Source organism: Clostridium sp. ATCC 25772 (assembly GCF_001573875.1).
Classification (GTDB): domain Bacteria; phylum Bacillota; class Clostridia; order Clostridiales; family Clostridiaceae; genus Clostridium_J; species Clostridium_J senegalense.
In genome coordinates, this window is record NZ_LFRG01000017.1 from 1 (window position 1) to 57671 (window position 57671).

Sequence of the window (57671 nt, forward strand, 5' to 3'; positions counted from 1 at the left end):
CATTAAACTCATATAAAATTTAAAGATAATAGAAGCATAATTGAGTATTTCAATTAAAAAGAGAGAATTATGAATTAAGAATTTAGGAAGAAACTGGGGTGCCAGTTTCTTTTTAATTAGAGGGAGTAGAATTTGAGTTTGGGAGATAAAACAAACTAAAGTTAGATTTAGAGTGTACAGCCGTAACAAGAAGGACAGGTTCATTTATTTGTACCACCATAAAAAGCTTTAGTACTCAATAAAAAAGGCTAGATACAATAAATTACCGAGGAAAGAACCAGTACTTGAGCTGCAAAGCAGCGTACCTGTTAGGTACTGGTTCTTTGCTTATTTTGTTATGGGAATACAGTAATTGTGGAATCTACAGTTTAAACGAAGAAAATAGACACAAACGAACCTGTCCCACTTGTTATGGCGTAAAAATTTTTGAAAATTGTTTTTTAGGTGTTTGGCTAAGTTTAAATTTAAAAGATTATTTCCTATAATAGAATTATTTGTATTTAAGTTATATCTAACTCCATCTTTTGTCTGTAATTAGCAATTGCCATTTTATCAGTATTTCCAAAATATTTAAGAATTTTTTTAGTATCTAAGATTTTAAAATAATCATCTTTTAAATTTAGATACGTTGCTAAACTTGAAAATTGATATTTTTCTGGTGAATTTCTAAAACGCAGAATTTTTCTAGGGTTATTGTGTATATAAACAGAAAGCTGGATTAAATAGCTATCACTTTCTACAGGTATACTTTTAAATCTATTTTTAAATGAAGGCCCATAGGATGAATATCTATTGTGTAAGTAATTAGAATACATTCTATTGACTTCTCTAAAAATTATAGAGAGGTTTGAATTTTGCTCATTTATTAAAAAGTGTCCATGATTATCCATTAGGCAATAACAATAAAGCGAAAACTGAAATTTCTTTTGATAGTATTTTAGTAGTCTTAAAAATTTAATTTTATCATTTTCTTTTTCAAATAAATTAAAATGACTATGGCTTTTTATTATTACATGATACATACCAGTCTGTGATTTTAATCTACCTGAATTAGACATATAATCAACTCCTAGCATAAATAATTCTTTTTAAAAGTATTAACAATTAAAAAAATTTTAAACTATAATTTAAAATTAAGAAATAAAACCAACAAAAGTTATATTTAAAGTTCACAGCCGTAACAAATTATACAGTTGACAATTGACAATGATGGAGGAAACTAGAGTTTAGTTAGTTAAAAGTTAATAGTTCAGGTTGAAACTGGACTACCAGTTTATTTGAATTATGAGGATTAGATTCTAATTTTATGATATTAAATTAAACAAAGTTAGATTCATGGTTCACAGCCGTAACAAGAAGGACAGGTTCCTTTAGGTTGTAGCACCATAAAAAACTTCAGTACTCATTAAAAAGGCTAGTTAAAATAAATTACAGAGCAAAAAACCAGTACTTGAGCTGCAAAGCAGCATACCAGTTAGGTACTGGTTCTTTGCTTATTTTGTTATGGGAATACAGTAATTGTGAAATCTACAGATTTAACGAAGAAAATAGTCACAAATGAACCTGTCCCTCTTGTTATGGAAGCATAACTTAGGGATATTGCTTGTTTAGTTGAGGTAGAGAGTTTTGAAAAATTAAGGATTAAGAATTAGGAATTAAGAATTCAGGATGAAAGTAGCAACCACTTTCTTTTAATATAATAATAAAATTTGCTTTGCAAATTTATAAAAAATTACGTTTAGCATTACTAGGAACGAAGTGAGTAGTAATAACCATAACTATTAATTATTAACTCTTAACTCTTAATTGAAAAAGTCCCATTTGTAATGGAAGTAAAACGTTGAGTGATTGCTTGCTTAGATTTTTTAGCAAAATTAAGATTAAAAGATACGTTTAGTACTCAATAAAAAAGGCTAGATAAAATAATTTATTGAGCAAAGAACCAATACTTCAGCTGTAAAGCAGCAGGTCTGTTATTTTACCAAAATACGAGTTTGAGTGTAAGTTTATATTTAAAATGTAGAGATAGGTGTAATAAAATGTATTTTACATAATTTATTTTTCATTAAAATAGAAAGTTTAATAATAAAAAATGAAGTAATTGATATTGCTACTAGAAAAAATTTACAAAACATCTTCTATACTCTTGAAAAATATTAAATAAATGTTTAAAATTATTATGGAATATTATATATTGGTTCAGAAAGTTATAGGGAAGCAAGCTCCAACTTAAATTTATTCAATAACTTTAAAATATTTTTATATAATATGTATGTTGAATTCTAAGTGACTTGGAGTATGTCTCACTATTTTTGGTATCCAAGTTTTAGAATTGATAATTTAAAGAGTCAACTTGGATATCTATAAATTAAGAAAGGACTTAATTTTATTATGAAGAGAAAAAAATTGATAGCACTATTAGTTATGGGAATGTTATGTTTTAGAAATATAACTGTTTTAGCAGCTGAAAGCAATAGATTATGTGGCAGAACACGTGTGGAGACAGCTATTGAGGTTTCTAAAGAATTTTATAATAAGAATTCAGATAGTACAGGTAATGCAATTTTAGCAGCAGCGGCAGATGAAAATTTAGTAGATTCTTTGGCAGTTTCACCACTTGCATATAAATTAAAAGCTCCAATCTTTTTAAATGACGCTAACAATAGTATAGATGAAGTTACATTAAATGAACTAAAAGGTAGAAATATAAAAAATGTGTACATTTCTACTGGTGAGGGAATAATATCTAAAGAGGCTGAAGAAGAACTTGTGGCAAATGGAATGAATGTTATAAGACTTGGGGGAGCAACTAGATATGAAACAGCATTAAATATACTAAATAAGTATAAAGAATTAGGCGGACAAGCTACGAATGTGTGTTTAGTTTCAGGAAATGGAATAGCAGATGCACTATCAATAGCTCCTATAGCAGCAGAAAATTCTATGCCAATAGTTTTAGCAAAGGATAGTGATAATGTTGCTAGTGAATTAAAGGAAGTTGTTTACAGTGCACAAAAGGTTTATGCAGTAGGTGGAGAGAGTGTATTATCTACGGGCTTGGTAAATGATGTAAAAGGGGAGAGATTAGCAGGAAAAAATAGATATGCAACTAATATTGAAGTAATTAAGAAATTTTATGGTAGTAGCTTTGAAAATATATATTTTGCTAACGGAAACAATAATCATTTAGTAGATTCTTTAACTGCCTCAGTTTTAGTAGCAGGAAGTAAGGGCCCTATAGTTTTACTTGATAATAAGTTAAATAAAGATACAGCAAATGCAATAAATGAAAAAGTTACAGATAATACTAATATGACTTTTTTAGGTGGAGAGGCATTTGTTCCTTCAATTACTATTGATAATATAAAGAATCCTCCAGAAGATAAACCAATAGAGAAACCTAAAGATATGGGACAAGAAGTAGTAAATTATGCTATGAATTATTTAGGAACTCCTTATGTATGGGGTGGAGATAGTCCAGCTGGTTTTGATTGTTCAGGTTTTGCACAATATGTTTATAGACATTTTGGTGTGGAAATAACGAGAACAACATATACTCAAGTAACGCAAGGTAGTTACGTAGCAAGAGAAAATTTAAGACCAGGAGATTTGGTATTTTTCACTTACTATGGTGATGGTGAAGCAGAGCATGTAGGAATGTATGTTGGGAATAATTCGTATATACATTGTCCTCAACCTGGTGATGTAGTTAGAGTATCTACAATAGGATATGGGTATATGACTGCAAGAAGAATATTTAATTAGGAAACTGGAGTTTAACTAGTTAAAAGTCTTTAAAAAATTGACAATTGACAATGGACAAAGGACAATTTATTTAGGAATGGACAATTAAAAAGATTAAGGATTAAGAATTATGAATTAAGAATTTAGGAAGAAACTGGAGTGCCAGTTTCTTTTTAATTAGAGGGGAGTAAATTCTAGGTTTATGATATTAAATTAAACAAAACTATAGTTAGGGTTTATAGCCGTAACAAATTATATAATTGACAATGGACATTTGACAATTGACAATGATGGTTGAAAGTGGAACCAACTTTCTTTTGAATTTAGGGGAGTAGAATTTGAGTTTAGGAGATAAAACAAACAAAAGTTAGATTTAGAGTGTAGCACCGTAACAAGAAGGACAGGTTCACTTAGGTTGTAGCACCATAAAAAGCTTTAGTACTCAATAAAACAGGCTAGATAAAATAAATTACCGAGCAAAGAACCAGTACTTTAGCTGCAAAGCAGCGTACCCGTCAGGTACTGGTTCTTTACTTATCTTATTATGGGAATACAGTAATTGTGGAATCTACAGTTTAAACGAAGCAAATAGACTCAAATGAACCTGTCCCACTTGTTATGGAACTAATACTGTAAAGATTTGATTGTTTAGGTGTGTTGCTAAAACTGGTGATAGGGACCGACTTTGAGTACTATTGGAGAAAAGCTAAAATCAACAAAAGTATCTATCCAAAAGAATAGTAAAGTAGCCAATTACGCGTCTGTCCCTCTTGTAATGGAAGTAGAATTTTGAGTGAGTGCTTATTTAAGAATGGACAATGGACAATTGACATTTGACAATGATGGAGGAAACTGGATTCCAGTTTCTTTTTAATTTAAGGGAGTAAAATTTGAGATTGGGAGATTAAACTAACTGAAGATATATTCAAAGTTCACAGCCATAACAAGAAGGACAGGCGTACCTAAGTATGTTTTCCATAAGCTATTTTTTCAGTGAAATCGAAAAGTTATCAATAAAATCTAAAGCAATCAAAGCCGGTCCTTAAGATAGTTAAGAGTTAAGAATTAATAGTTAAGAGTTTAGGATGAAAGTGGATCACTAGTTTCTTTGAAATAAAGTAGCTTTGCTGCGTAGAGGTTCGGCACTGGCTTTGATGTTTTAGTTGAAAAATATAAAACTAGGAGAGCATCAAGTGTTAGCGAAGAAAATAAATTTATCGTGCCTGTCCCATTTGTGATGGAGCTATACTTAGGAAAATTGATTGGTTAGTTGAGGTAGAGAGTTCTAAAAATTAAAAACTAAGAAATAAATTGAAATACAGTTTTTTTGAACTATAGGGATTAAATTCTAAGTTTATGATATTAAATTAAACAAAACTATATTCAAAGTTTACAGCCGTAACAAATGGGACAGGCACGAATGGTTTATCTATATAAAAATAAAAATCAGCTCTTTGGATTTGGTTACCATGAATAAAAAAAGTTAGCCAGTCCCTGAGATAGTTAAGAGTTAACAGTTAAAAGTTAATAGTTCAGGTTGAAACTGGACTGCCAGTTTCTTTGAAATAAAGTAGCTTTGCTGCGTAGTTGTTCGGGACTGGCTTTGATTTATTAGTTGAAATATATAAAGCTAGGAGAGCATCAAGTGTTAGCGAAGAAAATAAATTTATCGTGCCTGTCCCATTTGTGATGGAGCTATACTTAGAAAAATATCTTACTTAGGAGTTTTACTTTACTATAGATAAATGCTTAATAGATTAAATTTTAAAGTCATTATATAAAACTGAACAAGGGTTAGTAACAAAGTGTAGCACTGTAACAAGAAGGACAGGTTCACTTAGGTTGTAGCACCATAAAAAACTTTAGTACTCAATAAAATAGGCTGGATAAAATAAATTACCGAGCAAAGAACCAGTACTTGAGCTGCAAAGCAGCGTACCAGTTAGGTACTGGTTCTTTGTTTATTTTGTTGTGGGAATAGAGCATTTGTGGAATCTACAGTTTAAACGAAGCAAATAGACTCAAATGAACCTGTCCCTCTTGTAATGGAAGTAGAACTTTGAGTGATTGCATACTTAGTTGAGGTAGGGAGCTTGAAAAATTGACAATGGAGAATTGACATTTGACAATGTTGGATGAAAGTGGCAAACACTTTCTTTTTAATCTATAAGTATAATTTGCTTTGCAAATTTATATAAAAAAGTACGTTTAGCATTACTAGGAGCAAAGCGAATAGTAATAACCATAATTATTAATTATTAACTCTTAACTCTTAACTAGAAAAGCATTTTCACTTTTAACTTGAAATATGTAATATTTTCAAAATGTGCAGCCATAACAAGAAGGACAGGTTCGTTTAGTTGTAGCACCATAAAAAACTCTAGTACTCAATAAAAAGGCTAGATAAAATAATTTACCGAGGAAAGAATCAGTACTTCAGCTGTAAAGTGTTTTCAAGGGGGAAGGGAAATTGTCGGTTTTAAATGAATTATTAAAAGATTAGAAAAATGACTTGTGGACATAAAAATCGTTGATTTTTTTAAAAAAGAGGATTATAATAATTTTATGATTAAAAATGACTAAAGGTCATTTTGAAAGGGGAATGAAGTTGAGTAAGGGGATCAAATCTAAACTGAAAAAATCTGAGTGTAATAAGTTAGAGAAGAAAAAGAATTTAATGGAAGTAGCTTATAATCTTTTTGTAACTAAAGGTATAAACGATACATATATAAGTGATATTACAAAGGAGGCTGGAGTTGCAAAGGGTACTTTCTATTTATATTTTAAAGACAAGTATTATTTAAGGGAGATTATAATACTTAACAAATGTTGTTTAATTTTAAAAAAAGCTTTGGAACAAGCTAACAAGAATAAATTTAATGATTTATCAGAGGAAGTAATATTTTTTATCAACTATATTATTGACTATTTAAAAGAAGATAAAAAGTTATTAAAGCTGATACATAAGAATTTATCTTGGGGTATATACAAAAGAGGGATATCTGAGAGAGAAGAGTATGAGGAGTTTGAACATATATATCAAGAATTTGTTTCAAGAATACAAGAAAAAGAGAATATTAAAAACGAAGATGCTAAGAAACTATTGTTTCTAATAATTGAATTAACCAGTGGAGTTTGTTATAGTTCAATTATATTAGAAGAACCAGCTTCTATTGAGGAGATGAAACCAATATTATTTGAAAGCATAAGAAGAATTTTAAATTAAGTTTTTATATTATTATGTTAGAATAATATGATCTTGAAACAAGTTTAAATTTAGAAACTAGCAATGAATATGGAGGTTAAAGATGAAGGATGCGTTAAAAGTGTTTAAGCGAGACCTTAAGAGCATTACAAAAAATCCAGTAGCACTTTTAATTGTTGCAGGAGTATGTATTTTACCGTCTCTTTATGCCTGGGTAAATATAAAGGCAAGTTGGGACCCATATGAAACTACAAGTACTTTTCCAGTAGCTGTAGTAAATAAGGATAAAGGTGCAAACTTTTTAAACAAGGACTTAAACATTGGAAATGATGTAATAGATAATTTGAAAGGTAATGATAAACTTGGATGGAAGTTTGTCAATTCAAAAGAGGCAGAGATGGGCGTTGTAGATGGAACCTATTATGCCATGATAGAAATACCAGAAGATTTTACAGAGGATTTAACAAGTTTAACATCAGATAATCCAATTAAACCAAAAGTAAAATATAAAGTAAACACAAAATTAAATCCTGTAGCAACTAGTATAAGTAATGCTGCAAAAGGCTCATTAGTAAATGAAATAACTACAAATTTTATAAGTACAGTAAATGAAGAGGTATTTAACGAATTAAATATATTAGGTAACAATGCAGAAAAAAATAAAACTGATATACTTACTTTAAAAAAGGCTATTATTTCTGTAAATAAGAATATGGATTCTATAACAGGTTTGTTAGAAGGGGTAGATAGTTCGGCTAAAAACTTAGGCGACTTCCTAACGGATTTTAGAGCAACTTTACCATCAATTACAGACAGTTTATCAGGAATTCAAGACAGTACACAAAGTACTGGCAATATAATGCAAGATACAGAAAAAAGTTTTAATAACACTATAGATAATTTGCAACTTAGTTTAAATGAATCGAAGGCTTCTATAGATAGAATTTATGATTTGGCAGAGCGTATAAACTCGAATAGAAGTTCAAATGATTCAAAAAGAAATGTATCTCAAATAAGTAGAGATATAAATACACTAAGTAATTCTATTTCATCTGATATTAAGTTTTTAGATGAAGTAAATAAGGCACAACCTAATCAAGCAATTTCTAATAATATAACCTATTTAAACAATGCTGAGAACGCATTAAGTGAAGCTAAAGGTAACGTAGAAAACTTACAAAATTCAATGAGCTCAACTGGCGAGATTAATGATAGTGCGATGTTAACTACTATAAATAGTATTAAAAATGTTAATACACACATAAGCCAAGCTGTAAGTGATTTTGATTCAAATGCAAGACCAGCCCTTAATACAATAACAAACAGTTTTGTAAGTATTACTGATGATGCATGTAAGCTTTTAGAAACATCTAAGGGTTTAGTTCCACAAATGGACAACTTGCTAAAATCAGGAGCAGAAGGAAGCGAGCTTGCTGCTAAAATTTCTACTGATTTAAAGGAAGACTTACTTTCATTTAAAGATGTTATAAGTCAGCTAAGTAATAAATTGGAAAAAATAAATGATAATGATATTATCGGCATTATAAGTGTAATGCAAGGTAGTTCAAGTCTTATGGGAGATTTTATTTCTAGCCCATTTGAATTAAAGGAAGAACCAGTATTCCATGTGCCTAACTATGGATCAGCTATGACTCCAATTTATTCAGTTTTGGCATTATGGGTAGGTGCTCTAATTTTAGTATCAATATTAAAAACAGAACCACCAGAATTTGAAGGTGGAGCAAACATAAGAGTAAGAGAAAGACATTTTGGAAAGTTAATGACTTTTGTACTTTTAGCCGTTTTTCAAGGAGCTATAGTTACTTTAGGAAATAAACTGCTTTTAGATGTTTATATTGTAAACTTCCCATTGATGTTGGCATTTGGTATTGTTACATCAATAGCATTTACAACTATTGTATTCACTTTAGTTTCTGTACTAGGAAATATAGGAAAAGATATAGCTATAGTATTTATGGTTATTCAGCTTGCTGGATGTGGAGGAACTTATCCTATACAAGTAGATCCTAAGTTCTTTAGAGTACTTCAACCATTCTTCCCGTTTACTTATGCAGTAGGTGGGTTTAGAGAGGCTGTAGCAGGTCCACTTATGAGTAGTGTTATAGTAGATTTCGTTATATTAATAATTTACACAATACTATTTTTACTAATAGGATTCTTCTTTAAAGAGCCACTTCATAACAAAGTAAGAAGTTTTGAAGATAGCTTTAAAAAGTCAAGAGTAGCAGAATAATAAAGTGACTCGAGGGGGTGAATGCATTTGAAGGAAATTTTTAAAGTTTGGCGTGAAGATTTAAAAGCAATAGTAACAAACAAACCTACACTTATAATAATTATAGGACTTTGTATTATTCCATCGCTTTATGCTTGGGTTAATATAAAAGCTTGTTGGGATCCTTATGCTAATACTGGAAATATGCCAGTGGCTGTAGTAAATAAAGATGAAGGTGCCACAATAAATGATAAGACTATTAACGTAGGTAATGAGGTAATAGAGTCCCTTAAGGAAAATGATTCAATAGATTGGATTTTTCTAGATGAATGGCAAGCTAATTATGGCTTAAATGAAGGAAAGTACTATTCTTTAATAGAGATACCAGCCAATTTTTCTAAGGGACTAGTAAGTCTTACAACTACTACTCCTCAAAAACCTAATATTATATATAAAAACAATGAAAAGGCAAATGCCATTGCTACAAAAATCACTAGTGCAGTAAAAGGTAAAGTTACAGATGAGATAAAAACTAATTTTGTAACTACAGTAAATGAAAAAGCTTTTGAAACTTTAAATGAACTAGGGGTTAAAGTAGAGGATAATAAACCAAAAATATTAGAGATAAAAGATGTAATTACTTCTACAAATAATAATTTGCAAAGTGTGAAAGATCATATTGCAAATGCAAATAAAAATACAAAGAGCTTTGAGACTTATTTATATCAGGTTAAAAATGATTTACCATTAATAACTAATCAAATAGATAGTCTTCAACAAGTTACTAATGCTAGTAAAGGGTTAATAACATCCACTCAGCAAGATTTAAGTACTTTATCAAATAACTTAAGTAATGATGTAATTGAATTGCAAAGTATAAATAATAATATTCAATCGTCTTTAAATAAGTTAAGAGATAAAAATAATGAATTTTCACCAGAGAATGCTAACAAGGTGTTAGATGATATGGATACTATGGTGGATATATTAAAATCTATAACAGATAGAAATATTGAAAATTTAGAGGCTATTAATGGTGCGTTAGGAAGTCCTATATTAGACGATATAACAGATATATTTAGAAATATACAATCGTCATTAGTAGATCAAAAAAATAGAATAGAAGATGTAAGGACTGCTATAAATAAAGGCGAAACGAAAGAAAATATAAACATGGCGATAGATGCTTTAACAGAAGCGAACACAAAGGTTTCTAACAGCATAGGTAATCTGTCAAATAGATTCTTTGATAGTGGATTAAATGTTTTAAATAGTCTTGGTGATCAAGTATCTGGAGGAATGAATGTTATAGATTCTGTTTTAAATGGGGTACGTGGAGTTGTTCCTAGATTAACTGCATTAACTAACTTTGGAATAAGCACTAGTAAGTTAGCTAGTGACCAAGCAGATAAATTAACAGATAAACTAGGAGATTTTCAAGAGAAAGTTGATAAGCTAAGCGATAAAACAAAAGATTTAAATGATAAGAATATAGATGATATGGTTGACTTGATGTCTAAAGATCCAGAAACTATGGGGTCGTTTATATCTTCACCGATTGAAGTAGAAGCAACAGAGCTTTATGGTGTTGGTACATTTGGGGTTGGATTAACTCCATTTTATACAACTCTTGCTATATGGGTTGGAGCGTTGTTACTATCATCTATGTTAACTGTAGAATGTGAACCAATAGAAGGTAGCAATAAGAAGCTTTCCTTTATGATGGGACACTTTGCAAAAATGTTAACATTTTTAACTGTTTCAGCAATCCAAACTATAATTATTGTGTTAGGTGATGTATTTATATTAGGTGTAAAACCAGCAAACTTCCCATTAATGATGGCATTTGGATTGCTTTCATCATTAACATTTGTAATGATTATCTACACATTAGCATCTGTTTTAGGAAACGTAGGAAAAGCAGTTGCAGTAGTAATAATGGTAATGCAAATAGCAGGTTCTGGTGGTCTATATCCAATACAAACTAATCCAAAGATATTTGGTATGTTACAACCATTATGGCCATTTACGTACGCTATTGACGGATTTAGACAAGCAATAGCAGGACCAATTGGTTCACATGTAAAAAAAGATGTTCTATTCTTATTTTTAATAATATTTATATTCTTAGTGATAGGGTTCTTAAAGAAACCATTACACAAACTATCACATGGAATGGAACATAAATTTGAAGAATCTGGACTTTAGTCAATAGATAAAGGACAATTTGAAAAGTTTAGGGAGTAAAAAATTAAAAAGAAACTGGACACTAGTCCAGTTTCTTTTTAATTTAAAGGAGTAAGATTTGAGTTTGGGAGATGAAATAAACTAAAGATATATTCAAGGTTTACAGCCGTAACAAATTATATAATTGAAAAAGGATAAGTTGAAAAAATTGACAATGGACAGTTGACATTTGACAATGATGGAGGAAACTAGAGTTAAATTAAGGATTAAGAATTAGGAATTAAGAATTCAGGATGAAACTGGACACTAGTCCAGTTTCTTTTTAATTAGAGGGATTAAAATTTAAGTTTGAGAGATTAAATTAACTAAATCTAAGATCTAATTTTACAGCCGTAACAAATGGGGCAGGCACGAATGGTGTATACCCATAAAATAAATAGTAGCTCTTATAATTTAATTATTATAAATAAAAAAAGTTAGCCAGTCCCCAGGTAGCTACTATGTAGCGTAGTTGTTAGGGACTGGCTTTGAATTTTTAGATAGAAGTATAAGGTTAGGAGAGCATCATATGTTAGAGAAAAGAATATAGTTTACCGTGCCTGTCCCATTTGTGATGGAACCACACTTAGAAAAAGTTCTTATTTAAGAGTTTTACTTTTCTAGATTTAAAAGTGTTTGTATAGATTAAATTTTAAAGTTAAACATATAAAACAAACTAAAACTATATTCAAAGTTCACAGCCGTAACAAGAAGGACAGGCGTATCAAAGTATAGTTTCCGTAAGTTATTTTTACAGTGAAATCGAAAGATTATCAATAAAACCTAAACAAATCAAAGCCGGTCCTAAAATAGTTAATAGTTAAGAGTTCAGGATGAAAGTGGCAACCACTTTCTTTTTAATCTATAAATATAAATTGCTTTGCAAATTTATATAAAAAAGTACGTTTAGCATTACTATGAACGAAGTGATTAGTAATAACCACAACTGATAACTTTTCACTCTTCACTTTTAACTTGAAATATGTAATATTTTCAAAATGTGCAGCCGTAACAAGGAGGACAGGTTCATTTAGTTGTACCACCATAAAAAACTTTAGTACTCAATAAAAAAGGCTAGATAAAATAAATTGCAGAGCAAAGAACCAGTACTTGAGCTGCAAAGCAGCGTACCTGTTAGGTACTGGTTCTTTACTTATTTTGTTTTGGTAATAGAGCATTTGTGGAATCTACAATTAAGCGAAGAAAATAGCCAAAAATGAACCTGTCCCACTTGTTATGGAACTAATACTGTAAAGATTTGATTGTTTAGGTGTGTTGCTAAAACTGGTAATGGGGACCGACTTCGAGCAGGAGTGGAGAAAAGCTAAAATCAGCAAAAGTATCTAGCCCAAATAATAGCAAAATAGCCAATTACGCGTCTGTCCCTCTTGTGATGGAGGTAGAACTTTGGGTGATTGCTTACTTAGATTTTGTTATCAGAACTAGGATTAAAAATACGTTTAGTATTACTAGGAACGAAGTGAGTAGTAATAACCACAACTCTTAATTATTCACTCTTAACTTTTAACTAGCAAAGCGTTGTAACTTTTAACTAAAAAAGTCCCTCTTGTGGTGGAGATAGAACTTTTGTTGATTTTTTGTTTAGTTGAGGTAGAAAGTTAAAAAAATAAATTTTTTATATTTGCATTTGCTATTAATTATGTTAGTCAATGATGGTATAATTATATCTGTATGACTAAATATGGATAAAAACAATAAAGATAAGGTGTAATAATTATATACGGAGGATTTTTATGAGTAATAGTGATGTAAATTGTGTAAAACTGAAGTTATCTTTACATCCAGATGAAGAAGCTTTAGTTTCAGATATAAAAAAGATGATGTTAGAAGAAGAGTTAGAAGAGTTTGATGGTATAAAGGAAAACGATGTAAATATAAGAACGTCTTATGTTTTTGATGATGGTGAAAATATTGAAATTGGAGTTTTTTTTAGAAATGCTACAAAGGATGACCTTCACTTTACTACTTTGCCGTTAACGTTGGTTGATGAAAATGAAAATATTTTAGTGTCAGAAACTTTTAAATTAGATTCCTTAGGAGAAGTACCTGCTTATAGTGCAAGGCCACATAAAATATTATTTAGTAAGGCAAATATGCCTGAAAATATAAATATAAATAAAGGTTGTAAAATTATATTTAGTGAACAAATAGAAACCTTAAATGTAGCCCATATTGAATATGAAGATATAGAAAACATACCTTTTGAAATGCAAATGTTTTTAAAACAATCATTGAATACATTGCCACCAATAGAAAAGGGACAAGTTGATTTAACTACATATGAAGTATATATGGAAAAAGATAATAAAGTAAAGGTTACTTTTTTGGTTAGGAATGGTAAAAATAAAACATTTAAGGTGGAAAAATTACCTATAACAATATATGATAAGAATAAAGAAATAATACATACAACTACTTTAGAAATAGATGGGATAGAATTAAATTCTAATAAAGCAAAATTATTTAGTTTTATTATAGATTGCAGTAATAAAGAGTTAAGTGAATTTGATTTAAGTGTACTTAATTTAGAGTTTAAAAGATAATATAAAGTATTTGTGTTGTTTTACTAAAGAAATATTACATAAGCACGATTATTCCTTTGAGTGATAAAATTATTATCATACAGAGTGAAAATTTTAGGCTATTGAAAAAGAAATGAAAACAATGTATAATTTTGTTAATAAAACTGAATAATTATATTACTTTGTAATTATATATGAAACAATGAAGTATATTTTGTATTTGGGTATCTGAAATATATGGAGTTAATGATACAACCGGCTAGTATATATATGTATATTAGCCGTGTTTTTTTTTCTAAAAATACTTATAAAATGCAAGTAATTTTAGAAAAAACAAAGTAATTATATTTATAATATGTAAAAAAAGTGTTAATAAATATCTAAATTTGTCGATATGTATATTACAACAATAAGTATTAAATAATAATTAAAATTAATCTATGGAGTTAAGTTATATAAAGTTTGTATTTTTGAAGTGGGGGGAAAATTTTGAATAAGAAGAAAATACAATTAATAATATTATCAGCTATATTAAGTAGCATTATATTAGCACCTAAAGAATATGTATTAGCTTGTGATAATGTAAAAGATACTCAGTTGGTTAAATGGACCCATCAGGATACGTGTGTCGAGGATGATAAGAAATATAAAATAGATATAGATAATGTAGAATATATTGTAGAGGATAATACAACAGATATAGTAAAGTTTTCAGATCCTAATTTTAAAAAGGCATTGAATGAAAAATTAGGCAAACCTTTTGATGCAGAGATTACCGTTGGCGATCTTAACAATATGAGTGGGGTTTTAGACTTAGAAGATAGAGGTATATCTAATATAGATGGAATAAGACATCTAGAAAATATAGAGGCTTTAATTTTAAATAGTAATCATTTAACTACTATCCCTAATGAAATAGAAGCATTGAAAAATCTAAAAACTTTAGAATTAGATGATAATCAATTAATTATGTTGCCAGATAATATTGGTAGCTTAAAAAATCTACGGGAGTTATACTTAGCTGATAATCAGTTGACTGTGTTACCTAATAGTATAGGTGAACTAAATAATTTAGAAGATTTTATAGTACAAGCAAATAACTTGAGCTATTTACCAGAATCAATAGGAAAGTTAGATAAATTAGAGAAGTTATATTTATGTGCTAATGAATTAAAAGAAATTCCAGAAACGATAACAAATTTACAAAATTTAAGAGTGTTATCATTGAAAGTAAATTATATAGAAGAATTACCTAAATCTATAAAGGAAATGAAAAGCTTAAAAGATTTAGATATAAGAGGAAACTTAATAGAAGACAATTAAAAAAATAAGGATTAAGAATTAGGAATTAAGAATTTAGGAGGAAACTGGAGTTAGATAGTTAAGAGTTAAGAGTTAAGAGTTAAGAGTTAAGGAAGAAACTGGGTTAGTCCAGTTTCTTTTGAATTAGAAGGAGTAAAATTTAAGCTGAAGATATAAAACAAACTAAAACTATATTCAAGGTGTAGCGCCGTAACAAATTATGTAATTGACAATGGACAATTGACATTTGACAATGATGGAGGAAACTGGACTGCCAGTTTCTTTAAATTTAAGGGAGTAAATTCCAGGTTGGGAGTATAAAACAAACAAAAGCTATAGTTAGGATTTACAGCCGTAACAAATGGGACAGGCACGAATGGTTTATCTATATAAAAATAAAAATCAGCTCTTTAAATTTAGTTACCATAAGTAAGAAAAGTTAGCCAGTCCCTGAGAAAGTTAAGAGTTAAAAGTTAACAGTTAAGAGTTTAGGATGAAAGTGGCAACCACTTTCTTTTAATCTAATCATATAATTTGCTTTGCAAATTTATAAAAATTACGTTTAGCATTACTAGGAATGAAGTGAGTAGTAATAACCACAACTGTTAATTATTAACTCTTAACTCTTAATTGACAAAGTCCTATTTGTTATGGAGCTAAGATTATAATTTATTGCTTACTTAGATTTTGTTAGTAAAACTAGATTCAAAAATACGTTTAGCATTACTAGTAGTAAAGCGAATAGTAATAACCATAAGTTAAATAAAAAATGTGATAGTTCCCTAAAAATATAATTATGAGGTAGTGAAAACATATAATAATTTGGATATAATATAAGTATAACAATACTATAAATATAAAAAATTAACTAATGAAAGTAGTGAAATGATGAATAAACATATAGATGAAGAAAAGCATAACAAGGAGCTTTTAAAAGAACAGGTAAAAGGAAATGAAAATAAAGATAAAGTGAAATTAGATATTGTATTAAAATACTTATTTTCAACATCAGAAAAGGTATTAATTAAATTATTAAATGGAGTATTTAATGAAAACTTTAATGTTGATGAAGTGAAAATTTCTGTAAGTAATAATGAGTTTGTGGATAGTGACCTAAACATAATTAGAGGTGATGTGTTTTTTAACATGTTAAACCAAGATGACAGCAAAGTGAACTACCATATAGAATTTCAAACTAAAAATGATAATACAATGGTTATTAGGATGTTTGAATATGGATTTAACAAAGGAAAAGAAGATTTAAATACAAACAATCAAAATAAGAATACTAAACATGATATAAAAACAATATATTTTCCAAGACAAAGGGTAATATTCTTTGAAGAAAATAGAGAAATAGAAGACATACTAAAATTAAGAATAATTTTCTCTGATAATCAAAAAATAATATATACAGTGCCAGTAATGAAATATTGGGAGTACACTGATGAAGAACTTATAGAGAAAAAGATGTACCCATTACTACCACTACAATTATTTAATCTAAGAAAAGAGTTAGACAAAGCACAAAGAAAAAAGGATATAAATAGAATAAAAGAACTATCACTACAGGCAAGAGGAATAGCATCAAAAATAGCTAAAGAATCACAAGAATTGTTGCAAGAAAATGAGATATTACATCAAGATTTTCATAAAATGTTACTTGCAATACAAAACCTAATTGAATATTTAAATAGAAATTACTTTAAAGATGAAAGAATAGAAGAAGAGGTGATTACAATGACAAAAACATTATATGATCCAGAAATTGAAAAAAAGGGAATAGAAAAAGGAATAGAAAAAGGAATAGAAAAAGGAATAGAAAAAGGTATGGAAAAAGCAATAGGGTTAATGTTGAAAAAAGGTATGGATGCTGAAACCATAGCTGAAACATTAGAAGTAAGTTTAGATGAAGTTAATAAAGTAAAAGATAGAAAACAATAATAAAAAAGCCAATCTCTAATAAGAGGTTGGCTTTTGTAATTGACAATGAACAACTTGAAAGAATTAACAATTGACATTTGACAATGATGGAGGAAACTGGAGTTTAGTTAGTTAAGAGTTAATAGTTAAAAGTTAAGAGTTCAGGATGAAACTGGGCTGCCAGTTTCTTTGAACTATAGGAATTAAATTCTAAGTTTATGATATTAAATTAAACAAAGTTGTATTCAAAGTTTACAGCCGTAACAAATTATATAATTGACATTTGACAATGGACAATTGACAATTTAGGTTGAAACTGGACTGCCAGTTTCTTTTTAATTTAAGCTGAAGATATAAAACAAACTAAAGATATATTCAAAGTTCGCAGCCGTAACAAATGGGACAGGCACGAATGGTGTATACCCATAAAATAGAAAGTAGCTCTTACAATTTAATTACTGTAAATAAAAAAAGTTAGCCAGTCCCTTAAATAATTAAGAGTTAATAATTAATAGTTAAGAGTTCAGGATGAAACTGGATCACCAGTTTCTTTTTAATTAGAGGGATTAAAATTTAAGCTGAAGATATGAAACAAACTAAAGATATATTCAAAGTTCGCAGCCGTAACAAGAAGGACAGGCGTACCAAAGTATGTTTTCCATAAGTTATTTTTTCAGTGAAATCGAAAGGGTATCAATAAAATCTAAAGCAATCAAAGCCGGTCCCATTTGTGATGGAGGTAGAACTTTGAACGATTGCATACTTAGTTGAGGTAGGGAGCTTGAAAAATTGACAATGGACAATTGACATTTGACAATGGTGGAGGAAACTGGACTGCCAGTTTCTTTTTAATTTAAGGGAGTAAAATTTAAGCTGAAGATATGAAACAAACTAAAGATATATTCAAAGTTCGCAGCCGTAACAAGAAGGACAGGTTCATTTAATTGTACCACCATAAAAAACTCTAGTACTCAATAAAAAGACTAGATAAAATAAATTACCGAGTAAAGAACCAGTACTTGAGCTGCAAAGCAGCGTACCAGTTAGGTACTGGTTCTTTATTTGTCTTATTATGGGAATACAGCAATTGTGGAATCTACAATTTAAACGAAGAAAGTAGCCACAAATGAACCTGTCCCTCTTGTGATGGAGGTAGAACTTGGAGGAATTGATTACTTAGATTTTGTTAACAGAACTAAATTTTAAAAATACGTTGAGAATTACTAGGAGCAAAGTGAGTAGTAATAACCAAAACTATTAATTATTCAATAGTAACTCTTAACTAAAAAATGTAATTTTTTAAAAGTTAATGTTTAGTTAAGATTACGGTTATTTGCTATTAAGATTTAGAAAATATAATTAAATCAACAAGAAGAAAGGTGGAGTTGATTATGAAAAAAGCATCAAAGGCTACAATGGAAGTTTTAAAAGTATTATTTATAGGGGTATTGGTAGACGGAAGAAAGTTATTACATTAATATAAGGAAACATTACAAAGATGAAATTTAATTTTAATCCAAATAAATTTTTAGTTTAAAGCAAAGGGAATATAATTAAATCAACAAGAGGAAAGGTGGAGAGATGAATGAAAAAAGTAACAAAAATAACAATGGAAATAGTAAGAGTAATGTTTATAGGAGTATTAGTAGATGCTAAAAGCTTGGCAAAATAAAAAATCAATTAAATAATAAAAAAAAGAAATATGGAATAAATTATGAAAAAAGCATCAAAGTCTACAATGGAAATTTTAAAAGTATTATTTATAGGGATATTGGTAGATGGAAGAAAGTTATTACATTAATATAAGGAAACATTACAAAGATGAAATTTAATTTTAATCCAAATAAATTTTTAGTTTAAAGCAAAGGGAATATAATTAAATCAACAAGAGGAAAGGTGGAGAGATGAATGAAAAAAGTAACAAAAATAGCAATGGAAATAGTAAGAGTAATGTTTATAGGAGTATTAGTAGATGCTAAAAGCTTAGCAAAATAAAAAAATCAATTAAATAATAAAAAAGAAGAAAGGTGGAATAAATTATGAAAAAAATATCAAAGGTTACAATGGAAATTTTAAAAGTATTATTTATAGGGGTATTGGTAGATGGAAGAAAGTTAGCACAATAATTAAAATAACATATTAAAATAAATATAATTAGATTAACAAAAGAAAGGTGGAAAATTAATGAAAAAATTTTTAGATTTATCAATAGAGATTTTAAAAATACTATTTATAGGCATATTAGTTGATGGAAGAAAATTAATACAATAATAATAAAGAAAGTTGGATATAAGAAATATGATAATTGAGAATTACTTTATAACGTAAGGCTATTTAATCTAGAAAAGTTAGATTAGATAGTCTTTTTTTATGGAATTAATTTCACTTGTTTTACAACAAATTACAAAGAACTTTATTGTATTAAAGTCTTAAATTACAAAATAGTTACAGTTTTTAAAAAACTATGTACTATTTTACATATTAGCAGTACAATGATGTTGAAATTAATTTTAAGTGTACATTTAAAGAAGAATTTATTAAATTTATGTTTCATTTTGGAGCTTTTTAAATAAAAAACTCTAATATATTACAAAAAACATATAAAAGTAAAAAATAATTTAAAAACATAAAACAAATATATACTATTTTATACATTAATGTTAAAACAAGAATAGTTAATTTTGGAGGTATTATACAATGAATTTTAAAAAGGGTTTATTAATTTTAATGTGTACTTTAACATTGGTGGGATGTAGTTCTTCAAAGGAAGAAAATAAAAAAGAAGAAACTAAACCTAAAACTGAAAGTACTGAGAAAAAAGACGATAATAAAGTAAAAGAAGAAACTAAAAAGGAAGATGAAAAAAAGAATACAGCTAGTGAAGATAAAGAAAACGTTTCACAAAAAGAAAATGTTGCAGTAGAAAATAAGCAACAACAAACAATAACAGAAGAAAAAACATCAAATGAAGATGTATCACAGCCTAAAAATGAAACAATAACAGAAGAAAGTGCAAAAGAACTTATAAAGGTTGCAGATTCAAAAGATGTTCTAAAGAACATAGAAGATGGAGGTATTTTAAATAAAGTAGAATATTCACCTGATATGGGATGGTGTGATGTTTCAAAATATTGGGATATTCCACAAGAGGAATTTATATATTTTACATTAAAGAATGATTCTCATGTAATAAGAAATTATGTTGTAGGAATGAGTTCAAAGAATGTATATAGAATATCAAGTCAAGGCGGTGTACCAGCATATGTTATGGAAAATGGGGAAAGAGTAAAAGAATATAAGTGGAAAGAATAGTTTTTTATTATACATTGTGTATTATTTTAGCTTAGTAAAAGTGTACTTAAATTTATAGAAAAGAAGGTAGTTAAAAAAATTATAAAATGTGAGCATGAATATTTTTATTATATTAAAAAATTAATTTATTTATATTAATCAAAAGATTATTTTGGATTTATTTCAGGAGGAATTATACTATGAATTTTAAAAAGATTATATCAATTTTACTTTGTGCTTTAACATTACTTGGATGTGCATATCCAACAAAAAATGCTAAGAATAAAGAAACTAATACTATAACTATAAGTACGGAAAAGACAAATGATACTAAGGTTAATGAAGAATTAAAGGTGGAAAGTAACACTAACAAAACAGAAAAAACGAATATTAGTGGCTGTAATGACATAGAAGAAAATCAAGAAGAAATTCAAAAAGAAAACCAAATAGATGAAAATATAGTAGAGCAACCACAATATGAAGAAGAAATAGAGATAGTAAAAGAATCAGATGAAAATAAAGAGGAAAATAAAGAGGAAAATAGAGAATCTCAAGTAGATGAAAAAATTGAAGAAAAAGAAGAACCTCAAAATCAAGTTATAACAGCAGATGAGGCAAGAGCGCTTTTAATAGCAAATGTAAATCTTGTTAAGAAGTTTTTAGAAGAAGGACATACTGTTGGAATAATAGAAGATAGTAATAATAACAATTGGAAAGAGATAGTAAAACATTGGGGAATACCAGAGGAAGATTTTATCTGTTTTGCTGCACCACAAGATTTAGAATGGTCAATGGTATATGCAGTAGGTTTAAGTTCAGGAAATGTATATGAACTACCAAATCAAGGCTATGTTCCAGCATATCTTATGCAAAATAATAATAGAGTTCAAGAATATAACTGGATAGAATAATTATTAAAACAACATCTTAAATATTTAAGGTGTTGTTTTAATTTTAATAATATTTAAAAGTTATCTTAATTAGTAGGAATATATAAATTTGTTCAATTGTCTTGAGAATAAAAAGCTTTTAGTAATAAGTTAAAACTTAATTTTTAATTTTTGTAAGGTGTTATATTGTTATAGTGTAAAATTTTAGTATAATTTTACGATATAATAATTAGGTTATTGTGAATTAAAAATACTTATTATATAAAGGGGAAAGATTTTATGATATTAAAAAGTAAAAGGTTATTAAGTTTTTGCATTGCAGGTATGTTATCTTTAACTACGATTCCTGTTTTAGCTGTAGATAATGAGGGTGAAGTTATAAGATTAGCAGGAGAAAATAGAATAGAAACTTCAATTAAAGTAGCAGAAGAATTTTATAAAAATAATTCTTTAAATATAAATAAAGCTATTCTAGCACCAGCTGCTGATAAAAATTTAGTTGATTCTTTAACAGTGGCACCACTGGCTTATGAATTAAAGGCACCTATTCTTTTAAATGATTTAAAAGATAAAGTTAATAGTGAAATTTTAAAAGAGTTAAAAAGTAGAAATGTAAAAAAAGTATATATACCAACAGGAGAGTCTAATATTTCTCATAAAGTTGAATTAGAACTTTTATTAAATGGCATATTAACTGTAAGGTTAGGGGGCGGAGATAGATACGAAACAGCATTAAATATATTAGAAGAATATAAAAGTTTAAATGGTGATTGTAAAAATGTTTGTTTGGTATCAGGAAGTGCTATACCAGATGCACTTTCTATAGCACCAATAGCATCTAAAAATTCTATGCCAATAATTTTAGCAGAGGATAAATACAATGTTTCATCACAATTAAAAAGTGTCACTTACGATGCAGAAAAGGTTTATGCTATTGGTGGAGAAACTTTATTGTCAGAAAGCTTAATAAAGAGCTTAAAAGCAGAAAGAATATTTGGGAAAGATAGATATGAAACCAATGGTGAAGTTATTAAAAACTTTTATTCTAGTGATTTAGAAAGTCTTTATATAGCTAATGGAAATAATAATCATTTAGTAGATTCGTTAACAGCATCAGTATTGGCTGGAGATACTAATGGACCGATAGTTTTAACTAACAATGAGATTACTAAAAAAACATTAAATATTTTACAAGAAAAAGTAACAGATACAACTAAAATAATCGCTTTAGGTGGAGAAAAATTTGTATCAAATGAATTAATTAAGAATATAAAATCAAAAGAAATTCCTAATACAGATAGTGAAGATGTTAAATGGGCAAAAGAAAATTTAACATTAGGTGATTTATCAAATGTAACAGATAATTTGAATTTACCTATAGAAAGTGAAAAAGATGTAAGTATAAAGTGGACAAGTAGTAATAATACAGTTATAAGTAGTGAAGGCAAAGTAAGAAGACCAATATTAAAAGATGTTACTGTAAAATTAACAGCAGTTTTAAGTAAAGGGGAAGTTTCCGATGTAAAAGAATTTTATGCTACTGTGAAGAAAAAAAGTATTACTGGAGATGAAACAGTAATTATAAATTCACAGGAGGAATATAAAGCTGCATTGAAAACAGCACTAGAAAAGTTTGATACTAATTTAATTTTAAAGATAAGTAATTATAATGATAATGATTATAGTTTAAAAAAGATAAATGAGATTCTTATTGAAAATCCAAATATAAACTATGGATATACAGGTGCAGAAGCAAATATTTTCGGTGGTATAAATAGCTCAGAAAGAATTTTAAATATAAATTTTAAGTATTCTTTAGATAAAGAAACTATGGATATGGAAAAAGCAGCAGTAAAAATTAAAGTTAATGATATTATAAAAAATATTATAACTGATGATATGAGTAGTGCAGAAAAAGAATTAGCTATACATGATTATATAGTAGAAAATGCTGAGTATGACGTGGAAAATTATGAACAGGGAATATATGTTCCAGAAGACCATAATTCATATGGAGTTTTAATTGATGGAATAGGAGTTTGTGAAAGTTATGCAAAGGCAATGCATGAACTATTAACAGCTGTAGGAATAGAGTGTAAGTATGTTACAGGAAATCTAGAAGGCAATGTTGGACATGCTTGGAACATGGTTAAGTTAGATGATGGACAGTGGTATAATGTTGATGCTACTTGGGATGACCCTACTTACACAAATTCTAGTGATAGAATGTTAAAGGTTTCCCATAGATATTTTAATTTAGATGATACAAAGTTTAATGAAGACCATATAAGAGGAGAATATGAGCAAAGCTTTCCAGCTGCTAATGGAACAAAATATTCTGCTGAAAACATGAATGTTTTAGAAACAGATATTAATGGGAATGAATTTGTAAGGGTTTATAGTAAAGAAGAATTAGATGAAATAATAAAAAACTCTCTTTTAAATAAAGATGATGTATTAAATTTGAATATTTCACAACTTGGTATGACAGTGAATGAAGTATCACAACAAGTCTTTGAAGTAGCTAAGAAATATAATATAGATTTAAAAGGTTATACTTTACGCATTTTAGAAGAGGAATACGTTTCATATAAATATCAGTGGTAAAAAACACTAAGCTGTTGTCTAGATGTTAGACAGTGAGGGAGGAAACTGGAGTTTAGATAGTTAAGAGTTAATAGTTAACAGTTAAAAGTTAAGGAGGAAACTGGACTTTGGTCCAGTTTCTTTCAATTTAATAGAGTAAAATTTGAGCTTGGGAGATTAAATTAACTAAAGCTAGATTCAAAATTCACAGCCGTAACAAGAAGGACAGGTTCATTTAGTTGTACCACCATAAAAAACTCTAGTACTCAATAAAAAGGGTAGATAAAATAAATTACCAAGCAAAGAACCAGTACTTGAGCTGCAAAGCAGCGTATTTATCAGGTACTGGTTCTTTGCTTATTTTGTTATGGAAATGGAGTATTTGTGGAATCTACAGTTTAAACGAAGAAAATAGCCATAAATGAACCTGTCCCACTTGTGATGGAGGCAGAACTTGGGGTAATTGATTGGTTAGTTGAGGTAGAGAGTTTTAGAAAATTGACAATGGACAAAGGATAATTAAAAAAATTAAGGATTAAGAATTATGAATTAAGAATTCAGGATGAAAGTGGCAACCACTTTCTTTTAATCTAATCATATAATTTGCTTTGCAAATTTATAAAAATTACGTTTAGCATTACTAGGAGCAAAGCGAAGAGTAATAACCATAACTATTAATTATTAACGCTTAACTGAAAAAGTCCCATTTGTAATTGAAGTAGAACTTTAGAGGATTACTTACTTAGATTTTGTTAGTAAAGCTAGGTTTAAAAGTACGTTTAGCATTACTAGGAACGAAGTGAATAGCAATAACTAAAACTAAGTTATTAGTTATAAATTTTAAGATATTTTCAAAAAAATAATAGAAAAATATTAGGTTATAACAAAATTTTAGTGAAAAATTTGTAAGGTTTTGTATTTTTTAGATATATAAGTTGAAAAATATGCTGTAGAATTGTATAATTATTTTGAATTGAAAAACAAATATAGTGAAATATACCCACTTTTAATTTGTTCAAGAAATTATATATTTTCTTGATTTCAAATTGAACTTGAGCATATGCTCACTTTTTTGCTGCTCAAAATTAAAATTTAATTTCAGAGCTATATAGCAAAATAATTTTAATTTTATTTTTTATATATTTAATGCATTAATAAACATTATTTTGCTATAAAATTCAAGGAACAAAAAATCAAATAGGTTTTAGGCAATTAAGAAATGAGATGTGGAATCAAAGTATTTGTTTTTGTAATATATGTAGTTTTAGATGAATTTTTAAATAAAATAGGTTTAGTCGCAATAAAGGAAATAACTTTATAAAATTAGTAATACTCTTAATTCTCAATTGCTTAGGAAAGAGGAGGGTATGTTATGTTTAAAAAATTTACAAATGGCTGTGTTAAGTTAGTTCAAAAATACTTACCAGATCCATTTATCTTTGCAGCAGTACTTACAGTTTTAGTTTTTGTTCTAGGTATGATTTTAACAGGTCAAACACCAGTTCAAATGGTTGGACACTGGGGAAATGGAATGTGGACATTATTAGCCTTTTCCATGCAAATGGCATTAGTTCTAGTTTTGGGACATGCTCTTGCAAATGCTCCAGCTTTTAACAAATTACTAAAAAAAATGGCGAAAGTGCCTAAAAATCAATTTCAAGCAATTATAATAGTTACTTTTATTTCATTAGTAGCATGTTGGATTAACTGGGGATTTGGACTTGTTATAGGAGCTATATTTGCAAAAGAGGTTGCAAGTCAAGTTAAGAAGGTTGACTATCGTTTATTGATAGCATCAGCATATTCTGGATTTTTAGTTTGGCATGCAGGACTTTCTGGTTCTATTCCACTAACTGTAGCAAGTGGTGGAGAAGATGTTAAGCAATTAACTAGAGGGGTTATAGATAAGGCTATCCCAACAAGTGAGACTATATTTAACCCTGTTATGTTAATAACTTTAATAGTGCTTATGGTAACATTACCACTTGTTAATAGAGCTATGCATCCAAGTGAAAAGGATACTGTTGTTATAGACCCATCTTTGTTAGAGGATTCTAAAGAAGAAGTTGCAAGTTCTGTAGCGGTTACGCCAGCAGATAAAATTGAGACAAGCCCTGTAATATCAATACTTCTTTGCATTTTAGGGTTTTCTTATATAATTTATTACTTTATGACTAAAGGATTTAATTTAAACTTAGATATTGTAAATACTATATTCTTATTTACTGGTATATTGCTTCATAAAACACCAAGAAATTATGTTGCAGCAATAGGGGATGCCGCTAAAGGTTCAGCTGGAATTATACTTCAGTTCCCATTTTATGCAGGAATAACAGGAATGATGATAGGTGCTAATGCTGATGGAGCATCATTGGCAGGAGTTATATCAACAGGATTTGTATCTATATCTACTAAGACTACATTTCCAATATTCTCATTCTTGAGTGCTGGTATAGTTAACTTCTTTGTTCCTTCTGGTGGAGGACAATGGGCAGTGCAAGCTCCTATAATGTTGCCAGCAGGTCAAGCTTTAGGAGTTCCAGCAGCAGTAACATCTATGTCTATTGCGTGGGGAGATGCTTGGACAAATATGATTCAACCATTCTGGGCATTACCTGCACTAGGAATAGCTGGTCTTGGAGCCAAAGATATAATGGGATATTGTTTGGTTGACCTTATATATTCAGGAATAATAATAATACTAGGATTTTTATTGTGCGGATTTATATTTTAGGGGAGTAAAAAAAGAAACTGGATTTCCAGTTTCTTTTTTTGTGGTTAAATAAGTTATTAAAGTGATAAATTTATAGAAAAATCTATAGATACTAAAGTTTTAGTAAAAAGAGTACGTTTATACTAATAAGGAGTATATTTAAAAATTATTAAACTAATTAGTGACAGAAATTTATATAGCAGATTATGAAACTAAGCATAGGGCTTAGTTTAAACTATTTTAACAGAATGACTTATCTAATAAGTTGAAAAAATGTAAAAATATACTATAATTAAAAGAGGTTTCTTATATAGGGAAATAAGCTGATATTTAAGTTTATTCATCAAACTTTTGTTATAAGTTTATAAAGAGTAGGAAAAGTACCATTAGAATTATTAGTAAAGCATCAACTTGAATAAGCTATATCTACTAGTGTTGTGATAATAGTATTTTTTTTCATTTGATAAGAGCATAAGTTCAAATTTAAATTTAAAGCGCTAAGTTAATAACAAGTTATGTTATGTAGAGAAGAATATTTAAAATAGGGGAGGCTTTTATTATGATTTATATAAATTTATCTGAAATTATGGAGATAGAAGGCTTTAATGAAGAGGAAGATAAGGTTGAAATTGTATTTAATAATGAAAATTTCGAGTTTAAGACCTTCAAAGATTATGGAGATAAATCTTCTATCGTTTTAAGAAAAATTTGTGGTGAAGAGTTAAATAATTGTTGCGAAGATATAGAGATAGTTGTACAGGAAGATAAAAATAATACATTAAAACTTGAAGAACATGAAGTTTTAGATAAAAGCACAAATATAGGATTTAATTTAGATAATAAAGAAATTGAAAGTTACGAAAAAGATGAGTATATAGAAGAAGTTAATGAAGTTGTAGAGGAACATTTAAAAATTTTAGATGCAGATTATAATATTTTAACAAAAACTTTTTCTTTAAATTTAAATAGAAATTTAGATAGTAAATTAATAAAAAACAATTTCTTTGATATTTTTGAAATAAATTTAATGGAAGAGGATAATAAATATCTTAAATTTGTAAATAAGGTTGAAAAAGTAGATATAGAAGGAAATTTAGTTAAAATTAAGTTTGAGAGTTTTCAAAGTCTTGATTTAAGTAAGGCTATAAATATAAAGTTTATTGAAAATAACATAATAGAAAATGTTGATTTAGAAAAGATAGATGTTAATATAGTGAAATATTTTATAAAAAATGAAAAGGAGAAAGTAAAACTTTTTAGTGGACAAGAATTAAATAAGATATTAACAGAATTTCATTTTTCAGGTATTGTAGAAGAATTTGAAATGACTATGGAAGGTGCTGGATATTTGTTTACTAATAGTAATATAAAAGTAAAGAAAATAAATAATGATATGTATGCAATTAATGATGAACAAAATATAAAATTTAAAGATAGTGAAGAAAAGTATGTAGGATATGTTGGATTCAAAGAAGCTAATATAAGTTTAAAACTACCTACAGGCATAAAAAAAGTTTTTAATTTATCTTTTAAGTTTTTAGATGATAAAATTGTAGCTATATGGGATTACAATGATCTTATGAATGAAATTGTAGAAACTATGAAATTAGAAAATATAGCAGTTTCTGCAAGGGGATAGATTTTGTAGTGAAAAGCTAGATAGTTAAGAATCTTAATTGGTTAATAGATAAGAGTTTAAAAAATTGACAGTTGACAATGGACAATGGACTTTAGTCCAGTTTCTTTAAATTAAAGTGAGTAAAATTCAACTAGATAAAGTCCGTTCGGATAATTATTATTAAATGAAGAATAAATATAAAATAATTGCAACTTTGAACTTCTTAGTATATAATATTTCATAAGATGCGTAGCATCTGTATGTACAATACAGAAATAAACTTCATAGAGATGATATTTTGTTCGCTAAATGTATTGTCAAAAAAACCTAGCAAATCCCCTACTTGCTAGGTTTTTAATTTTGAAAAAATTTAAAATACTGAATAATTTCATCGCTTCTAGGAAAACTAAAGGGGTATTATGTTTTTTTAGAAAGGGAGCGATATAGCAATGAAGAAAAAAATTTTATTTGGGTTAGTGGTAGTAACTACTGCAGTTACATTAGGTTCTTACAAAGTTGTGTTAGCTAAAGATAATTTAGTTAAAGGTAATAATCAAATTGAAATGGTATACACTTTAAATTCTAACCCAGTTGAGGAATTTAAAGTTAACTCTGCAAAATTTAAAAATTCTAAAGAGTTAGAGATAGTTTTTTCAGAAAAAATAGATAAGGATTATATTTTATATAAAGATGGAAGATTAATTGGTCAAAATATGGCTATAACATTAAAAGATGGCAAGGATAAAGAAAATGTAAAAGGCAAGCTATCAGAAGATGGAAAGACAATTATAATAACTAAAATTGATGGTTCTGATTTTGATGGAGAATATGTTATAACTTTAAGTAAAGATATTAAATCTGCTACAGGAAGCCCAATTGGGGAATTTACAATGAATTTATCAGTAAAAAAAGAAGCTAATATGAAAGAACCAGCTGAAACTGATAATAAAAATCAAAATAATAAAGAAAATAAAAATGTAAAAGAAGAAGCTAAAAATGAAAAAATTAATATGATTAAAGAACCTAGAGTTGCTCATGGTAGTGAAAAAAATAAAAATGTCTTTGTAGCAAAGTTTAAAAAAGAAGTTAATGATGAATCACTAACTAAAGAAAATTTTAAAGTTATGACTAAAATGGGTAAAGAACTTCCTATAACTTTAAAAAAAGAAGGTAACACTGTAATAATTACAGTAGAACAAAATTTAAGTGAACCAGACAAAAATGGACTTATAAAGATATGTAATGTTAAAAGTATAGATAATGAAATGTTTAAAGAAAAGCTTCAAGAAGTTGAATTGATAGGAAACAGTAATTCTTTATCAATAAACACAGAAGATGAAAAAACTGATGAAAAAGTTGAACCAATTGAAGAGATAAGATTGGAAAAAGAGAACTCTAAGGAAGATAGAATAAAAAATAAAGATAATAAAAAAGAAACCATAAACATAGAAGAGAATAAGGAAGATAAAGAAGACAAAAAAGAAACTATAAACATAGAAGAAAACAAAGAAGATAAGGAAGACAAAAAAGAAATTATAAACATAGAAGAAAACAAAGAAGATAAAGAAGACAAAAAAGAGACTATAAATATAGAAGAAAATAAAGAAGATAAAGGAAATAAGAAAACTATAAATATAGAAGATAAAAAAGAAAATGATAAAGATAAGACAGAAACAATAAATATAGAAGAAAAAGTAGATGAAAATAAAACAAAAGAACATGAAAAAGAAACTTTAAATAAAAATGATGAACTAAAAAATAAAAAAGAAAAACCTAACGCAAAAGAAATAAATAGTAATTTAAAAATGAAATAATACATATAAAAAACACTCATATCCTGTAGAAGATATGAGTGTTTTTGTAAATTGACAAAGGGCAACTTATTTAGAAATTGACAAAGGGCAATGGACATTTGACAATGTTGGAGGAAACTGGGCTACCAGTTTCTTTGAATTAGAGGGAGTAAATTTTGAGTTTGAGATATAAAACTAACTAGAGTTAAATTCAAAGTTTACAACCGTAACAAATGGGACAGGCACGACTAATATAGCTCCATAAAATAGCGAGCAGCTCTTTAAATTTAGTTACCATAAGTAAGAAAAGTTAGCCAGTCCCCAGGTAGCTACTATGTAGCGTAGTTGTTCGGGACTGGTTTTAAATTTTTAGATAGAAGTATAAAGTTAGAAGAGCTTTAGAGAGTTAATAGTTAAGAGTTAACAGTTAAAAGTTCAGGATGAAAGTGGCAACCACTTTCTTTTAAATTAGAAGGAGTAAAATTTGAGTTTGAGAAATAAAACAAATTAAAGATATATTCAAAATGTATAGCCGTAACAAGAAGGACAGGCGTACCTAAGTATGTTTTTCATAAGTTATTTTCACAGTGAAATCGAAAGATTATCAATAAAACCTAAAGCAATTAAAGCCGGTCCTTTAAATAGTTAAGAGTTAATAGTTAAAAGTTAAGAGTTCAGGATGAAACTGGATCACCAGTTTCTTTGAAATAAAGTAGCTTTGCTACGTAGAGGTTCGGGACTGGCTTTGATGTTTTAGGTAGAAATGTAAAGTTAGGAGAGCATCAGATGTTAACAAAGAAAATAAATTTACCGTGCCTGTCCCATTTGTGATGGAACCATACTTAGAAAAAGTTCTTATTTAGGAGTTTTACTTTACTATAGATAATAAATATCTTAATAGAAGAAGTTTTAAATTTATTATATAAAACTAAGGTAAGGTTAATATCTAAGGGTACATCCGTAACAAGAAGGACAGGCGTACCTAAGTATATTTTTCATAAGTTATTTTCACAGTGAAATCGAAAGATTATCAATAAAACCTAAAGCAATTAAAGCCGGTCCTTTAAATAGTTAAGAGTTAATAGTTAAAAGTTAAAAGTTCAGGATGAAACTGGATCACCAGTTTCTTTGAAATAAAGTAGCTTTGCTACGTAGAGGTTCGGGACTGGCTTTGATGTTTTAGGTAGAAATGTAAAGTTAGGAGAGCATCAGATGTTAACAAAGAAAATAAATTTACCGTGCCTGTCCCATTTGTTATGGAGCTAAGATTATAATTTATTGATTACTTAGATTTTGTTAGTAAAACTAGATTCAAAAATACGTTGAGAATTACTAGGAACGAAGTGAGTAGTAATAACCACAACTGTTAACTATTCACTCTTAACTGAAAATATGTAATATTTTTAAAGTGTGCAGCCGTAACAAGAAGGACAGGTTCATTTAGTTGTACCACCATAAAAAACTCTAGTACTCAATAAAAAGGCTAGATAAAATAAATTACCAAGCAAAGAACCAGTACTTGAGCTGCAAAGCAGCGTATTTATCAGGTACTGGTTCTTTGCTTATTTTGTTATGGAAATGGAGTATTTGTGGAATCTACAGTTAAGCGAAGAAAATAGCCGCAAATGAACCTGTCCCACTTGTGATGGATCTAATACTGTAAGGATTTGCTTGCTTAGTTGATATAAAGAGTTTAAAAAAATTGACAATGGACAATGGACATTTGACAATGTTGGTCGAAACTAGACTGCCAGTTTCTTTGAATTAGAGGGAGTAAATTTTGAGTTTGAGATATAAAACTAACTAGAGTTAAATTCAAAGTTTACAACCGTAACAAATGGGACAGGCACGACTAATATAGCTCCATAAAATAGCGAGCAGCTCTTCAAATTTACTTACCATAAGTAAGAAAAGTTAGCCAGTCCCTGAGATAGTTAAGAGTTAGGGTTGAAACTGAAATTTGGTTTCTTTAAACTCCAATATTTAATATTGGAGTTTTGAATTTCGGAAGTATTTTCAATTTATAGTGAGTTTTGTATAAAATTTTCTATAAAAATTCCGATAATATAGGGTAAGAATTAAATATTAATATAAATACTAAATTATTTAATTCTTAAATAAAGAGGTAGTTTTACCAATGGGGGGATTTGATTGAAGAAAAGAAACATATTGGCTATGATTTTAGCTGGATGTTTAGTTTTTTCTAGTGGTACAACTTTTGCATCTACACAAAAGTATGTATTAGCAGGAGAAAATAGATATGAAACAGCAGTCAAAGTTAGTGAGTATGGTTTTAATAGAGCAAGTAATGTTGTACTAGTAAATGGAACATCAATAGCTGATGCATTATCGGCAACACCTTATGCAAAAATGAAGGATGCACCAATACTTTTAACAGAAAAAAATAGTTTAAATTTTGATACTAGAGATGAAATAAGAAGACTTAAGGCTTCTAATGTCTATATTGTAGGTGGAAAAAGTGTAGTTTCAGATAGTGTTGTTAACGATTTAAAAAAACTTGGATGCAATGTTTATAGAATTGCAGGTTCAGATAGATATGAAACTTCATTAAATGTAGCTAAGGAAATGGACAAGAAAGAAGATATAAGTGAAGTTGCAGTTGTAAATGGCATAACAGGATTAGCAGATGCATTATCGGTAGCATCACCGGCAGCTAGTAGACATATACCTATAATTTTATCTTCAAGAGATGACTTATGGCGTTCAGAAAAATGGATGAATGATGAAAAGATAAGTAAAAGCTATATTATAGGTGGAAAGGCAGCTATTTCTGTTGATGTAGAAAATAAACTAAATAATTCAGAGCGATTATTTGGCCAAAATAGATGGGAAACCAATGCAGAAGTTTTAGAATATTTCTTTAATACTAATGATTTATACAATGTTTATTTAGCTAAAGATGGTAGCTTAAATCAAAATCAATTAGTAGATGCATTAGCAGCAGGTTCAGTTGCAGCTAAAGAAAATTCACCAGTTATATTGTTGGGTACAGAGTTACATGGTACTCAAGAAGAATATTTAAAATCAAGAAACTCAAAACTCTTAACAGAAGTTGGATATGGACTAAATAGAAAGGCTGTAGAAAAAGTAAATTTTACATTGAATTTTAAAAATGTAGGGGAAACAGAGGTAGGATTTGTAGATTATAAGAACTGTGAGCAAATTCAAATACATTTTGGTTCACCGATAGATGAAAGTACTGTTATATATAATGGAAAGTTAAAAAGAGATGTAATAGATATTTCTGCAACTGATGACCATACAATAGAAGGAGATATTGATGGTTTAGATGAGTTTTATGCAAGACTTGAAAGCGATAAGAAAACTTTAACAATAACAAGAGATATTAGTAAGGGAAAAATATTTAATGGAACTTATGATATAAGAGTATCTGATAAGGTGAAAACAAAAGATGGATTATCATTAGAGCCTTATGTGGAAAGACTTAGAATAGTAGATCAAATAGCACCACAGGTAGAAAGTGTTATTTATAATGATACTTATGGAGAATTAACAATAAACTTTACTGAACCTATTAAAAAATTTCCTAATATAACTATAGACGGAAAATATGTAACAGAAGATCAAAATGTATCTTTTAGTAATACTAAAGATAAAATTGTATTAAATAGAAAAAAATTAAATGAACTTGAAGCTATAGGTAAGACTGTACAAGTTGCAGTAAGTGGGGCAACAGACTATAGAGGATTAGAAATGGTTAGATACAATCAAAATATTAGACTTGTAAAACCTAGTGAGGAAAGAAAAGTTGAAAGTGTAAAACTAATTAATTCTAAAGAAATGGAAATAGTATTTGCATCACCAATAAATGTAAGCACAGTTTTAGATGGAAATGGGAAGATATTAAAAAATAATATTTCTATAACTTCTGTAGGAGATAACAAAACAGATAGTAATATAGATTTTAGTGATGAGTTATATGGTAAGTTATCGCCAGATAGAAGAACACTAGTTATAAAAAGGGATTTTAATAATAATAAATTTTTTGAAGGTAAATATAATGTTTTAGTAACAGAAAATGTTGTAACTACAGATGGCGCTAACATAGTTAGATATAATGAAACATTGACGTTGAAAGATTCAAAGAAACCAGAAGTTACATCAATAAGATATGATGAAAGAACTGGAGAAATCATAATAAGATTTTCAGAACCTATAAAGGATAAACCAATAGATAAAGAAAATTATCCAATAGCCAATGTAACTATGACTGGTGGGTATATTAGTGGAAGCACCACGTTTAAATCAAATGAAATCACGTTAGATACACTAACTAGAGATACTGCAAAAATAAGTTATGAAGCTATAAAAAGCCATGGATTAGTTAAACCTGATAAACCAAATGGTGAAGATTATCAAATATCAGTTGAAAAAGCTGAAGACTTTGCAGGAAATGTTCAAGAAAAATATGGACCTGAAAAAATTCATATAAAACCTATAAATGAAGGCTTTAAAGTAGATAAAGTAGAGATATATACAGATAAGAATGTGGGTAGAAAACCTGGAGAAAATATATTTTTAGTTTATTTTAATGAAAAAATAAACACACCATCTTTAGAAAGTTTTAGTCTTAGTGATGACAATGGAGAAATTGCTAAAAAGGCTACAAAAATTGACTTTATAGAAGATGAAGCAAACAAGGTAAAGAACCTTATGGTAGCAAAAGTTACATTTGGAGATGGTACTGTAAATGTAGGGAATACAAATGGTGATAAACCAGAATGGAATGCTACTTTAAATATTAATAACATAAAAGCTCAAAGTGGAAGGGTTTTAAAAGAAGCTAAAGGAACGGTAACTGTGAGAGATAATACTGCGCCATATGTGGTGGAGCAAAGATATGAAGCATCAACTGGAAAATTAACTATTGTATATAGTGAGCCAATGCAAATTGCATCAAAAAAAGAGTTGGAAGAAGATGGTGATTTTACTAAGAAATATAAAATGACATCAACAATTAATGAAACTAAATATGATAATCATGATATATCAGGAATACCTACTGTAGATATAAGTGCAGATAATAAAACTATAACCTATACGTTTAATATATCAGATAAATTTAGATCTATGATGGCAGGAAAAGATTTGAAACTTCAACACATGGGGTATGAAAAGGATAAAAATGGTGTTGAATCTGAAGAAGGAAAAGCGAATGAAATAACTAGAACAGAACTTGATATAGCCTATATAAAGACTATTCAAAAAGGACATGATAATGTGTTAGAAATTTGGTTTAGCGAAAAACCAAGAATGTATCATAGTAATGTAGAAATTACATTAAGTGACAATACAGCTATCAATAAATCTATTAGTATAAATGATAATATCGTAACAGCTGTTATAGATAGAAGTACAGTAAATACTCAGCAAAAGGCTCAGGTAATCGTTAAAAATGTTGTTTCAGCTGAAGGTAGAAAAGAATTAGTTAATGAATATAGTACAGAGGTTGAGTTGAAAGAAAATATGGAAACAGAATTAAAAGGTGCAACTTATGATTATAATAAAAAACAATTAGAGCTTAGCTTTTCTAATCCTATTAATGAGAATACAATTAAAAATCTATTTAATTCTATAGAATTTAAAAGTAGTAATAAAGGAAGTCTGGCATATTATCCAGATATAGATAAAATAATTAACAACAATGATGGCTTTGTAACTATACCTTTAAAAATTGGGAACAATGAAACATCTCAAAGATTCTTAGAATATATGATGACTGCTGAGAATATTACTTTAAATCCAAGAAAGTCTTCATCACCGATATTAGATGGACGAGGATGGGAGATTAAGATTAAAGAAAAAGGTGAAAAACCAATTGAATTAGATAAACAAGGAAATTTCAGTGTAGATGAAATAGATAAAGGTAACACTACATTAACTGAGGCTAAATTTTACAAAGATGATAGTACTTTAGAGTTGATATTTAATGGTGATATAGATGTTGATAGTAGTGATTGGAATAAAAGGATGTTTAACTCAATTAAATTTTTCACTAGTAAAGATAATATATTTGTAGGAAATTATCAATATCCTACAATAAATAATCCGAACAATTCAGAAAATAAAAAGGTTGTCACTATGAAAATTGAAGATGGTGAATTTAAAAAATATATTGAAAGTGGAAAAGTAAAACTAAAAGCTGAACCGATATTCTTTATGAATGAAAATAATAAATATTCATTTATAGAAGATGTAAGTGGAGAAAATTTAAGAGATTCTTCAGATATTAAGTTAAAGGTAGAAGATAAAACTCCAGAGAAATCAACAGAAAGTAAATAAAAAACATAAAAGTACCTAAGTGATTTATCATTTAGGTACTTTTTATTGTAATTAATGACTAGAGAGTTTGAAAAATTGACAAGAGACAATTAATTAGGAATTGACAATGGACAATTGACATTTGACAATGGTGGAGGAAACTGGAGTTAGATAGTTAAGAGTTAATAGTTAACAGTTAAAAGTTAGGGATGAAACTGGACTACCAGTTTCTTTGAATTTAAGGGAGTAAATTCTAAGTTTAGGATGTTAAATTAAACAAAGTTAGATTCAGGGTTTGCAACCGTAACAAATGGGACAGGCACGACTAATATAGCTCCATAAAATAGCGAGCAGCTCTTTAAATTTAATTACCATAAGTAAGAAAAGTTAGCCAGTCCCTTAAATAGTTAAGAGTTAATAGTTAAAAGTTAAGAGTTCAGGATGAAACTGGATCACCAGTTTCTTTGAAATGAAGTAGCTTTGCTGCGTAGAGGTTCGGGACTGGCTTTGATTTTTTAGGTAGAAATGTAAAGTTAGGAGAGCATCAGATGTTAACGAAGAAAATAAACTTACCGTGCCTGTCCCATTTGTGATGGAACCATACTTAGAAAAAGTTCTTATTTAGAAGTTTTACTTTACTATAGATAAATATCTTAATAGATTAAATTTTAAGGTCATCATATAGAACCAAGCGAAGGTTAATACCTAAATGTACAGCCGTAACAAGAAGGACAGGCGTACCAAAGTATATTTTCCATAAGTTATTTTTACAGTGAAATCGAAAGATTATCAATAAAATCTAAAGCAACCAAAGCCGGTCCTAAAATAGCAGCTTTGCTGCATAGATGTTCGGGACTGGCTTTGATTTAGTAGTTGAAAAATATAAAATTAGGAGAGCATCAAGTATTAGCGAAGAAAATAAATTTATCGTGCCTGTCCCATTTGTTATGGAGCCATACTTAGAAAAAGTTCTTATTTAGGAGGTTTACTTTACTATAGATAAATATCTTAATAGAGGAAATTTAAAATTTATTATATAGAATTAAGGGAAGGTTAATATCTAAGGGTACATCCGTAACAAGAAGGACAGGCGTACCAAAGTATATTTTCCATAAGTTATTTTTACAGTGAAATCGAAAGATTATCAATAAAATCTAAAGTAACCAAAGCCGGTCCTAAAATAGCAGCTTTGCTGCATAGATGTTCGGGACTGGCTTTGATTTAGTAGTTGAAAAATGTAAAGTTAGGAGAGTATCAGATGTTAGCAAAGAAAATTAATTTACCGTGCCTGTCCCATTTGTGATGGAGCCATACTTAGAAAAAGTTCTTATTTAGGAGGTTTACTTTACTATAGATAAATATCTTAATAGATTAAATTTTAAGGTCATCATATAGAACCAAGCGAAGGTTAATACCTAAATGTACAGCCGTAACAAGAAGGACAGGCGTACCTAAGTATATTTTCCATAAGTTATTTTCACAGTGAAATCGAAAGATTATCAATAAAACCTAAATTAATCTAAGCCGGTCCTTAAGATAGTTAAGCGTTAAGATTTAAAAATATGTTGAGAATTAATTACTTAGAAGTTTCACTAAATTCTTTAAATTACTATTTTATGTATTAATTTAAAATCTCATCTTTCGATAATTTAAGGAGAAGTTAAATTATAAAAATTATTATATGCTATTCTTGGATTTGATATGTTTTTATAGTAAACTAAAGGAAAATAAGTATGATATTATAATTTTTATAAGTTATTGTATTGATTTTGTTTATAAAGTAATTTTAAATATTTACATATTCTTTGAAAGGAGAAAATTTATGAGAAAAAGGTTAAAGCTTGCTGCCAACCTTTTGTTGATTTCAACTATTGTTTTAGGTTCTACATTAAGTTCTATAGAAGTTTTTGCAGCTAATAATGATTTAATGGGAATGAAAAAATTACATGGAAATGATAGATTCAGCACTGCTGTTGAAGTTAGCAAAGATGGTTGGGGATATAGTAATTATGTTATTATAGCTAATGGTTTTGGTTTTGCAGATGCATTATGTAGTGCACCGCTTTCTAAAACATTAGATGCACCGATACTTTTAACAGATAAAACATCTCTTCCTACTTCAACGAAAAGAGAAATTGAACGTTTAGATGCAAGAAGAGTATATATAGTTGGAGGAACTGGTGCAGTTAGTACTAATGTTGCAAACCAACTAAAAGATATGGGACTAGCTGTTAGTAGAATTAGCGGTAGTGACAGATATGAAACATCACTAAATGTTGCAAAGGAAATAAATAAAACTAACACTGTAAAAGATGTGGTAGTTGCATCTGGTGAACAGGTGTCTCAGGGGGTAGATGCATTATCTATTGCACCTATTGCTGGAGATGCTAAAATGCCAATAATATTAAGTCCTAAAAATTCTATGACATCATCATCTAGAACATGGTTAAATAGCAAACACGTACATGCAACTTATGTTATAGGTGGAACTACTGCACTTTCTAATAATGTGTTTAAACAAGTGCCAAATGGAAAAAGGTTAGAAGGTAGAAATAGGTATGAAACTAATTTAGAAATATTACAAGAGTTTAGTAACTATTTAGACTTTGATAGTGTTTATATGGCTAAAGGAGAAAAATCATCAGTAATTGATGCATTAACAGCAGGACCAATTTCTGCTAGAGAGGGAAATCCTCTAGTTTTAGTTAGTGATACTTTAGACTTAACACAAGAAAAGTTCTTATCAAAATATACACCAACACATCTTACTGCTATTGGTGGACAACTAAAAGATGAAACTATATACCAAGTAGGTAGAGTTTTAAATAGAGAAATAGCAACAGGTGTAAGTAAAGTTATTATAAATGATAAGAGAAGAATAACAGTTGAATTTAATGGAATTGTTAATGGTTATGAGGCTTCCAAAAAAAATAACTATACTATATGCGGAAGTATGGTTCAAGAAGCAACAATACAACCAGATTATAGAACTGTTGTTTTAAGATTAAAATACGATTTAGATAAGAGTGCTCTTTTAAACTTTGAAGGTGAAGCGGAAAATATATTAGGAATAAATATGAACTATATATTTAATAAAGGTAATACTAATATAGAAGATAATGTAACTGACGGAGATAAACCAAGAGTTTTATATGTACAACCTTTAGATACTATAGAAGAAGGCGGAAATAAACTTTTAGTTAAATTCTCTGAAAAAGTTATGGAGTCAGATGCAAGAAGATTTGAAAATTATAGAATTAAAAGAAGAGATGGAAGTTATTTAAGAGTAAACGACATTGTATTCAATAAGGAAACAGAAGACGAGGCAATTTTATATACAGAAAGCTTAGATTATGCAGGTAGATATTTAATAGAAATTGACGGAATTAAAGACCTTGCAGAAAATATAATGGAACCATATAGTAACTATATCGATATATTTGATACAGGTGCATTAAAGGTTATTGAATATAAAGTTAGAACTGGAGAATATTATAATTCTAAAAAAGTTGATATTATATTTAATAAAAAAGTAGATAAGATAATGTCAACGCAAACTAGAAATTATAGGCTGTTAGATGCTCAAGGAAAACCTATAAATGATGCTGTTACTCCACCTATTTTTGATGAATATTCTAGGGATAGAGTAACTGTAGATCTTATAAATCTAAAATATGATGGAGATTATACTTTAGAGGTTTCAGGAGTTACAGATTTATCAGGTAATACTATTGCAAGAACTAAACTTGAATTAAGAAATTTAATAGTTGAAAAACCAAAAGTAATAGATACTGATAATATATATGTAAGCAACGTAGGTAGTGATGGAAAATGTATAGTTAAATTTAACTTTAATCAAGAGTTGAATAAAGATGATGCTACAGATTCCAGAAATTATAAACTTGTTTATGATGGGTTTAGCAATGATCATAATATTGATGAAATTAAATATGACTATGGCAGTGGAAAATCAACAGTAACATTATATTTAAGTAATGTAACTGATGGTAATTATACTTTAACTGTTGATGGAATAAGAAATATTGAAAACTTTTCAATGAATATGCAACAAATTCATTTTAAGGTTAAATAATATAATATCTTAAATTTGAAAAATTGACTCAAAATAATATTTTATTTTGAGTCAATTTTTAAATTATATAAAAATATATTTTTCAATTATTTAGTAAAATAATCACCAAATATCGATGTAGTTTTAAAATAAGTTAAAAAATAGGAAACTTTATAATATGTAAAAAAATAAAAAATAAATTTTAAGATTTAATAATAAAGAAAAAAGTCATATAAAAAAATAAAAAGTCAAATAAAAAAATAAAAAAAATAAGATTACGCTACAAGTTTCGACAAATTAATATAATGACATATGATATAGTTAAATTGTAGTAAAAATATATATTATAACCGAATACAAATATTATACTAACGCAATAGGTAACTTTTCAGTTATGTGACTAAGAGTAATTTTTAGAAAACAGAAAGAAAAGCTTTACTAAATTAATCTCAAAGATAATTAATATCCTACTTAATGTTATTAAGTAGGATATTAATTTTAAGGAATATTAATTAAAACTGTAGAATCCAATATCTTAGTGTTGATAAAAAGCGTTAGATAGGATAAATAGTAAAGTAAATTAGTGGTACGTAAGCTCTATCTAAAAGTATTGCTTTTACCAATATATAGAGTTATAATCGATTTGTAAACGTTGTTATGAAAAAATTGTTTTTATATTATAAAGAAAAGCTTGTCATTTTGTTGGCAAGCTTTTGTAATAATAAATTTTAAGAATATGTAACATATATTCTTAAAATTTTATTTGATATTTTAACCTTAAAATTTAAAGAATTTAGTGAAAAGTTGAAATTTTTAATAAGTATAAATATATATTATTCTAATGCTGCATATAGAACAATTCATAAGGCAGGGGGGATTTTTGTGATATGTTTTAAATGTGGTACTAAAGTTAAAAGGGTTACAAGCTATTGCGATAAATGTGGTGCATTTATTGGATATAATGATAAAAAGTTAAAAGACAGATTTAAAGGGAAGATGAAAAGCTATAAATTAAAGGTTAGAGGATTGCCTATTCAAATGAAGGTAATGTTAGGTATAGAAATTATGGTTATTTGTATGTTTTTTATAGGATAAAAGATTAATTTAGTACATTTTTCTATTATAGCTTAATAAATTTATATATTTTACGATAAAAGTTATAATTAGAATTTTAAATTCTAATTATAACTAATTATGTTAGGAGGGGGAAAGTTTTGAAACGATGTTTTAAAATTTTGTCTTCATTTATTATAGGATTAAGTATAATAATGAGTTCAATACCTACTTTTGCTGCAGTAGATATTGGAACAGATGTGAAAAAAATATATGGCAAGGATAGATATGCTACGGCAGTGGAAGTTAGCAAAGAAGGTTGGAAAAATACTGATGTTGCTATAATAGCAAACGGGTTAGGATTTGCAGATGCTTTGTGTAGTACACCACTATCAAAAGCTGTAGACGGACCTATTTTACTTACAAGTCAAGAAAATTTACCTACTGATACAAAAGACGAGTTAAGAAGATTAGGAGCTAAAAGAGTTTATATAATAGGGGGAACCGGAGCAGTAAGCACTAAGGTAGAAAAAGAAATAAAAGGCATGGGTATAAAAGTATCTAGGTTAGGTGGAGCTAATAGATATGATACTTCACTTGAAGTGGCAAAAGAATTGAGTAAGTTTGTAAATATAAATAATATTATGGTTATATCAGGAGAGGAAAGCACTCAAGGTGCAGATGCACTTTCAGTTGCGCCATTGGCTGCATTAAACAATATGCCAATGCTACTTACATCTAAAAAAGAAATGCAGAGCAATATTAAAAGTTGGATAAATAGACAATATCCAGACAATACATATGTAATAGCTTCAAACAAAACTATAGATGATAAAACAGTTGCAGATTTACCAAGAATTGAAAGGATATATGGAAAAGATAGGTATGATACTAATTTAAAAGTTTTAGATAAATTTAATTTTTATTTAGAATATGATAATGTATATGTTGCTCAAGGAACGCCACCAGGAACAGTAGATGCACTAACTACAGGACCTTTAGCAGCTAAAAAATCATCACCGTTACTTTTAGTATCAAATAAAATATTATCATCTCAGAAAAGTTATTTAAAAGGTATAACAGCTAATGAAGTTGTAGGTGTTGGAGGAATGGTAGAAAACAATATTTTATTAGATTCTGCTCAAATATTTGATAATAGAATTGCTACAAAAGTTAAAAGTATGACTATACTAAATAGAAGAAATATAATATTGGAGTTTAATGGAATAGTGAAAGAATCTCCAGCTAATATAAAAGAAAACTATGAGATATTAGGAACTAATATAATAAAATCAGAATGTATAGATGGATATGATAAAGTTCAACTTACATTTAAATCTGATTTGACAGACAGTAAATTAAGTACATTAGAAGGTAAAATAAGTAATGTTGTAGGAAAAAACATTACAATAGGTTTTGATAGAAAAGATATACCAGTAAAAGATATGGTAACAGATAAAGTAAAACCTAAAATTTCTAATATAAGTGTTTTAGATTTTGCTGATGGAACAGGTGCAAATGGAGTTAAGAAAAAAATCACCATCAAGTTCAGTGAAGATATTAATGAAGAAGATGCAAGAAACATAAAAAATTATAAAATAACAGATAAAAATGGAGATGAACTTAGAATTGTAAAAATAGAGTTTGATAAAGCAGTACCTAGTGAAGTTAACATAATAACTCCAAGTGTTAATGATACATCTAATTATAAATTAGAAGTAAAGGGTATTAGAGATTTATCAAATAATATAATGGATCCATATTCTAAAACCATAAGTTTAAAAGATACGACAAAACCAAAGGTAATAAATTTTGAAATTACTAACACTTCTGCATCTAATATAGTATTTATAGATATAACATTTAGTAAGCAGATGGATGAAAAATCAGCTACAACTGTTAGTAATTATATAATTAAAGACTCAACAGGAAAAACTGATTCTAAAATGATTAAGGATATAGAGTTCAATCATCTTACAAAAGATAGTGTAAGACTAGTTATAGAAAATATTGCTTTAGATGGTACATGCAATATGACAATAAAGGGTATAAAAGATACTGTAGGAAATATTATGGAGCAATATGATACTAAGTTAGTACTTAATTTAAATAGACCTAATATTATACGACCAGTTCCATATGATAATCCAGATAAATCAGATGTAAATAAATTTGTTATAAGAGTTGAGTTTGATAGAACAATGAATAGTAAGGATGTTGAAAATATTAGAAATTACTCATTAATTTGTTCAGAAAATAATGCTTCAATTGGGATTGAAAGTGTAAAATATGATCCAAATACTAGAGTGGCAACAATTGTTACTAAAACAGTAACTGAAGAAGGGGATTATACTCTTACAATTAGAGGAGTTAAAGATTCAACAGGAGTAGAATTATTGACAGAAAAAGTATCATTGCATACTAATACAATTAAAAGACCAGAAGTTATAAAGGCTACATTAAATGAATCAAATACAAGATCTAAACAAATCACAGTAGATTTTAAAGAAAAAATGGATTCAGCAAGTGTTAGAGATACAAGAAATTATGTTTTAACTAAGCTTACAGATAATACTAGTGAAGCAGAAAGTGTAGGAATTGATTCAATTCAATACAAAGATTCCAATACAGGGTGTAGTGCTATATTAAAAACGAAGGATTTCAAAAGTAATGGAAAATATATCCTTGAAGTTAAAAATGTAAAAGATAAAACAGGTGTAGGTGTTAGTGAAACTGAATTTGAGATTGAAATAAAAGATATTAAACCACAAGTTTTAGAGGTTTCAGGAGTATTAGATGGTTATAAAATTTTAAAACTTAATTTTAGTGAAGCAATGGATAATACTGTAAAGGATAGTTCTCATTATATTTTAAAACACATAGATTCTGATGGTAATGAAACATATGTGAACATTAATGCAATAAATTTTGATGGAGAAAGAGAAGGTGGAATAGTTCTTTCATTAAAAGATGAATTGGAAGCAAATGGAATCTATGAATTAACTGTTGAGGGAATTTCATCTAAGAACTCATATGATGGAGCGCAGATTGAAATGGAAAGGTTTGATTTTAAATTTAGGAGAAAAGAAAACCCAGTTAATAATAAAGATGTAATAATACAAATAAAATAAAAGAAAACTGATTGGAAGCGTTGACTTCTAATCAGTTTTCTTTTATTTATGATTTTTTAAAAATAACATTGTGTTTTCTTTTACTTCATTAATATAATCGCTAAAAACTTCACCTTCTTTAGATGGATTAGATAGCATTTCTTGAGAAAGATATAAATAACAATCTTCACCTGTTTAGTTTTCGGAAAATTTAGATATATACCCACTATGATTAGATTTTATAGCCTTGTTTCATGACAAATATATTTCGAATCTTTGATTTCTTATTTCTTCTCATATGCCTAAATAGATATTATTTTTAATAAGTAGTGATTGAATTGTTAACTTCTGCAATTTTTAATGAAATATATCTTTTTTAAACAAGATTAAATTTAATATTTTATATATGTGAAGTTTTAGAATTAAACAGTTTAGCAAGTATTTATATTAAACTTATTGTAATTACCTATTATGTAACAAATTAAATAATATCGTCATAGTATATAGAGAAAACATTACAACTACTTGTAGTTTAATGGAGAACTATAGGAGGAGATATGTGTTATGAGTTTTAAATCACCTATTGATGTTAATAAGTTAGATTATAATACTAGAAAAAAACTAGAAGCTATAGTTAATTTTATTAATGAACAACAAGGAAATAATTATACTGAAACTACAGAAAATGAAATTATAGAAGATGAAACTATAGAAAATTACGATGTAGAAGAATCTTGTGCTTATAATAATTGTGGAAATGGCAATTATTATTGGAATGGCAATTGCAATAACAATAATAATGATTGTTGTAGACCTAATCATGATGATTGTCACCATCACCACGATCATTGCTGTCCATGTCCAGATAATTTAGTAGGACCAAGAGGACCGCAAGGAAATCCAGGACCAAGAGGCGCACAAGGCCCAATAGGACCGATGGGACCACAAGGACCACAAGGACCAAGAGGCGAAAGAGGTCCAAGAGGTTGTGCAGGACCAATGGGTCCAATGGGACCAAGAGGCGAAAGAGGCGAAAGAGGAGAAAGAGGAGCAACAGGGGCAACAGGGGCAAGAGGTCCAATAGGCCCACAAGGTGAAAGAGGAGAAAGAGGAGCAACAGGTCCAATGGGACCACAAGGACCAAGAGGAGCAACAGGCCCAATGGGACCACAAGGACCAAGAGGAGAAACAGGAGCAACAGGAGCAACAGGTCCAATGGGACCACAAGGTCCAAGAGGTGAAAGAGGCGAAAGAGGAGCAACAGGAGCAACAGGCCCAATGGGACCACAAGGACCACAAGGCCCTCCGGGAACAATTCCAGGTGGTGTTGGAGTAACATTAGCTTTTTCAGGAGAGGAAACTTGTCAAACAGTAAGACCAAATAATCCAATAATGTTTAATACATTATTAGCATTAACTGGTCATGAAGATATACAAGTTCCAACAAATAGAATACCATTAGATACTCCTGGATTTTACTATGCAAGCTGGAATGTAACTAATCAAGGACAATGTCCATCAGCAGTAGCATTAGTATTAAATGGAGAAATAGTTGGTTCAAGTGCAGGAAATTTAGGTGGAGAGTCAACTTGTGGAAGTGCAATATTTGAAGTAAGAGAATGTGGAGAATTAGAACTTGTTAATATAGGTTGTTCTCCATTAGTAATTGGAAGTTGCCAATGTAATGTACCATTTGGTTGTACTTTAACAGTATTTAAAATATTAGAATAATAAATTAGGGTAACCTTTGTAGGTTACCTTTTTTTGTACAAAGTAGTTAGGAACGAAGTGAGTAGTAATAACCACAACTGTTAATTATTCACTGTTAACTTTTAACTAAAAATATATAATATTTTTAAAGTATGCAGCTGTAACAAGAAGGACAGGTTCACTTAGTTGTATCACCATAAAAAACTCTAGTACTTAATAAAAAGGCTAAATAAAATAAATTACCGAGCAAAGAACCAGTACTTGAGCTGCAAGGCTAGGTACTGGTTCTTTACTTGTCTTATTATGGGAATACAGCAATTGTGGAATCTACAATTTAAACGAAGAAAGTAGCCACAAATGAACCTGTCCCTCTTGTGATGGAGGTAGAACTTGGAGGAATTGATTACTTATGTTTTGTTAACAGAACTAAATTTTAAAAATAGGTTGAGAATTACTAAGAGCATAGCGAATAGTAATAACTATAAATTATTAACTCTTAACTCTTAACTGAAAAGCCTTGAGCTATGAAATAAATGTAGAGAAATAGATTATTACATAAAAGACTTTAGATAATTTGCGAAAAATGGTAAAATCTAATATAGAAGATAGTTATTGTTATTTTTAAATTAAAAAAAAAGTAAAATTAAAATAAAAGTAAGGAGTATGAAAATGATAAAGAGAAGTAAATTTTTATCCATTATTCTAATAGGAATTATGGCTACAGTTTCGGTAATGCCTGTAAATGTTAAAGCTTTTGATTTATTTGGTAAAAGTAAAAGTGTACAACCTGTAATTTGTGAAAGAATACCTAATATTCCAAACTGTGATAGATATGATACTGCTGTAGGTATATCTCAAAAAGGATGGGCAAAGGGAAGTAATACAGTAATTTTAGTTACTGGAAATGGTTTTGCAGATGCACTTTCAGCAACTCCTCTTGCAGGAAAGTATGATGCACCAATTTTACTAACTCAATCTAATGAAGTTCCACAGTGTGTTTTAAATGAAATCAGTAGATTAGACCCTAATGAAATAATTATAGTTGGTGGAACTGCTGTTATAGATATTAATGTTGAAAATTGTTTAAATAAGTTTGGTAGAAAAATTAGAAGGATACAAGGACTTAATAGGTATGAAACTTCTGTAAGTATAGCAAAAGAAATTGGAGTGCAAAATGGTATAACAGTTTCTGATGGTATGGGTTTTGCAGATGCACTTTCAATAGCACCTATAGCGTCTAATTTACAAATGCCAATAATCTTAACACCTAAGGATTCTGTTGCATCAGAAGTGAAAAACTTTATATCAGAAAATAGTATTTCAAAAAGCTATGTAATTGGAGGAACATCAGCAGTTTCTGAAAATGTAGCAAATGAGTTTAAAAATGTAGAAAGAATTTCAGGTGCAAACAGATTTGAAACAAATGCTAATATATTTAAAAAATTTATTAGTGACATAAGTTTTGATACTGCTTATGTTGCAACTGGTATGAATTATCCTGACGCATTAGCAGGTAGTGCATTAGCGGGAAAAACTAATTCACCATTAATATTAACAAATGGAAGTGTTATAGAAAATGATAATTTTGAATATATAAGAGGTCAAATGTCAAAAGAAATATACATATTAGGTGGACCAACTGTAATAAATGATTCTGTAATGGATACGTTAAAAAAAGAAATGGGATATGGTGAAATAAAGCATGTTATAGATAAGGATATTGAAGTAAAGCATAAGTCACAAGCTAAATTACCTACAACGGTGACAGCATTACTTACGGACGGAAGAGAAAAAGAAATTTTTGCTGAATGGGATGTAAGATCAATTGATACATCAAAAATAGGAACAAAATCTTATACTGGAGTAGCTATGGGTAAAGAAGTTACTTTAACTGTTAAAGTAGTTCCAGTAATAGAAAAACTAGATGACATGAGTGCAGTAATAGAAAAAGGTGATAATTTTACATTCCCTACAACAGTTAAAGCTACAATGAGTGATAATACTACAAAAGAATTTAATATTGTTTGGAATAGCACTGCTTTAGATAGCAATAAAGTTGGTACTTATAAATTTATAGGTACAATAGATGGTGAAGATAAAAAAGTAAATTTAACTGTTACAGTAAAAGATATATTTAGGGTTTTAGATATTAAATAAATAAAAACAATTAGAAATAGGAAATGAGACAGGGTTAAAATTAATTTTAACCCTGTCTCGCTTTTGGTATAAAGTTTAAAATTTTAACATTAACTTATAATTTTATGAAATGATAATCTTAAATGAAAAATTATTTCCCTATAAAATTAACAATTAAAATTATTATTAAAACTAAAGGGATTGTATCTGATATCGAGTATTGTAGGAGGCACAATAATTTTAAGTAAAAAATTAAGTAATATGTAAAAAACAAGATATTATAATAGAAAAATGGTAGGATTTAAAACTTTAGAGTGATAAAATATTTAAAAAAAATTAAAATGATACTAAACTAAAAGCTGTTTAATTTCAAATATATAAAAAAATATATAAAAAATTAATCGAAAAATACTTAACTTAACTTAAAATTGTCGAAACAAAAATAAATTTTCTGAAAATAATATTGATTTTTAAAACAATGAATATTATAATATATATAGACGGTGAATTTACCGTTTGAATTTATTCTATAGCCAAACTAAATATTGTACATAAATAGAGGAGCAAATAATAGGCTAACAATTATGTGATAAAGTGAAGAACCACTGATAATAATTGTGAAGGGTTTATTTGCCGAAAGATTAAAATTGTTCTTAAATTTAATCTTGGGTGTAGAAAGGATATTTCTGCAACTGTCATAAGATTTTATGGTGCGCTATTTGTGTGATGAATTATGTTAAATTTCATTGCATCAATGGGTATTATATAATCTTTTGAAATTAAAAGAATATGTTATATAATGCTCTGATAAGTGCTGAAATTTTCAGTGCTTTTTTATTTTGTATAAAGTTATTTTATACAAAACATTGTATTTCAATTATTATATGGGGGTGGATTACATATGAAATCTATTATTAGAATGAGAATGAGTGCTCATGACGCACATTACGGTGGAAACTTAGTTGACGGTGCTCGTATGTTACAATTATTTGGAGACGTAGCAACAGAGTTATTAATCATTAATGATGGTGATGAAGGATTATTTAAAGCTTATGATAGCGTAGAATTTTTAGCACCAGTTTATGCAGGGGATTATATAGAAGCTGTAGGCGAAATCGTTAAAGTAGGAAATAGTTCAAGAAAAATGGTTTTTGAAGCTAGAAAAGTTATAGTTCCAAGACCAGATATAAATGATTCAGCTTGTGACGTATTAGAAGAACCAATAGTTGTTTGTAAAGCTAGCGGAACTTGTGTAGTACCAAAAGATAAAAAAAGAAAATAGGAAAATAAGAAATAGAATGAAAGTTTTATATAAAAAGATTTAGTAAATTGTTTAATATATTAATATTTCAATAAGAACGTTTAAAAGGGTTAAAAATATCAATAGATTATGGAAAAAACCTTTATTACAGGGAAGTTCTAAAGACTATCTGAATAAAGTAAAATTTTAAACAGACTATGATAACGTTTAGTTATAAAAAACTTGTTAAAAAAATAACAATAATTTATTTGTATGTGTATACAGACGCCAAATTAAATTATTAATGTGTTTTGAAAAGAGGGGAAAAATATGGATAAGTTAATTATTACAGCTGCTATATGTGGAGCAGAAGTAACAAAGGAAAATAATCCAAATGTTCCTTACACTGTTGAAGAAATAGGGGAAGAAGCTTATAAAGCATATAAAGCAGGTGCAAGTGTAATTCACTTACACGTTAGAGAAGATGACGGTAAACCAACTCAATGTAAAGAGAGATTTAAAGCTTGCATTGATGAAATAAGAAAAAGATGTAAAGATGTAATAATTCAACCTTCAACAGGTGGAGCGGTTGGAATGTCTAATGCAGAAAGACTTCAACCAGTTGAATTGAAACCAGAAATGGCAACACTTGATTGTGGTACTTGTAATTTCGGTGGAGATGAAATTTTTGTTAATACAGAAAATACAATAAAAGAATTTGGAGAAAAAATGATCGCTTTTAATGTAAAACCTGAAATAGAGGTTTTTGATAAAGGTATGATCGATATGGCAATAAGATTAGAAAAAAAAGGTTATATTAAAAAACCTATGCACTTTAACTTTGTAATGGGTGTAAATGGTGGTATAAGCGCAGACATGAGAGATTTCTTATTCATGAAGGACAGTATACCGTCAGGAAGTACTTACACAGTTTCAGGAATAGGTAGAAATGAATTTACATTAGCTGCAATGTCAATACTTGCTGGAGGACATGTAAGAGTTGGATTTGAAGATAATGTATATATATCAAAAGGTGTGCCTGCAGAATCTAATGCTCAATTAGTTGAAAAAGTAGCTAGAATAGCAAAAGAACTAGGCAGAGAAATAGCAACACCAGCTGAAGCTAGAGAACTGTTAAACCTTAAACCGCTAAGTGAGTAAGGTAAAAATTAGGGTTAGGTTAAATTTAATATAGTTATTTTGGGGAATTTAATTATATAGAGAAATATTATAAAAAACGGATAGAAAAAACGTAGTTAAAAAACGTGATTTTGAAAGGGGATAATTATGAATAAAGGTTGCAAATACGGAACACATAGAGTTATAGAACCAAAAGGTGTATTACCACAACCAGCATTAAAAATAAGCAATGATATGAACATCTACGATAACGAAATATTAATAGATGTACAAGCTTTAAATATTGATTCTGCTAGTTTTACACAAATAGAAGAAGAAGCAGGACATGATATTGAAAAAATAAAAGCTAAAATATTAGAAATAGTTGCTGAAAGAGGAAAAATGCAAAATCCAGTAACTGGATCAGGCGGAATGTTAATAGGAACTATAGAAAAAATAGGAAAAGAATTAGATGGAAAAATAGATTTAAAAGTTGGAGATAAGATAGCAACACTAGTATCTTTATCATTAACTCCATTAAAAATAGAAGAAATAATAGACATTAAACCAGAAATAGATAGAGTTCAAATAAAAGGAAAAGCTGTATTATTTGAAAGTGGAATATATGCAAAACTTCCAGAAGATATGGAAGAAACATTAGCATTAGCTGCACTAGATGTAGCTGGAGCACCAGCACAAGTTGCAAAACTTGTTAAACCATGTGAATCAGTAGTAATACTAGGTGGAGCTGGTAAATCAGGAATGCTTTGCTGTTATGAAGCAGTTAAAAGAGTTGGACCAACAGGAAAAGTTATTGCATTAGTTAGAGATGAAAATGAAGCTGCAAGACTTAAAAAATTAGATTTTGGACCAACATTAGAAATAGTTATAGGAGACGCAACTAAACCAGTTGAAGTTATGGAAAAAGCTTTAGCTCATAATGATGGAAAAGAAGTTGATGTTTCATTTAACTGTGTAAATGTACAAAATACAGAAATGTCAACAATATTACCTGTTAGAGATGGAGGAACAGTTTACTTCTTCTCAATGGCAACAGGATTTGCAAAAGCAGCTTTAGGAGCTGAAGGTGTAGGTAAAGACGTAACTATGATGGTTGGTAACGGCTATACTATAGGACATGCAGAAATAACTCTTCAAGAAATAAGAGAAAATGAGAACTTAAGAAAAATGTTCACAGAACTATACGCTTAATTAAATAATTGAAGATTTATTTTAATAATATAGGGAAATTTTTGGTTTCAATTATAAAATAATAAAAACATTGTAAAAACAGGGTTGTCAAAATAATATTTTTTAAAAGCATAGAAAAAATATTTTAATAATGGGGGAAAATAATCATGGTAAATAGAAGATATGAATTATTTAAAGATGTTACTGACGAGCAATGGAATGACTGGAGATGGCAAGTTAAAAACAGAATAGAAACAGTTGAAGAATTAAAAAAATACATACCTTTAACTGCAGAAGAAGAAGAAGGAGCTAGACAATGCTTAAAAACTTTAAGAATGGCTATAACTCCTTACTATCTATCATTAATTGATCCTAGTGATCCACATGATCCAATAAGAAAACAAGCTATACCAACAGCTTTAGAACTTAATAAATCTTGTGCAGATCTTGAAGATCCATTACATGAAGATACAGACTCACCAGTTCCTGGACTTACTCATAGATATCCAGACAGAGTTTTATTATTAATAACTGATATGTGCTCAATGTATTGCAGACACTGTACAAGAAGAAGATTTGCAGGACAAAGCGATGATGCTATGCCAATGGCAAGAATTGATAAAGCAATAGAATATATCAGAAATACACCTCAAGTTAGAGACGTATTATTATCTGGTGGAGATTGTTTATTAGTTGATGATAAAACTTTAGAGTATATCATAAGTAAATTAAGAGAAATTCCACATGTAGAAATAGTAAGATTAGGTTCAAGAACACCTGTAGTTCTTCCACAAAGAATTACTCCAGAGCTTGTTTCTATGCTTAAAAAATACCATCCAGTATGGTTAAATACACACTTTAACCATCCAAATGAAATAACTGAGGATTCAGCAAGAGCTTGTGCTATGCTTGCAGATGCAGGAGTGCCACTAGGAAACCAAAGTGTTTTACTAAGAGGTGTTAATGACTGTGCTCATGTTATGAAAAAACTAGTTAATGAGTTAGTAAAAATAAGAGTTAGACCATACTACATTTATCAATGTGACTTATCAATGGGATTAGAACACTTTAGAACACCAGTTTCTAAAGGAATAGAAATAATGGAAGCTTTAAGAGGACATACTTCTGGATACTGTGTTCCAACATTTGTTGTTGACGCTCCAGGTGGTGGTGGAAAAACACCAGTTATGCCAAACTACGTTATTTCTCAAAGTCCAGAAAAAGTTATATTAAGAAACTTTGAAGGTGTTATAACTACTTATACTCAACCTTCAGATTATACATCTGATTGTCACTGCGAATCTTGCAGAGGCGAAAAACAAACTCATAAGGTTGGAGTTGCTGGATTATTAAATGGAGAAGCAATGGCTATGGAACCAGTAGGTCTTGAAAGAAATAAAAGACATGCTGGAAGCGAATGTAGCTGTGGTGAAGTTGCTTCATGTAAAACAAACTAATATTAAAGTTAATTAAAAGAGGAGAGAGAGTATTCTCTCTTTTCTCTAAAATTTAACTTAATTAGAGAGTTTAGTGAATATTTTAAATTTAATAAGAGGCTATGAAAGTTTATCTATCATTGGCATGAACAAAAATGTAGGAAAAACCACTACATTAAATAAAATTTTAGAAGATACAAGGGGCAAGTATACTCTTGGATTAACTTCAATTGGCCGTGATGGAGAAGAACTAGATAGAGTTACAGCAACTGAAAAACCAAGGATTTATGTTGAAAAGAATACGATTATAGCTACAGCTAAAGAATGTTTATTCAATAGCGATATAACTAGAGAAATTTTAAAAACTACTAATATACACACTCCAATGGGTGAGATTGTTATATGTAGGGCTTTAAGTGACGGATATGTCGATTTAGGAGGTCCTTCTGTAAACTCTTATATGGCAGATATAAAAAATGAACTTTTAGACTTTGGATGCGACTTAGTAATTGTTGATGGTGCTTTAAGTAGAAAGACTTTTGCATCTCCCACGATAACAAAAGCTACTATTTTATCCACCGGAGCAGCACTTTCAAGGAGCATGAGAAAAGTTGTTGAGGAAACTTCGCATACTGTAAATCTTCTAAGTTTACCCCATGAAACAAATGAAGATATATTAAAGATATGCAATGAAGAGTTTGAAGATAAAAGGGTTGGAATTATATTTAAGGATTTGACTTTTAAATCTCTAAATATAAAAACTTCTTTAGAAGCAGCAAAAGAGGTATCATCACTTTTAGATGAAAACGTAGCATATGTCCTTATAAGAGGAGTTTTAACAGATAGCGTTATAGAAGGAATTATGAAATCTACTAATTTTTATAAAAAAATAACTTTCCTTTGTGAAGATGGAACTAAATTATTTTTATCAAAAGATAATTTATACAAATTTACAAAACAAGGAGGAGTTATTAAGGTTTTAAGTCCTATAAAGGTTTTGTGTGTTACAACAAATCCAAAATCTCCATATGGATATGAGTTTGATAAGCAGAAATTTGTTGATGCTTTGAAAGAAGAACTTGATATACCTGTTTTTGATGTAATTGGAGGAGTATAGTAATGAAGTTTTTAGATAATGAACAGAAAAAACAAATTGGTTTTGATTTTCTTATGGAACAATTACAAACTATAACATTTTATGGTTTAGAAGAAAAAAAGAAGTTAAAACCATATAAAAAAGATGAAAGAGCTAATTTAATTGTTGAACTTGATGATTTAGATAAGCTTATAAAGTCTATAAATGACAATAAAGATAAATTTAGTGAAGTACAAAGACTTTTAAGAAAAGTAAAAGATATAAAGAATTCTATAAAAAGAATGCTAAAAGAAGAAACTTTAGATGAAGTAGAATTATATGAAATAAAATATTTTTCCATGATTATAGAAGAACTAAAAATAATTATAGAAGACTTAAATTTACAAATTGAATCCATAAACTTTATTTCTCTTAAAGAAGTTATAAAAATTTTAGATCCAGAAGATAAGAATATACCTACTTTTTATATATATGACGATTATTCCAATGATTTAAAAGAAGTTAGAAGAAAAAAATCAAATATAGAAAAGAAGATATTTTCAACAGATGATGATGATACAGTATGTACTTTAAAAGAAGAAAGACTAAAACTTGTAATTGAAGAGGAAAATGAGGAACTAAGAATAAGACAAGCTCTTACAAAATCCTTGAAAGAGTTTGGAGAGAACATATTATATAACATAAAATGTATAGGAATCCTTGATTTTAAAATAGCAAAAGCTAAAATGGCAATTGATTATAATGCTATAAGGCCTAATATTATAGACCATATGAATATTGAACTTGTAGAGGCTTTTAATCCAGAAGTAAAAAGTGTTTTAAATAAAAAAGGAAAGAATTTTACCAATCAAACAATTACTATAAAAAGCGGCACAACAGTAATAACTGGGGCAAATATGGGAGGAAAAAGTGTAACTTTAAAAACTATAGTTCTAAATTTGTTTTTAGGACAAATGGGATTTTTCGTATTTGCAAAAGAGGCCACCTTCCCAATTTTAGACTTTATACATTTCATATCTGATGATATGCAATCTATATCTAAAGGTCTTAGTACTTTTGGAGCAGAGATTATAAAGTTAAAAGAAGTTGTTGAATGTGTAAAAAGAGGAGATGGATTTGTAGCATTAGATGAATTTGCTAGAGGAACAAATCCAAAAGAAGGTTTTTATCTTGTAAAATCCTTAGCTTTATATTTAAATAACTTTTCAACTATTAGTTTAATATCCACTCATTATGATGGAATTGTTGAAGAAAACATGGAACATTACCAAGTTATTGGACTTAAAAATATGGACTTTGAAAGTCTAAAATATAAGATAGATTTAAATAAGACAAAATCAGTAGAGACTATACAACAGCATATGGAATATAGATTAGAAAAGGTATCAAAGGAAGATAAAGTTCCTAAAGATGCTTTAAACATAGCTATGTTATTAGGTCTTGATAATGAGATTGTTGATATAGCAAAAGAATTTTATGAAGAACAAAAGGCATAAGCTAGAAATAATTAAGAATTGGGAATAAAATTTCATTTTGTTTCATTTGTCTCTTGTCTAATAAAAATAAAATTCTCAATTCTTAATTCTTAATTTTAATTATTATTATTATTATTTTATAGGGGGTATGGCAATGGAAAGCAAATTAAATTTAAATTGGGAACTTGTAAACAAAGCTAGAGAATCAGCAAAAAATATTGCTAAAGATACTCAAGAGTTTATAGATAGACATACAACTGTTGCAGTTGAAAGAACAATTTGTAGATTACTTGGAATTGATAATGTAGATGAATTTGGGGTTCCACTACCAAATGTAGTTGTAGAGAACATAAAAAATGGAAATGGTTTAGGAATTGGAGCATCTAAATTTATTGGTAATGCTATGGTAGAGACAGGACTTTCTCCACAAGAAATAGCAGAAAAAGTTTCAAAAGGTGAATTAGATTTAACAAAATTACCTATGCATGATGACTTTGAAATAAAGATGGCTATATCTAAAATTGCTAAAGAAACAGTAACTACAATAAAAGCTAACAGAGGAAAAAGAGAAGATTATTTAAAAGAATTTGGTGATAAAACAGGTCCATATTTATATGTTATAGTTGCAACAGGAAACATACATGAAGACATAATACAAGCTAAAGCGGCTGCAAAACAAGGTGCAGACATAATAGCTGTTATAAGAACTACAGGTCAAAGTCTTTTAGACTATGTACCATATGGAGTAACAACTGAAGGTTTCGGTGGTACTTTTGCTACTCAAGAAAACTTTAGACTTATGAGAGAAGCTTTAGATGAAGTTGGAGAAGAATTAGGCAGATACATAAGAGTTTGTAACTACTGCTCAGGACTTTGTATGCCAGAAATCGCAGCTATGGGAGCATTGGAAAGACTAGATGTAATGCTTAATGATGCGCTTTATGGAATACTATTTAGAGATATAAACATGCAAAGAACTCTAGTAGATCAATATTTCTCAAGAATAATAAATGGTTATGCAGGAGTTATAATAAATACTGGAGAAGATAACTACTTAACAACAGCAGATGCAGTAGAAGAGGCACATACTGTTTTAGCTTCTCAATTTATAAATGAGCAATTTGCTTTATTCGCAGGATTACCAGAAGAACAAATGGGACTTGGACATGCTTTTGAAATTAATCCAAATGTTGAAAATGGATTTTTATATGAACTTGCACAAGCTCAAATGGCAAGAGAAATATTCCCAAAAGCTCCATTAAAATATATGCCTCCAACTAAATTTATGACTGGAGACATATTTAAAGGACAAGTTCAAGATGCATTATTTAACATGGTTACAATAATGACAGGACAAAAATTACATCTTCTTGGAATGTTAACAGAAGCTATACACACTCCATTTATGAGTGATAGAGCTATTTCAATAGAAAATGCTAAATATATATTTAATACAATGAAAGATTTAGGAAGCGAAGTTACATTCAAAAAAGACGGAATAATGGACAGAAGAGTAGAAGAAGTTCTAGGAAAAGCTGCTGATTTACTAAATGAGATAGAAAAAGAAGGTCTATTTACTACTATAGAACAAGGTAAATTTGCAGGAATCAGAAGACCTTTCAATGGTGGAAAAGGACTTCAAGGTGTTGTGGAAAGAGAAGAA

29 protein-coding genes and 2 riboswitches (1 of these 31 running past the window's edge) are annotated in these 57671 nt (G+C 28.7%); of the genes, 28 read left to right on the forward strand and 1 reads right to left on the reverse strand.

The features are described from left to right. Nucleotides 1–500: 500 nt before the first annotated feature. A complete protein-coding gene (locus AZI32_RS08520; RefSeq protein WP_061995437.1) occupies nucleotides 501–1058 on the reverse strand; it encodes a transposase in 558 nt (185 codons plus the stop codon). Between the two features lie 1333 nt (nucleotides 1059–2391). On the opposite strand from AZI32_RS08520, the gene AZI32_RS08525 reads away from it, so the two are divergent. The 28 genes from AZI32_RS08525 to AZI32_RS08655 form a co-directional block, all read left to right on the forward strand. Further along, the gene (locus AZI32_RS08525) at nucleotides 2392–3765 is read left to right on the forward strand and encodes a cell wall-binding repeat-containing protein (RefSeq protein ID WP_082761193.1); all 1374 of its coding nucleotides are present in this window, start codon (nucleotides 2392–2394) and stop codon (nucleotides 3763–3765) included. A 1566-nt stretch (nucleotides 3766–5331) separates the two neighbouring features. Continuing rightward, a complete protein-coding gene (locus tag AZI32_RS19040; RefSeq protein ID WP_275934980.1) occupies nucleotides 5332–5466 on the forward strand; it encodes a hypothetical protein in 135 nt (44 codons plus the stop codon). Nucleotides 5467–6352: 886 nt separating this feature from the next. Next, nucleotides 6353–6970 carry a TetR/AcrR family transcriptional regulator gene (locus AZI32_RS08530; RefSeq protein WP_010293667.1) on the forward strand — a complete coding sequence of 206 codons (618 nt, stop codon included), beginning with the start codon at nucleotides 6353–6355 and terminating at the stop codon, nucleotides 6968–6970. 82 nt (nucleotides 6971–7052) lie between these two features. Then, nucleotides 7053–9203, forward strand: coding sequence for a YhgE/Pip domain-containing protein (locus AZI32_RS08535; RefSeq protein ID WP_061995439.1), 2151 nt, complete (start codon nucleotides 7053–7055; stop codon nucleotides 9201–9203). 21 nt (nucleotides 9204–9224) lie between these two features. Then, nucleotides 9225–11390: a YhgE/Pip domain-containing protein gene (locus AZI32_RS08540; RefSeq protein WP_242865286.1), complete on the forward strand. Its 2166-nt coding sequence runs from the start codon at nucleotides 9225–9227 to the stop codon at nucleotides 11388–11390. Nucleotides 11391–13162: 1772 nt separating this feature from the next. Next, complete coding sequence (locus AZI32_RS08550) at nucleotides 13163–13972, forward strand: SLAP domain-containing protein (protein WP_061995442.1); 810 nt, start codon at nucleotides 13163–13165, stop codon at nucleotides 13970–13972. 165 nt (nucleotides 13973–14137) lie between these two features. Then, nucleotides 14138–14221, forward strand: a riboswitch (cyclic di-GMP riboswitch). A gap of 219 nt (nucleotides 14222–14440) precedes the next feature. After that, complete coding sequence (locus AZI32_RS08555) at nucleotides 14441–15274, forward strand: leucine-rich repeat domain-containing protein (RefSeq protein ID WP_061995443.1); 834 nt, start codon at nucleotides 14441–14443, stop codon at nucleotides 15272–15274. 864 nt (nucleotides 15275–16138) lie between these two features. Then, the gene (locus AZI32_RS18950; RefSeq protein WP_242865287.1) at nucleotides 16139–17197 is read left to right on the forward strand and encodes a hypothetical protein; all 1059 of its coding nucleotides are present in this window, start codon (nucleotides 16139–16141) and stop codon (nucleotides 17195–17197) included. Nucleotides 17198–19873: 2676 nt separating this feature from the next. Beyond that, on the forward strand, nucleotides 19874–20488 hold the full coding sequence (locus tag AZI32_RS08565) for a hypothetical protein (protein ID WP_061995444.1): 615 nt from the start codon (nucleotides 19874–19876) through the stop codon (nucleotides 20486–20488). Nucleotides 20489–20667: 179 nt separating this feature from the next. Further along, nucleotides 20668–21378 (forward strand): hypothetical protein, encoded by a 711-nt coding sequence (locus AZI32_RS08570; protein ID WP_061995445.1) that lies wholly within the window; start codon nucleotides 20668–20670, stop codon nucleotides 21376–21378. 258 nt (nucleotides 21379–21636) lie between these two features. After that, nucleotides 21637–23964 (forward strand): cell wall-binding repeat-containing protein, encoded by a 2328-nt coding sequence (locus AZI32_RS08575; RefSeq protein ID WP_061995446.1) that lies wholly within the window; start codon nucleotides 21637–21639, stop codon nucleotides 23962–23964. Nucleotides 23965–25315: 1351 nt separating this feature from the next. After that, a complete protein-coding gene (locus AZI32_RS08580) occupies nucleotides 25316–26677 on the forward strand; it encodes a TIGR00366 family protein (protein ID WP_061995447.1) in 1362 nt (453 codons plus the stop codon). A gap of 538 nt (nucleotides 26678–27215) precedes the next feature. Continuing rightward, nucleotides 27216–28295, forward strand: coding sequence for a hypothetical protein (locus AZI32_RS08585; RefSeq protein ID WP_061995448.1), 1080 nt, complete (start codon nucleotides 27216–27218; stop codon nucleotides 28293–28295). 428 nt (nucleotides 28296–28723) lie between these two features. Further along, a complete protein-coding gene (locus tag AZI32_RS18390; RefSeq protein ID WP_061995449.1) occupies nucleotides 28724–30088 on the forward strand; it encodes an Ig-like domain-containing protein in 1365 nt (454 codons plus the stop codon). Between the two features lie 2130 nt (nucleotides 30089–32218). Further along, nucleotides 32219–36391 carry a cell wall-binding repeat-containing protein gene (locus tag AZI32_RS08595; RefSeq protein ID WP_061995450.1) on the forward strand — a complete coding sequence of 1391 codons (4173 nt, stop codon included), beginning with the start codon at nucleotides 32219–32221 and terminating at the stop codon, nucleotides 36389–36391. A gap of 824 nt (nucleotides 36392–37215) precedes the next feature. Next, on the forward strand, nucleotides 37216–37350 hold the full coding sequence (locus AZI32_RS19045) for a hypothetical protein (protein ID WP_275934981.1): 135 nt from the start codon (nucleotides 37216–37218) through the stop codon (nucleotides 37348–37350). Between the two features lie 842 nt (nucleotides 37351–38192). Then, nucleotides 38193–40463, forward strand: coding sequence for a cell wall-binding repeat-containing protein (locus tag AZI32_RS08600; protein ID WP_061995451.1), 2271 nt, complete (start codon nucleotides 38193–38195; stop codon nucleotides 40461–40463). Between the two features lie 861 nt (nucleotides 40464–41324). After that, nucleotides 41325–41537 carry a hypothetical protein gene (locus tag AZI32_RS08605; protein ID WP_061995452.1) on the forward strand — a complete coding sequence of 71 codons (213 nt, stop codon included), beginning with the start codon at nucleotides 41325–41327 and terminating at the stop codon, nucleotides 41535–41537. 119 nt (nucleotides 41538–41656) lie between these two features. Further along, on the forward strand, nucleotides 41657–44626 hold the full coding sequence (locus AZI32_RS08610; protein ID WP_157450870.1) for a cell wall-binding repeat-containing protein: 2970 nt from the start codon (nucleotides 41657–41659) through the stop codon (nucleotides 44624–44626). A 543-nt stretch (nucleotides 44627–45169) separates the two neighbouring features. Further along, on the forward strand, nucleotides 45170–46336 hold the full coding sequence (locus tag AZI32_RS08615; protein ID WP_061995454.1) for a hypothetical protein: 1167 nt from the start codon (nucleotides 45170–45172) through the stop codon (nucleotides 46334–46336). A 648-nt stretch (nucleotides 46337–46984) separates the two neighbouring features. Then, nucleotides 46985–48472 (forward strand): cell wall-binding repeat-containing protein, encoded by a 1488-nt coding sequence (locus AZI32_RS08620; RefSeq protein ID WP_061995455.1) that lies wholly within the window; start codon nucleotides 46985–46987, stop codon nucleotides 48470–48472. A 527-nt stretch (nucleotides 48473–48999) separates the two neighbouring features. Continuing rightward, a riboswitch (Lysine riboswitch) is annotated at nucleotides 49000–49177 on the forward strand. 175 nt (nucleotides 49178–49352) lie between these two features. Further along, nucleotides 49353–49733, forward strand: coding sequence for a hotdog domain-containing protein (locus AZI32_RS08625; protein ID WP_010293644.1), 381 nt, complete (start codon nucleotides 49353–49355; stop codon nucleotides 49731–49733). A gap of 288 nt (nucleotides 49734–50021) precedes the next feature. Continuing rightward, nucleotides 50022–50852, forward strand: coding sequence for a 3-keto-5-aminohexanoate cleavage protein (locus AZI32_RS08630; protein ID WP_061995456.1), 831 nt, complete (start codon nucleotides 50022–50024; stop codon nucleotides 50850–50852). A gap of 126 nt (nucleotides 50853–50978) precedes the next feature. Further along, entirely contained in the window at nucleotides 50979–52022 is a 1044-nt protein-coding gene (locus AZI32_RS08635) for a hypothetical protein (protein ID WP_061995457.1), read from the forward strand. A 146-nt stretch (nucleotides 52023–52168) separates the two neighbouring features. Next, entirely contained in the window at nucleotides 52169–53458 is a 1290-nt protein-coding gene (gene ablA / locus AZI32_RS08640; protein ID WP_061995458.1) for a lysine 2,3-aminomutase, read from the forward strand. A gap of 73 nt (nucleotides 53459–53531) precedes the next feature. After that, nucleotides 53532–54554 carry a hypothetical protein gene (locus tag AZI32_RS08645; RefSeq protein ID WP_082761196.1) on the forward strand — a complete coding sequence of 341 codons (1023 nt, stop codon included), beginning with the start codon at nucleotides 53532–53534 and terminating at the stop codon, nucleotides 54552–54554. A gap of 2 nt (nucleotides 54555–54556) precedes the next feature. Next, the gene (locus AZI32_RS08650; protein WP_061995459.1) at nucleotides 54557–56029 is read left to right on the forward strand and encodes a methionine ABC transporter substrate-binding protein; all 1473 of its coding nucleotides are present in this window, start codon (nucleotides 54557–54559) and stop codon (nucleotides 56027–56029) included. A 133-nt stretch (nucleotides 56030–56162) separates the two neighbouring features. Continuing rightward, on the forward strand, nucleotides 56163–57671 hold the 5' portion of the coding sequence (locus AZI32_RS08655) for a lysine 5,6-aminomutase subunit alpha (protein WP_061995460.1). The gene runs 48 nt beyond the window's last position; 1509 of the gene's 1557 nt are visible here — the first part of the coding sequence; its start codon is at nucleotides 56163–56165; the stop codon falls past the right edge of the window.

Bases quoted from the DNA above. Each gene is read 5' to 3' on its own strand.
- AZI32_RS08575 (WP_061995446.1), top strand. From the start codon at position 21,637: ATGATATTAAAAAGTAAAAGGTTATTAAGTTTTTGCATTGCAGGTATG.
- AZI32_RS08600 (WP_061995451.1), top strand. From the start codon at position 38,193: ATGAGAAAAAGGTTAAAGCTTGCTGCCAACCTTTTGTTGATTTCAACT.
- AZI32_RS18950 (WP_242865287.1), top strand. From the start codon at position 16,139: ATGATGAATAAACATATAGATGAAGAAAAGCATAACAAGGAGCTTTTA.
- AZI32_RS08565 (WP_061995444.1), top strand. From the start codon at position 19,874: ATGAATTTTAAAAAGGGTTTATTAATTTTAATGTGTACTTTAACATTG.
- AZI32_RS08570 (WP_061995445.1), top strand. From the start codon at position 20,668: ATGAATTTTAAAAAGATTATATCAATTTTACTTTGTGCTTTAACATTA.
- AZI32_RS08625 (WP_010293644.1), top strand. From the start codon at position 49,353: ATGAAATCTATTATTAGAATGAGAATGAGTGCTCATGACGCACATTAC.
- AZI32_RS08520 (WP_061995437.1), bottom strand. From the start codon at position 1,058: ATGTCTAATTCAGGTAGATTAAAATCACAGACTGGTATGTATCATGTA.
- AZI32_RS08535 (WP_061995439.1), top strand. From the start codon at position 7,053: ATGAAGGATGCGTTAAAAGTGTTTAAGCGAGACCTTAAGAGCATTACA.
- ablA (WP_061995458.1), top strand. From the start codon at position 52,169: ATGGTAAATAGAAGATATGAATTATTTAAAGATGTTACTGACGAGCAA.
- AZI32_RS08620 (WP_061995455.1), top strand. From the start codon at position 46,985: ATGATAAAGAGAAGTAAATTTTTATCCATTATTCTAATAGGAATTATG.
- AZI32_RS08540 (WP_242865286.1), top strand. From the start codon at position 9,225: ATGCATTTGAAGGAAATTTTTAAAGTTTGGCGTGAAGATTTAAAAGCA.
- AZI32_RS08585 (WP_061995448.1), top strand. From the start codon at position 27,216: ATGATTTATATAAATTTATCTGAAATTATGGAGATAGAAGGCTTTAAT.
- AZI32_RS08525 (WP_082761193.1), top strand. From the start codon at position 2,392: ATGAAGAGAAAAAAATTGATAGCACTATTAGTTATGGGAATGTTATGT.
- AZI32_RS08650 (WP_061995459.1), top strand. From the start codon at position 54,557: ATGAAGTTTTTAGATAATGAACAGAAAAAACAAATTGGTTTTGATTTT.
- AZI32_RS08550 (WP_061995442.1), top strand. From the start codon at position 13,163: ATGAGTAATAGTGATGTAAATTGTGTAAAACTGAAGTTATCTTTACAT.
- AZI32_RS08630 (WP_061995456.1), top strand. From the start codon at position 50,022: ATGGATAAGTTAATTATTACAGCTGCTATATGTGGAGCAGAAGTAACA.
- AZI32_RS08580 (WP_061995447.1), top strand. From the start codon at position 25,316: ATGTTTAAAAAATTTACAAATGGCTGTGTTAAGTTAGTTCAAAAATAC.
- AZI32_RS08635 (WP_061995457.1), top strand. From the start codon at position 50,979: ATGAATAAAGGTTGCAAATACGGAACACATAGAGTTATAGAACCAAAA.
- AZI32_RS19045 (WP_275934981.1), top strand. From the start codon at position 37,216: ATGTTCGGGACTGGCTTTGATTTAGTAGTTGAAAAATATAAAATTAGG.
- AZI32_RS18390 (WP_061995449.1), top strand. From the start codon at position 28,724: ATGAAGAAAAAAATTTTATTTGGGTTAGTGGTAGTAACTACTGCAGTT.
- AZI32_RS08615 (WP_061995454.1), top strand. From the start codon at position 45,170: ATGAGTTTTAAATCACCTATTGATGTTAATAAGTTAGATTATAATACT.